The 57671-nt window shown below is 70.4% G+C and carries 56 protein-coding genes and 2 pseudogenes (2 of these 58 only partly in view); 30 read left to right on the plus strand and 28 right to left on the minus strand.

From position 1 onward, the window contains the following. The 4 genes from RWE79_RS26935 to RWE79_RS26950 all read right to left on the minus strand — a co-directional run. On the minus strand, positions 1–3160 hold the beginning of the coding sequence (locus RWE79_RS26935) for a DEAD/DEAH box helicase (RefSeq protein WP_475942649.1). It extends 3872 nt beyond the left edge of the window; only the first 3160 of its 7032 coding nucleotides appear in the window; it begins with the start codon at positions 3158–3160; the stop codon falls past the left edge of the window. A gap of 267 nt (positions 3161–3427) precedes the next feature. Further along, positions 3428–9037, minus strand: a complete 5610-nt coding sequence (locus RWE79_RS26940; protein WP_475942650.1) for an Eco57I restriction-modification methylase domain-containing protein — start codon at positions 9035–9037, stop codon at positions 3428–3430. Positions 9038–9101: 64 nt separating this feature from the next. Beyond that, entirely contained in the window at positions 9102–12116 is a 3015-nt protein-coding gene (locus RWE79_RS26945; RefSeq protein WP_475942651.1) for a helicase-related protein, read from the minus strand. 105 nt (positions 12117–12221) lie between these two features. Next, positions 12222–13556, minus strand: a complete 1335-nt coding sequence (locus tag RWE79_RS26950; protein ID WP_475946125.1) for a serine/threonine-protein kinase — start codon at positions 13554–13556, stop codon at positions 12222–12224. 440 nt (positions 13557–13996) lie between these two features. Between RWE79_RS26950 and RWE79_RS26955 the strand changes: the two genes are divergently transcribed. After that, complete coding sequence (locus RWE79_RS26955) at positions 13997–14800, plus strand: helix-turn-helix domain-containing protein (RefSeq protein WP_475942652.1); 804 nt, start codon at positions 13997–13999, stop codon at positions 14798–14800. A gap of 72 nt (positions 14801–14872) precedes the next feature. On the opposite strand, the gene RWE79_RS26960 is transcribed toward RWE79_RS26955, so the two are convergent. Then, a complete protein-coding gene (locus RWE79_RS26960) occupies positions 14873–16597 on the minus strand; it encodes an AAA family ATPase (RefSeq protein ID WP_475942653.1) in 1725 nt (574 codons plus the stop codon). Positions 16598–16985: 388 nt separating this feature from the next. Between RWE79_RS26960 and RWE79_RS26965 the strand changes: the two genes are divergently transcribed. Further along, on the plus strand, positions 16986–17411 hold the full coding sequence (locus RWE79_RS26965; protein WP_475942654.1) for a ParB/RepB/Spo0J family partition protein: 426 nt from the start codon (positions 16986–16988) through the stop codon (positions 17409–17411). A 177-nt stretch (positions 17412–17588) separates the two neighbouring features. Here RWE79_RS26965 and RWE79_RS26970 read toward each other — a convergent pair whose 3' ends face one another. Beyond that, on the minus strand, positions 17589–18044 hold the full coding sequence (locus RWE79_RS26970; protein ID WP_475942655.1) for a hypothetical protein: 456 nt from the start codon (positions 18042–18044) through the stop codon (positions 17589–17591). Continuing rightward, a complete protein-coding gene (locus RWE79_RS26975) occupies positions 18037–19029 on the minus strand; it encodes a hypothetical protein (RefSeq protein ID WP_475942656.1) in 993 nt (330 codons plus the stop codon). Before RWE79_RS26975 ends, RWE79_RS26970 begins: the two co-directional genes overlap by 8 nt. 166 nt (positions 19030–19195) lie before the next feature. On the opposite strand from RWE79_RS26975, the gene RWE79_RS26980 reads away from it, so the two are divergent. Next, positions 19196–19765 (plus strand): DUF4158 domain-containing protein, encoded by a 570-nt coding sequence (locus RWE79_RS26980; protein WP_475942657.1) that lies wholly within the window; start codon positions 19196–19198, stop codon positions 19763–19765. 405 nt (positions 19766–20170) lie between these two features. Here the strand turns inward: RWE79_RS26980 and RWE79_RS26985 are convergent, their stop codons facing one another. Then, positions 20171–21091, minus strand: coding sequence for an NADP-dependent oxidoreductase (locus RWE79_RS26985; RefSeq protein WP_475942658.1), 921 nt, complete (start codon positions 21089–21091; stop codon positions 20171–20173). A 212-nt stretch (positions 21092–21303) separates the two neighbouring features. Beyond that, positions 21304–21942, minus strand: a complete 639-nt coding sequence (locus tag RWE79_RS26990) for an HD domain-containing protein (protein WP_475942659.1) — start codon at positions 21940–21942, stop codon at positions 21304–21306. A 133-nt stretch (positions 21943–22075) separates the two neighbouring features. On the opposite strand from RWE79_RS26990, the gene RWE79_RS26995 reads away from it, so the two are divergent. The 4 genes and pseudogenes from RWE79_RS26995 (at position 22076) to RWE79_RS27010 (ending at position 25020) form a co-directional block, all read left to right on the plus strand. Further along, the gene (locus RWE79_RS26995; protein WP_475942660.1) at positions 22076–23044 is read left to right on the plus strand and encodes a GlxA family transcriptional regulator; all 969 of its coding nucleotides are present in this window, start codon (positions 22076–22078) and stop codon (positions 23042–23044) included. 10 nt (positions 23045–23054) lie between these two features. Beyond that, positions 23055–23168, plus strand: a pseudogene (locus tag RWE79_RS27000) (DNA-binding protein); the annotation flags it as partial. A 430-nt stretch (positions 23169–23598) separates the two neighbouring features. After that, positions 23599–23955 (plus strand): annotated as a pseudogene (locus tag RWE79_RS27005) (DUF488 domain-containing protein); the annotation flags it as partial. Positions 23956–24015: 60 nt separating this feature from the next. After that, positions 24016–25020: a tellurite resistance/C4-dicarboxylate transporter family protein gene (locus tag RWE79_RS27010; protein WP_475946127.1), complete on the plus strand. Its 1005-nt coding sequence runs from the start codon at positions 24016–24018 to the stop codon at positions 25018–25020. 77 nt (positions 25021–25097) lie between these two features. Here the strand turns inward: RWE79_RS27010 and RWE79_RS27015 are convergent, their stop codons facing one another. The 19 genes from RWE79_RS27015 to RWE79_RS27105 form a co-directional block, all read right to left on the minus strand. Further along, positions 25098–26291, minus strand: coding sequence for a damage-control phosphatase ARMT1 family protein (locus RWE79_RS27015; RefSeq protein ID WP_475942661.1), 1194 nt, complete (start codon positions 26289–26291; stop codon positions 25098–25100). A gap of 62 nt (positions 26292–26353) precedes the next feature. After that, entirely contained in the window at positions 26354–26611 is a 258-nt protein-coding gene (locus tag RWE79_RS27020; RefSeq protein WP_475942662.1) for a hypothetical protein, read from the minus strand. A 252-nt stretch (positions 26612–26863) separates the two neighbouring features. Continuing rightward, positions 26864–27142: a GlsB/YeaQ/YmgE family stress response membrane protein gene (locus tag RWE79_RS27025; RefSeq protein ID WP_475942663.1), complete on the minus strand. Its 279-nt coding sequence runs from the start codon at positions 27140–27142 to the stop codon at positions 26864–26866. 100 nt (positions 27143–27242) lie between these two features. Beyond that, complete coding sequence (locus RWE79_RS27030; RefSeq protein WP_475942664.1) at positions 27243–27527, minus strand: gas vesicle protein K; 285 nt, start codon at positions 27525–27527, stop codon at positions 27243–27245. After that, positions 27524–27751 (minus strand): gas vesicle protein, encoded by a 228-nt coding sequence (locus tag RWE79_RS27035; RefSeq protein WP_475942665.1) that lies wholly within the window; start codon positions 27749–27751, stop codon positions 27524–27526. The genes RWE79_RS27030 and RWE79_RS27035 overlap by 4 nt, the downstream gene beginning before the upstream one ends. Before the next feature lie 3 nt (positions 27752–27754). Further along, entirely contained in the window at positions 27755–28624 is an 870-nt protein-coding gene (locus tag RWE79_RS27040) for a GvpL/GvpF family gas vesicle protein (RefSeq protein WP_475942666.1), read from the minus strand. Further along, entirely contained in the window at positions 28621–28983 is a 363-nt protein-coding gene (locus tag RWE79_RS27045; RefSeq protein WP_475942667.1) for a gas vesicle protein, read from the minus strand. The genes RWE79_RS27040 and RWE79_RS27045 overlap by 4 nt, the downstream gene beginning before the upstream one ends. Positions 28984–29012: 29 nt before the next feature. Next, on the minus strand, positions 29013–29999 hold the full coding sequence (locus RWE79_RS27050; protein ID WP_475942668.1) for an SRPBCC family protein: 987 nt from the start codon (positions 29997–29999) through the stop codon (positions 29013–29015). 6 nt (positions 30000–30005) lie between these two features. Then, positions 30006–30938, minus strand: a complete 933-nt coding sequence (locus tag RWE79_RS27055; RefSeq protein WP_475942669.1) for a histone protein — start codon at positions 30936–30938, stop codon at positions 30006–30008. A gap of 7 nt (positions 30939–30945) precedes the next feature. Then, a complete protein-coding gene (locus RWE79_RS27060) occupies positions 30946–31200 on the minus strand; it encodes a gas vesicle protein GvpG (RefSeq protein WP_475942670.1) in 255 nt (84 codons plus the stop codon). 1 nt (position 31201) lies between these two features. Next, positions 31202–31963: a GvpL/GvpF family gas vesicle protein gene (locus RWE79_RS27065; RefSeq protein WP_475942671.1), complete on the minus strand. Its 762-nt coding sequence runs from the start codon at positions 31961–31963 to the stop codon at positions 31202–31204. 3 nt (positions 31964–31966) lie between these two features. Beyond that, complete coding sequence (locus RWE79_RS27070) at positions 31967–32443, minus strand: gas vesicle structural protein GvpA (protein ID WP_475942672.1); 477 nt, start codon at positions 32441–32443, stop codon at positions 31967–31969. A gap of 38 nt (positions 32444–32481) precedes the next feature. Further along, the gene (locus RWE79_RS27075; protein ID WP_475942673.1) at positions 32482–32802 is read right to left on the minus strand and encodes a gas vesicle protein GvpO; all 321 of its coding nucleotides are present in this window, start codon (positions 32800–32802) and stop codon (positions 32482–32484) included. 17 nt (positions 32803–32819) lie between these two features. Beyond that, complete coding sequence (locus RWE79_RS27080) at positions 32820–33107, minus strand: hypothetical protein (RefSeq protein WP_475942674.1); 288 nt, start codon at positions 33105–33107, stop codon at positions 32820–32822. A 47-nt stretch (positions 33108–33154) separates the two neighbouring features. Then, positions 33155–33760, minus strand: a complete 606-nt coding sequence (locus RWE79_RS27085) for an alkaline shock response membrane anchor protein AmaP (protein ID WP_475942675.1) — start codon at positions 33758–33760, stop codon at positions 33155–33157. Positions 33761–33802: 42 nt separating this feature from the next. Then, complete coding sequence (locus tag RWE79_RS27090; protein WP_475942676.1) at positions 33803–34390, minus strand: DUF6286 domain-containing protein; 588 nt, start codon at positions 34388–34390, stop codon at positions 33803–33805. A 28-nt stretch (positions 34391–34418) separates the two neighbouring features. Further along, positions 34419–34793: an Asp23/Gls24 family envelope stress response protein gene (locus tag RWE79_RS27095; protein WP_475942677.1), complete on the minus strand. Its 375-nt coding sequence runs from the start codon at positions 34791–34793 to the stop codon at positions 34419–34421. Next, positions 34790–34978, minus strand: a complete 189-nt coding sequence (locus RWE79_RS27100) for a hypothetical protein (RefSeq protein ID WP_475942678.1) — start codon at positions 34976–34978, stop codon at positions 34790–34792. The genes RWE79_RS27095 and RWE79_RS27100 overlap by 4 nt, the downstream gene beginning before the upstream one ends. A gap of 20 nt (positions 34979–34998) precedes the next feature. Further along, on the minus strand, positions 34999–35481 hold the full coding sequence (locus RWE79_RS27105; RefSeq protein WP_475942679.1) for an Asp23/Gls24 family envelope stress response protein: 483 nt from the start codon (positions 35479–35481) through the stop codon (positions 34999–35001). A gap of 375 nt (positions 35482–35856) precedes the next feature. On the opposite strand from RWE79_RS27105, the gene RWE79_RS27110 reads away from it, so the two are divergent. From RWE79_RS27110 to RWE79_RS27220, 23 genes are all read left to right on the plus strand, one after another. Further along, positions 35857–36402, plus strand: a complete 546-nt coding sequence (locus RWE79_RS27110; protein ID WP_475946128.1) for an RNA polymerase sigma factor — start codon at positions 35857–35859, stop codon at positions 36400–36402. Further along, positions 36393–36848: a hypothetical protein gene (locus tag RWE79_RS27115; protein WP_475942680.1), complete on the plus strand. Its 456-nt coding sequence runs from the start codon at positions 36393–36395 to the stop codon at positions 36846–36848. The genes RWE79_RS27110 and RWE79_RS27115 overlap by 10 nt, the downstream gene beginning before the upstream one ends. After that, positions 36848–37177, plus strand: a complete 330-nt coding sequence (locus RWE79_RS27120) for a hypothetical protein (RefSeq protein ID WP_475942681.1) — start codon at positions 36848–36850, stop codon at positions 37175–37177. Before RWE79_RS27115 ends, RWE79_RS27120 begins: the two co-directional genes overlap by 1 nt. Before the next feature lie 146 nt (positions 37178–37323). After that, positions 37324–37746, plus strand: a complete 423-nt coding sequence (locus tag RWE79_RS27125; RefSeq protein ID WP_475946130.1) for a response regulator — start codon at positions 37324–37326, stop codon at positions 37744–37746. Positions 37747–38126: 380 nt separating this feature from the next. After that, a complete protein-coding gene (gene nrtL / locus RWE79_RS27130; protein ID WP_475942682.1) occupies positions 38127–39134 on the plus strand; it encodes an ArgS-related anticodon-binding protein NrtL in 1008 nt (335 codons plus the stop codon). A 13-nt stretch (positions 39135–39147) separates the two neighbouring features. Beyond that, the gene (lysA, locus tag RWE79_RS27135) at positions 39148–40539 is read left to right on the plus strand and encodes a diaminopimelate decarboxylase (RefSeq protein WP_475942683.1); all 1392 of its coding nucleotides are present in this window, start codon (positions 39148–39150) and stop codon (positions 40537–40539) included. A 114-nt stretch (positions 40540–40653) separates the two neighbouring features. After that, a complete protein-coding gene (locus tag RWE79_RS27140) occupies positions 40654–41946 on the plus strand; it encodes a homoserine dehydrogenase (RefSeq protein WP_475942684.1) in 1293 nt (430 codons plus the stop codon). A 6-nt stretch (positions 41947–41952) separates the two neighbouring features. Further along, a complete protein-coding gene (gene thrC, locus RWE79_RS27145; RefSeq protein WP_475942685.1) occupies positions 41953–43047 on the plus strand; it encodes a threonine synthase in 1095 nt (364 codons plus the stop codon). A 361-nt stretch (positions 43048–43408) separates the two neighbouring features. Continuing rightward, positions 43409–44332: a homoserine kinase gene (gene thrB / locus RWE79_RS27150; protein WP_475942686.1), complete on the plus strand. Its 924-nt coding sequence runs from the start codon at positions 43409–43411 to the stop codon at positions 44330–44332. A gap of 371 nt (positions 44333–44703) precedes the next feature. After that, positions 44704–46818 carry a transcription termination factor Rho gene (rho, locus tag RWE79_RS27155; RefSeq protein WP_475942687.1) on the plus strand — a complete coding sequence of 705 codons (2115 nt, stop codon included), beginning with the start codon at positions 44704–44706 and terminating at the stop codon, positions 46816–46818. A gap of 196 nt (positions 46819–47014) precedes the next feature. Next, on the plus strand, positions 47015–48088 hold the full coding sequence (locus tag RWE79_RS27160) for an LCP family protein (protein ID WP_475942688.1): 1074 nt from the start codon (positions 47015–47017) through the stop codon (positions 48086–48088). A 149-nt stretch (positions 48089–48237) separates the two neighbouring features. Beyond that, the gene (gene rpmE, locus RWE79_RS27165) at positions 48238–48459 is read left to right on the plus strand and encodes a 50S ribosomal protein L31 (protein ID WP_475942689.1); all 222 of its coding nucleotides are present in this window, start codon (positions 48238–48240) and stop codon (positions 48457–48459) included. 120 nt (positions 48460–48579) lie between these two features. Further along, entirely contained in the window at positions 48580–49659 is a 1080-nt protein-coding gene (gene prfA / locus RWE79_RS27170) for a peptide chain release factor 1 (protein WP_475942690.1), read from the plus strand. A gap of 41 nt (positions 49660–49700) precedes the next feature. Next, complete coding sequence (gene prmC / locus RWE79_RS27175; RefSeq protein WP_475942691.1) at positions 49701–50546, plus strand: peptide chain release factor N(5)-glutamine methyltransferase; 846 nt, start codon at positions 49701–49703, stop codon at positions 50544–50546. Positions 50547–50574: 28 nt separating this feature from the next. Further along, positions 50575–51222 (plus strand): L-threonylcarbamoyladenylate synthase, encoded by a 648-nt coding sequence (locus tag RWE79_RS27180; protein ID WP_475942692.1) that lies wholly within the window; start codon positions 50575–50577, stop codon positions 51220–51222. After that, a complete protein-coding gene (locus tag RWE79_RS27185; RefSeq protein WP_475942693.1) occupies positions 51219–51854 on the plus strand; it encodes an arsenate reductase/protein-tyrosine-phosphatase family protein in 636 nt (211 codons plus the stop codon). Before RWE79_RS27180 ends, RWE79_RS27185 begins: the two co-directional genes overlap by 4 nt. A gap of 134 nt (positions 51855–51988) precedes the next feature. Next, complete coding sequence (locus RWE79_RS27190; RefSeq protein ID WP_475942694.1) at positions 51989–53296, plus strand: serine hydroxymethyltransferase; 1308 nt, start codon at positions 51989–51991, stop codon at positions 53294–53296. Between the two features lie 89 nt (positions 53297–53385). Further along, positions 53386–54690, plus strand: coding sequence for an MraY family glycosyltransferase (locus RWE79_RS27195; protein ID WP_475942695.1), 1305 nt, complete (start codon positions 53386–53388; stop codon positions 54688–54690). Positions 54691–54916: 226 nt separating this feature from the next. After that, a complete protein-coding gene (locus RWE79_RS27200) occupies positions 54917–55330 on the plus strand; it encodes a hypothetical protein (RefSeq protein WP_475942696.1) in 414 nt (137 codons plus the stop codon). A gap of 219 nt (positions 55331–55549) precedes the next feature. Beyond that, on the plus strand, positions 55550–56362 hold the full coding sequence (gene atpB, locus RWE79_RS27205) for a F0F1 ATP synthase subunit A (protein WP_475942697.1): 813 nt from the start codon (positions 55550–55552) through the stop codon (positions 56360–56362). 76 nt (positions 56363–56438) lie between these two features. After that, entirely contained in the window at positions 56439–56675 is a 237-nt protein-coding gene (atpE, locus tag RWE79_RS27210) for an ATP synthase F0 subunit C (RefSeq protein ID WP_475942698.1), read from the plus strand. Between the two features lie 41 nt (positions 56676–56716). Then, complete coding sequence (locus RWE79_RS27215; protein ID WP_475942699.1) at positions 56717–57271, plus strand: F0F1 ATP synthase subunit B; 555 nt, start codon at positions 56717–56719, stop codon at positions 57269–57271. Positions 57272–57273: 2 nt separating this feature from the next. Next, positions 57274–57671, plus strand: partial view of a F0F1 ATP synthase subunit delta gene (locus RWE79_RS27220; RefSeq protein WP_475946132.1) — the 5' portion only. 418 nt of this gene lie beyond the right edge of the window; the window shows 398 of its 816 coding nt (coding positions 1–398); it begins with the start codon at positions 57274–57276; its stop codon lies beyond the right edge, outside the window.

The raw sequence follows: 57671 nt of genomic DNA on the forward strand, positions 1-57671 counted from the left end.
TCGCCGTCCGGTCCGGGTGGACGGTCTGCGTCCAGCCGCACCGGGGGCAGGTCAGCGCGGCCTTCCCGGTGTCCTCGTCGGCGAGCGGGCGCACCAGCACATGACCAGGCGTCAGCCCGTAGACGCCCTGCCCGTTGTTGTTGCCCGGCCCGCGCTGCTCGTCGCCGGTACGCCTGCGGGCGAGGGCGCCGATGTCCTTGTCCGCGAGCAGCGGGATCAGCTGGGCCAGATACTCGGCCGCGGTCGCGTGGTCGAGGCCGAGGCAGCGGTGCGTCCAGTCCGCGTACCAGCTCTCCTTCGAGTCGGCCCGGTCGAAGCCGGTACGGCCCGAGCGCGCGCCGACCAGAAGGAAGGCCGGTGCGTCCGACCCGCGGGGGAACGCGGGCATGCCCTCGGGCCGCCCGGTCCACACCGGGTACCGGCTGCGGCCTTCCTCGTCGATGTAGCGGTGCAACCAGTTGTGCTGGATGCCGCCGCCCTGGCGCAGGTGCTCCAGGATGCCGCGTACGTAGCCCTCGAAGCGCAGCGTCCGTCCAGGGCCGGCCGACGGAAGCGGGTTGGGGGCGCCGAGCGCCGCCTGCTCCTCCGGCGTATGGGGCAGCTGCCCGCCCAGGATTTTGTCGTACAGCGCCTCGGCGGTCGCCGCCGCGCGGGCAGGGTCCTCGATGTGCGCCTCCGCCGACAGGGTGCGGGTCAGCTCCAGCGTGCGGCCCAGCCGTGAGTACAGGCCGAACTCCAGCAGGGTGTTGAGAGCGAGTCGTTCGCCGACCAGGGTCCACGTGCTCGCCGGGATGCGCTTCTTGCCGTCCAGCAGCCGGCGCACCCGGTCCACGTCCGCCAGGTCGGGCGGAACGACCGAGGCCAGCAACCGCTCGTCCGGCACGGCGGCGCGGGCGACGAGCGAGGCGATCAGCTCATTGAGTGGGACACCGTCGGCGTGGTGGCCTGGGCCGCCGCGCGCCAGCTTGTCCAGCTCGGCATGGATCAGCGACCGGAGCGAGAACTTCCACGACCGGCTGGCCACAAAGCCCGCCCGATGCGCGGCGTCCTGCACCGAGTCGTTGAACAGCAGCGTCCGGCGACGGTCCGCCGTGTGCTCCTCGCCGTCCGCGTCCACTCCCCGCTTGGGCAGTTCCCCGCCCGTGAACAGCTGGGTGACCACCACCGACGCGAGTGGCGCCACACCGGCACCCAGAAAGCGAATGCCCTGCGACTGCCCGCACGCCGGACAACGGTCATCCTGCGTGTACGCGTTCGCATCCGCGTTGTCCCACCACGCGAGGACATAGACGCCGTTCTCCGGCGCGGGCGCGGCCTCCGCGCCGTCAGCGCCGTCCGCTCCGCCGAGCAGCACCTCGTCCGGGTCCAGGCGGCGCAACGCCTCACCGCTGGTCTCCAGCACCAGCACCGTCGCGTCATGGCTCGCCGGCCGCCTACCGCGCCGCTCGCGCTGAAGCTTGATCGCCCGCGCCTGCTCCGCCGCCTCGGCCGGCGTCGCCGCGACGAAGGCCCGCACCCGCGCCTTGCTGGCCCCGCCCGCCACACTGCGCCGGTAGATCTCGTCCGGGGCGGTCACCAGCGCCGCCGGATTACGCTCCGGGCAGATCGCCGTCCACCCCGACCGCCCGCAATGCCGGCAGTAAACGGACGGCAGCTTCCCCGACCCGCTCGCCTTCCGGCTCCGGTCCGCCTGCGCCGCGATCACCACCGCGTCCCGGGCAGCGGCGGGGATCCCCACGGGCGGGGTCGCCTGGTCCCCGTCCGGCCACGAGAACACCGGCTCCGGCGCGACAAAGCGCAGCACGCGCGACAGCGCCCGCAGCCACAGATGCGTTTCCACCAGCAGGAACGGCCGTTCCTTGCCGACTGGCGCCTCCGGGTCCCTGGCCAGCGAGATCAGCGCCACAAAGCGGGCCAGCGCGGTCGCCGCCACCGTCGGCTCCCGCTCCGCCGCGACCCGCCACGCCGACGTCGCGTCGAATTCCGCCAGCGCCTCCACGGCGGTCAGCGGCCGGTCCACATCCGCGGCCAGCAGCGCATGCGTCAGCGGATGGGCCAGCAGCCTGCGGCCCATCTCGCGCGGGTCCGAAGCGTCACAGCCCAGGACCGCCCGCGCGATCGCGTCGCTCCCCGCTCGCATACGCACCCGTGACGGATCCGGCAGCGCGGCCAGCTCGGCGGGGGTCGGGAGGGGCAGCGAAAAGTCCTTGGGCGACAGGAACGAGTTCAGGTCCCGCCGGTCCTCGCCCACCACCGCGTCATCGGGGAACCGCACCCCGAACACCTGCGACGCCACATCCAGCATCCGCCGGGCCCCCGCCCCTGGCCCGCCCGACCCCAGCGTCGCTGACGTCGCCACCGGGCAGATCCCGCCCAGCGGCCGCCCCTCCTCGGACACCCCGACCGCCGCCGCCAGGCGGCGCAGCAGCATCGCCACGTCGGTGCCCTGCGCACCGTCGTACGTGTGGAACTCGTCGATCACGATGTACGCGAGGTCCGCGTCCCGCCACAGCGGCGCGTCGTGCTGCCGCTGGAGGAGCAGGTCCAGCATCTTGTAGTTCGTGATCAGGATGTCCGGCGGATTCCGCCGGATCTCCGCCCGCTCCACCATCACCCGCTTGTACGGCGAACCCGCGCGGCTCGCCCCGGCCTCACCGATGTACAGGCCCGCCGTCACCTCGGCCAGCCGCGCGTCCTCCAGCAGATCCCCGAGCCGGTCCGCCTGGTCCCCGGCCAGCGCGTTCATCGGATAGAGCAGGATGGCCTTGATCCCCGGGCGGCCCGTTGCCTTCGCCCTGCGGCAATGGTCAAGCACCGGGATCAGGAACGACTCCGTCTTTCCCGACCCTGTGCCCGTCGTCACGAGCGTCGGGCTCGGTACGTTCCCGTCCTTGGTCGTCAGGCGCGCGAAGGCCTCCGCCTGGTGCGCGTACGGCCTGAAGCCCTCCTGCCACCACTCCAGGTGCTGCTGCCAGCCGTCGGGCGCGGACCGGAACGGGCGGCGAATGCGCAGGTAGGGCCCACGGAACAGGCCGTCTCCCGGGTCGGTGAGGAATTCCGTGAGCGCGTCCTGCGTGTCCGGCTCGGCCAGCGCGAACGTCGTCGTCAGATACTCGACGGTCGTGTCGCGCAGCGCCTGCGCTGCCAGTGTGGGTCTCATGACGCGGCTCTCCCCCTCGGCGATCTTCTCGATCGTAGCGCGGGGGTCGGACACCGCCCCGGCGATCGGCGAGGACGGGTCCTCCCTGTTCAGGCGTGGGGCAGGGTGTTCCCCTTGACAGCGGTCACGAAGGACGACCATGCGGTGGCGGAGTCCTCGCCTTCCTCCGCCCCATCGGCGGAGGCCGCGAATGGTCCACCCTGCCGGACCAGCTCCTCCCCTGTCACCGACGCCGATGCGTGACAGGGGAGGCAGGCTCCCTTTGCCCTACGCCTCTCCCTGCGGTGGCTCCGACTGCCCGGGTTCCCAACCCGCCGCGCGTAGGCGCCGGGTGAACTCGGCGTGCGCAGCGCGCATTTCCGTCTCCCGGTCGGCGCGGCGCATCGGACCCGTGTAGCCGTCGGGGATGTTCGCCTCCGCTGGGAAGACCTCATGCGCGCTGAGCTGCGCCCATGCTTCCTTGGGCTGGCCATAGCCGTGCACCTGGTGGGCCTTGGTGATCCGGCGGCCTGTCGCGTCGAACCACATGTTCTCCTCGTACTGCTGGAGCACGGGGAAGCGCGACCGGTACATGGCAATCAGCTCGTCCGCGCCGATCCCGAGCCAGACAGCCACGAGCGCGTCCAGTTCGACGAGCGCCGCCCTACGGGAGCGTTCGGCTCGCAGGGGCGTGTCCCACGTCCAGGTGGGGCCCAGCTTCTCCGCGAGCGGCGGCAGGCCGAGCCAGGGGCCGGCCCAGGTGTCCGTGAGCCATGCGGAGTCGTACAGCTCGGCCCAGAGGGGCGCGTAGGCATTGGTCTGACAGTTCAGGCGGAGGGTGCGCAGAAGGAGGGCGTCGGCTAGGGGGTGCCCCTGAGTGGGGGCGGGCATGGTCTTCGCATCCGAGATGTCAAGGTGGCCACGACCCGTGATGCGCAACGTGTAGTCAAGCGGCAGTGAAGCGAAGAACCCTGCGACCAGGACACTGAGGGCGGGACTGTCTAGCGCCGCACTGCGCACGGCATGGATGTGGGCCGTACCTGGGGGGATGATGCTCGCGAACAGACTTCGTTCCGTGTTCGACGCGATCATCTCGCGCCAAGCGATGCGGAACAATTCCGAGTAAGGACGGCTAGCCGCTTCCCGGAGCAAGGCTTCTGCTTCGGACCGCCGCGCTTCGGGCCCGAAATCTGATCGCTGCTTGGCCGCCTCCGCCTCGGCTGTCGCTAGCGCCGCTGAGTCGCGGCAGAGCTGGGTGAAGCGGTCGCGATCCAACCAATGGCCGCCTTCGGCGGCATAGTTCGATGGCTTGTTTGTGGGACGATAGTTGGTGCGCGGTACCTGATCCTCGGCAAGATTGAGATGATCCCAAGACTCCATCTGCGTCGAGGCGCGCGCGCCTGCGACCGGGTGCTTGGCGAATGGCGTGGCGAGACCAAAGAACGGCCCTTGCAGGATCACGTTGTTCCAGCTGTCCGCCGCGCCGGAGTCCCAGGCGAAGTAACCCGCCGTTCGGTCGTTCTTCTCGTCGAAGCCACGGCTGATGCGCGGACCGAGTGCCCCGAGCCGGTGTGGCCACGAGGCGAGCGCCGCGATGGCGGACTCCTCTGCGGTCGTCACCGGGAACAGCAGTTTGGTCTCCTCTACAGGAGGTGGTTCCTCCTCGCCTGCCAACTCCTGCCACGCCGCGAGGACACGGCGGTCCACGGTAATGTCGCGGCTTTTGTGCGGGCGAAGGTCCCACTTGCCTTCGTGCTTGATACCGGGGCGGGGGCCCATACCGCCATGCCAGACGGAACGCCTGAGCACGAGAGGGTGGACAAGCCAGCTGAGGTGCTGGAAGCGGATGTCCCTCACGCCACCGTAGACGTTCACGCTGAAATGCGTGCTGTGGTCGACTGGCTTTGCGAACAGGTACAACTCGTTGACGAAGTCCGCATGCAGCCGCAAATGCCCGTACGCCGCTCGCCGCAGCGCCCCCTCCTTCGCCCCCGTCAGGTGCGTGGACGGGTGAAGCAGCCCCGCGATGCCACGCTCACCGATCGCCCTCCACGACATCAGCATGAACGCCCGGTACAGGTCCGGCTGCGTACCCACCAACGCCGGATAGCTGTCAACCGATGACAAGAAGCCCGACAACGCCGCAGACCCAGCCAGCTCGTCCAGGAAAGCGGAACGTGCCTTCCCCCGCGCGAGCACGGCCGCCTTGCGCTCGGCCCACTCCTCATTCGTGGGCTTGTCCGCAAGCTCGAACCAGGGCTCGAACTCCGCGAGGACGCCGCTCTCCTTCCACTCCTGCTTGACCCACGGCGGGTTGCCCACCATCAGGTCGAACCCGCCGTCCTCGAATACGTGGGCGAAGTCCAGCTCCCAGTGGAAGAATCCGCGCTCCTCCGCGATACCGAAGGCCGTGTCGTACCAGGGGAAGCGATTGCCCAGGTCCCACGACTCCATCCAGGCCTTGGCCTCGATCATCTGCTCGTCGAGGGTGTTCTCCAGCCCGTCGAGCTGGTCGAGGCGGGTGACCTTCTCGACAGGGAAGAACGTCACCTGCCCCTTGCCCTCGTCCACGTCGGCGCGGCCGACGACAGCCTCCGCGAACTCGATCCAGTCGTCAAGGTTCTTCAGTGCGGTGACGCGGCGTTCGTCGTAGCCCTTCTTGAGCTTCGTGCGGTCGGTCCCGTCGGCCTCAAAGTAACGGGAATCGGTCCCGTCCAGCAGACCGACCTTCTCCAGCGGCCAGAACCACAGTGCGCACCAGGCGTCCATGACCTGCTTGAGCCGCCAGTAAGGCGTGCCGTCCGCATGCAGCGCGGCCAGCACCGCGTCTCGGTCCATGACCTTGCCGCCCGCCGCCGTGCGGCGCTCCGCGAGGGTGTCGTTGTCGGCGCCCCAGACACCGACGTCACGGGCGATTTCCTGCTCCGAAAGTCGGAGCCGCTTGATGACGAGCCCCCACAGGTACTCGACGCGCTGGGCGAGAGCCATGAGCCGGCCGACCTGGGCCTCCCGTTCGTCGTCCTCACGCTTGTCGGCGGCGCTTTGAACCGCCTTGACCGCGGTGAGGCCGCGCGCGGCCTTGGGCTTGGCGGACAGGCGGGGCTGATCCCAGACGGGGAGCCCGAGGTCGAAGGTGCCCTGGCCGGACTCGAAGTCGGCCTCGTCATCGCCGAGGCGCTGGCTGACCTGGGGCTGCCGTACGACAGCGGCGGCGGCCTTCGCAGGGGCAGACGCGGCCTTGTTGCCCTTCCCGGCGCCCTTGGGCGCACGGCGGATGGACGAGCGCCAGGCCTTCATAGCGTCGATCAATGCCGGGTCGAGCCAGTCCGCCTCGGCCCCTGCCACCACGGCCCGGGGCTGCTCGTCGGTCGGGGCGCCTTTCTTCGGCTTGCGCACCGAGACCTCGTCCGCGACGGACCCCCACCCCAGGGCGGGCAGCAGGAACTGGTGGACGGCCTGCCCCGCAATGGGCTTCCCCACCGGCACGGCGTCCGGGGCGCGCTGGTCCTTGGCGCGCAGCCACGCGCCCCGGTGGAGCGAGTTACCGGGGTAGGTCTTCCGCGCGGCGCCGATCAGCGAGTTGCCCGGATGGAGATGGAGCCCGTACCAGGGGGCCTTCATACCCTTGTACATGGTGTTGAGCCAGAGGGAGATCTCCGCGAGCTCGACCGCGGTGTCGTTGAGGTCGACGCCGTACGCGTTGTGGAGGGCGATGTACGCCCGGACCTTCTGCTCCTCGCGGCGGTGCTGCTCGGTGTCGATCTCCTCGCCGGTGTCGCGCTGGGCGAGTTTCAGATACAGCTCGGCGAGCTGGTTGATGGCCTCGTTCAGGAAGGCGCCGGAGCCCAGTGCGGGTTCGCAGACCCGCCACCTCAGGACGTCGGCCGCCGTGACGTCGGCCTTCTCCGGCTCCTTGGGGTCGATCTCGCCGTCCGGGTGGAGCCGGAAGCGCAGGGCCTGCTCGACCGTGGCCCGGGTCAGGGACTCGGGGGTGTAGTAGGAGGCGCTGGTCTGGCGGTCGCGGCCGGCGAGGCGGTAGACGTAGGAGCCGACGGGGTGGACGCGGGAGACGAGTTCGCCGGACTCCTTGTCGGCCTTGTCCTTGACGAAGACGTTGCGGTCGCCCTCTCCCGGATAACGGCCGCTCTCGACCTGCCCCTTGGTGATGAGCCAGGAGCCGCCCTCCGGGTCGCCGCCCTTGGCGACCTCGTACTTGGGTTCGTCGGCGATGAAGCCGGTGTAGGACATCAGGCCTTCGTAGACCGCGCCGAGCTGGTTGATGCCGAGCTGGGCGTACGAGATGAAGCCGCCCCGGCCGTAGCGGCCCTTGCCCTCGGTGAGGGTGAGGTGGCGCAGGACCTGGTGGAGGACGTGGTTGCGCAGGCGCAGGTCCAGGGGAGCGCTGTCCACGCCGGGCGGGGGGTCGACGAGCCGGCCAACCAGCTTTATCGACTTGGGGTCGAAGAGGCGGGAGCGCAGGGCCTCGATGCGGACGGACTCGTGACCGTCGTCGGCTGCGAGGGGGGCGGGCTCGTCCTCGTACGTCAGCGGGGTGTCGGCATCGGCGGCCAGGCCCACGGAATCGCGGTCGCTGACGGTCTCGGCCTTCGGGTGGCCTTCGTAGACCTTGTCGAAGAGCAGCGCCAGGGAGTCGTGGAAGTGGTGGCCCTGACGCGCGTGCGTGCCGGTGAGCTTGTCGGGGATGACGAGTTCGCGCAGACGGGTGACGCTGTAGCCGGCGACGTACGCGTCGCTCTTCATCGGGAGGATGTCGAGCTCCTGCCGGGCTTCGGCGTAGAGCAGGAACAGGATGCGGTAGAGGTAGCGCAGGGACTCCTTGGTGAGGAGCTTGGGCAGGTCGCCGGGCTCCTTCAGCGCATCGGGGAGCCACGCGGCGAGCTCTTCGTGGCGTACGTGCTGCTCGCGGACGCGGGTGAGGACTTCGTTGGCGATGAGGTGGACGGACTTCTTCAGGCCGTTGCGCAGCTCGCCTGTCACGCCGACCGAGTGGTCGCGGGACTCGGCGAGGAACTGGGCGATCTCGTCCTCGGAGCCGTCGGCTCGGGGCCGCAGGGAGGGGGCCCCGAAGAGGGCGGCGATGAGGTCGATCTCGCCGGCCGTGGTGCCCTTGGCGCCCTTGCGGGGCAGGGCGATGTCGAGGCTGACGGCGAGGTAGCGGCCGCGGGTGAAGGCGTCGCGGTCGGCGAGGAGCATGACGCCGCCGAAGAGGAGCAGGGCGTAACGCGGGCCCTTCTCGGTGTTGAGGAGCCAGGCGGCGAGGTCGGTGACGGTGCGGAGGCGCTTGCCGGAGGCGACCCGGACGGGGGCGGGGAGCTGGTTGGCGCCGCTGTCTCCGAGGGCGGAGTCGAGGGTGGTGGCGAAGCCGCCGGTGAGGACGACGAGCTGGTCCTCGGTGTGGGCGACGGGGACGGCGTGGTGGCCGGTGGGGGTGCGGACGGTGCGGATGCCGGGCTTTGGGGTGAAGCCGAGCGCGGCCAGCAGAGCGTTGTGCCAGGTGTGGAGCGTGGTGCGCCATTCGCCCTCGGGGCCGGCGCCGTCCTGGGCCCAGATGCCGGGGCCGGGGACGGGCTGCTGGAGCGTCGGCCGTTCGCCGTCCTTGCCGGCGGCCTTGAGGGCTTGGGCGGCGGTTTCGAGGGCGGTGACGGCGTAGAGGTCGGAGGCGACATTGAAACGCGGGGCGTCGTCGCGGAGGGCGGCGCGGGCGGTCAGGTAGGGGCCGGAGAGATCGCGCAGGCCCTGGCGGGGCGTGGGCAGGCCCTGTCGTTCGGCGGCGGTCCATTCCTTGAGGACACCGGCCCGGAGCTGCTTGGGCAGGATCTCGTCAAGGTAGAAGGCGGGGAAGTACTCGCCCTCGTTGGTCAGGGAGTCGAACGTCACGCCACTGTCTCCTGCTCCTGGTCCCGCGCTTCGCTGCTGCTGCCGACACTGCCCCTGGCGTCGGTCACGTGCCTGGCTCCAGCACGGCCAGAACCCGCACCATGGGCTCGCCGACCGTCTTCAGCCGGGCCGCCCGTTCGCCAAGCTGCCGGGCGGTCTCGTCACGCTCGCCACGGCCTCCGGCCCACACCCCGGGCAGGGGCTCGTCGATCCAGCGCTCAAGGAACTTCTCGACCTCGGTCAGCGGGGCGTCGACCTCCTGGTCGCTGACCTTGCGGAGCTTGTGGAGCTCGCGGCGGGCCGCGTCGAGCGCCGGGGGCAGCAGCTTCGTGAGGTCTGTCGGGTCACCACCCCGGAGGTGGTCGTCCATGTCCGGTCCGACGCCGAGGTCTGCCAGCAGCTCGCGGGTCAGTTCCCGCACGCGCGGGGTTTCCGTGGCCAGCCGGTCGACGGCCAGCCAGGCGACGACGGTGGGCCGGCCCTCGGCGTTGGACCAGAGGCCCTGGAGGAGGAAGACCGGATCCGGAACGAGCTGCGGGTCCACCTGCATCACCGGGGCTTTGCGGCGGCCGAGCTGGACGAGTGCCTTGTCGGTGATCCACTCCACCACCGGGTGCAGCTCGCCCACGTAATGCGCGTCGGGCCACAGCGAGCCGGAGTCGGCGTCCTCGCGCGCCCGGCGCAGCGAGTCGGCACCGTCCTTGCGGCTGAAGGTGAGGTTCAGTCGGCGGTCGATGCCCTGGTCACGGCGGTAGACGGGAGGCAGTACGGAGAGCCGGGCCTTGAGGTCGTCGGGGGTGTCGAAGCTCAGGTCGGTCCCGTCGATGACGGTGTCGAGGCGGAAGGACTCCAGGTCATGGAGCTGGTCGAGGGCTGCCAGCACGTACGCGTGGGTGCTGGGGAACAGGCGCAGCTCCTCGGCGATGCGTGGCGGAGCCGGGCCGTCCTCCTCGGTCACCGCCTCCGGGGCTGCCGCCGCCGGTTCCGCGGCAGGGGGGTCGGCCAGCAGGGCGAATACGTCAAGGCCTCCGTCGCCGGTGCCGAACTCGCCCATCAGGGCCTGTTCCACGGGTAGTTCCCCCGGCTCCGCGGGCGACGACTTGACGGCTACGGCCTCCAGGCCGCGTACCGCCTCCTCGGGGCGGCTGCCGGTGAGCAGCGCCTCCATCAGACGGGTCTCCTCCTGGTCCGCGTCATGGCTCGCGGTGACGGCCTCCACGGTCCCCAGGAGGCCGTGAACGACCGCCTCCCGCTCCAGCACGCGCTGCGCGACATGGGTGTCGTCCATCGCGCCCTCGGTGCCGGACTGAAGGATCAGGGCACGGAACTCGGGCGGTTCATGCTGCCCGTACCGGTCGATGCGGCCGTTGCGCTGCTCGACGCGGATCAGGCTCCAGGGCAGGTCCCAGTGGATGAGGTGGTTGCACTGGCGGTGCAGGTTGACGCCTTCCGAGGCGCCGTCGCCGGTGAGCAGGAGCCGTACGTCGCCGCCCTTGCGGGCGAACTCGTCGACGTAATCCATCTGCGCGGTGTCCGAGACGTCGCTGTGCAGCACCTTCACCGCGTGTTCGGCGGCGTCCGGGTTCTTCCAGCCGAGCAGCGGTGGCAGCACGGCGCCCAGCCAGTCCAGGGTTTCGCGGCGCTCGGAGAAGACGACGGCCCGGGTGTCCTTGCGCGCGCCGACCCCAATCCGGTTCAGCTCCTCGACCAGTCCGGCGAGTTTGGACGCCGCTCCCGGCCCCTGTGCGCCGGTGGCCTGCTCGATACGGCACGCCAGATCTGCGAGGCGTAGCAGGGACGCCGCCTCCGGCGACGCTCCCTCGGGGGCGGGAAGACCGGTGATCTTGTTGATGTCCTTGGGCAGCGAGTGGCCGTGCTTGACAAGACGCTTGCGCACGGTCGTATAGAGCGCGCGGTGCGAAGAGAGGAACGACTTCAGCAGGACGTAGGGGAACAGCCTGTCATCAGCCGCCACGGAACGCGCGGCTTGCGGACCGCGCAGCCAGAACGACGCGAACTCCGCAAAGATCTGCTCCTCCAGGTCCGTCGCGGCGAGCCGCAGCGGGTAGGAACCCCCGCGCGGCGCCCACGCGTCCTTGAGCTCCTTCGCCACCTCGCGGCTGGTCTTGGTACGGCGGATGCAGAGATGCTCCAGCTCCTCCGCGCGCGGGTTGTTGACGTCCTTGATGGCCGTCGGGTCGAGCAGGCGTACCAGTCCGGCGAACGAGCGCATCTTGCCGTTGTGCGGAGTGGCGCTGGCCAGGATCAGGGCGTCGCTGCGGTCGGCCAGCAGGTTGGCGAGAGCGCGGCGGTCGCTGCCCTCGCCGATGAGGTTATGCGACTCGTCGATGACGACGGCGTCCCAGTGCACGCCTTCCAGCCACGCCTTGTAGCGCTTGGGGTTCTTGATCGTGTCCATCGAGACGATCACGCGCTTGTAGTACGTGAAGGGGTTGCGGCCGGCCGGGATGTTGCGCTCGATCCGGGAGACGCCGACACTATCGAGCCGGACCAGGGGAAGCGAGAACCGCGTCCACATCTCGTGCTGGAACTGCTCCAGTACGGGGGCTGGGGTGACGACGAGGATGCGCTCACCGCGACCGCGCCGGATCAGCTCACCGAGCAGGATCCCGATCTCCAGAGTCTTGCCGAGGCCCACCACGTCGCCGATCAGCAGCCGGGGCCGCAGTGGATTGGCCAGGGCCTTCTCGGCGGGGCGCAGCTGGTAGTCCATCCGGTCCAGCAGGAAGCCGTCGGTGAGGGCGAGTCCGCGCTCTGCCTGTGGGAGAGGCGTCTTGCGCATGACCGCCTCCAGGAAGAGCCGCCCCTGCCGGAACCCTTCGGAGGGGTCGGGCGCCAGCTCGGTGTCCTCGGGTCTGAGCACCTTGGGTTCGTCGAGGGAGGTCAGGAACCGGGCCTCCTGCCCCCGGACCAGGTCGGACGCGCCCGTCGCCTCGATGAGGAATTCACCGTCGCGGACGGGTGTGAAGTTACGTACGAGCCATTCCTCGTCGCGCACCTCGATCTGGGCGCCCGGGGCCAGGCCGTGCGGGACTGCACTGGCTGCGAGGTCCGGCATGGCGGGGACGTCCTCTCGTTACTGCTGGATGAGTCGCCCATCGTAGAACGGCGGGCACGCCCAGGATCCCGGTCCCTGGTGCCTGGGGGGTCCGGAGGTCAGGTGCTACAGCTGGGAGCTGCGGGCGTAGGTCTTTCGCAGGGCCTCGGCAGCGCGCAGGGCGGCCGGTGGCGCGGCAGCCGGTGGCGCGGGCTCCAGTAGCGCGGGCTCCGGAGTAGCCGGCTCGGGCTCCGGAGCGGCGGGCTCGGGCTGGTTCGGCACTGCGGCAGGCTCGGGCGGGGGCGTAGCGGGCCCGGGGATCGGCTCGGCTGCCTGGTCCGGGACGGTAGGGGTGTAGGCGGCGGGCGGCTCGGGAAGGGCAGGGCCGAGCAGCTGCTGGAACAGTTCATCGCCCCCGGCGGCCCAAGGGCTGTCCGGGGACTCACCGGCGTCCACAGCGGCCTGCGCCCTGCCCCGTACCTCTTCGTTGACGTACCCCTTCGACGCCTCTGGGGGAAGTTCAGGGGCCAGCCCGGCGGCGGCAACCGCCTCGCGAAGCTGCTCCTCGGCCTCAGCCTCGGTCAGGCCGCTGATGGCAAGGATCTCGAGGAGCTCGTCACGGACGCCGTCCAGGGACGGCCGCTGCTGGACGTTCTGGGTGATGATCTTGGCGAGCAACGGGAGGAACGCCGGATCAACGCCGTTCCACGAAGGCGAGGATGCCGTTGGGCCATGGCCGTACGGCGGCCGGCCTGCGGCGGCGAAGAAGAGTGTGGCCCCCAGCGAGTAGACGTCTGCCGCCGCCGTGACGTGCTTGGCGTCCTGTGCCTGCTCCATGGGCATGTAATTGGGCGTGCCGAAGCCCCTGCCTGTCTTCGTCAACGCCTGGCTGGTGCGGCGCTCGGCAAGCACGGCGAGGCCGAAGTCGAGGACCACCGGGCCTGACGGTCCCAGGACGACGTTGCCGGGTTTCAGATCCCGGTGCAGGAGGTTCGCCCCGTGTATGGCGCGCAGGGCGTCGACCAGGGCCAGCCCAAGCGCGACGAAGGGCCCGGCAGAGAAGGTGCCGCCGCCCTTTTTGATCATCGTGTGGAGATCCGGACCATGGACGTAGTCAATGGCGAACCACGGCTGCCCCGCCTCCGGATCGGCACCCAGCAGCGCTGGGACACGATCGCTGACCACCGCCTGCACCGCGCTGATCTCCCGGGCGAACCGAGCCTGCTTCTCCTCCTCGGTCCCGCCCTCGTCCTGCTCCAGGAACTCGGGCTTGATGACCTTGACGACAGCGAGTCCGTCCTCCCCCGCCTCACCGCGTTCGGTCAGGAAGTACGCGGCTTCCATCTCCGGGGTGAGCCCCTCGAGCGGCAGGAGCCGTGCGAGGTAGACCTTACCCATGCCGCCCGTCCCCAGCACGGCGAGCAGCTCGAACGGACCGAGCACGAAGGGGTCCACCTGCACATCCAACGGATTCAACGACACCCTCTTGTCCCCCACCCGCTCGTCCCCGACTCTGGGACCTGCGGCAAGTGTCTCCTCCCGGGAGAAGACCGATCCGATCCGAGGCCCAGCACCTCATGGATCAGTCTATGGCGATGCGCGAGTGGCTCATGAGAAGTTCAGAGTGGAAGACCTCCTGTGCAAGATCCACAGCTACGGCTGGTCTGCTGCACCGCTCTGACCGACGCGCCACCATGCGTGACAAACCCGCGCCCACGGCGGGCAGGAGGAAGCCGACGGCCGCGTGAAGATTGGATGGAGGCGCGAAGGCATGCGACGACGTCGCCTTCGCCACCGGCGCCCAGGATGTCCACTTGCTAAGACAGACCGCCCTTGGTTAGCACCAACTTCTCCTACGCCCTGATCGGCTGCGGGATGAGCCGTCCGGTAGAACGTTCACCATGGTCGATCGCCGCCAGCCTCTCAACGCTCTCCAGCTCGACGTTCTGCGCTGGATCGCCGACGGATGCCCCGAAGGAGTCATGCCGGGGTTCACGTACAAGAGGGTCGCTGTCGCACTGCAGGACCGCCACCTCGTGACCGTCTCCAAGAAGGGTGGCGTTTGGCGCGCGACCATCACCGGTGCCGGAACCTACTACCTGGAATGTCGGCGCCATCCGGATGCGGTGCCGCCCACCGCCCCGGAAAGGCTTCGGGACCGGCACGGGCGGCCATCGGCCGAGCGCGCATTGGCCAGAGCTAAAGCTCTCGAAGCCGAAGCCGCCGCCGAAGAGGCCGCGGGGCGTCTGGGCACCGGCTCGGCGCCAGGCCCCGTGGTCGCCCAAGCCCTGGAAATTTCGACGGATACGGGAAGGAACCCTCCCATGCGTTACCGCGTCATTGCCACCCGGGTCCAGGTGACCGAACGCTTCGTGCGCGCCGCCGACCGGGACGCCGCCGCGAAGAAGATCCAGGCTGAGCTCGACCGACCGTACGGATACATGGGCGAGTGGCGCACCATCGACTCCGAGATGGACGTCCGCGAGACGGAGGAGGCTCTGCTCAAGGCCCCGGGCCCTCTCGGAGAAGGCGGCTCTCTCGTGCTGTCCGTCAAGGACGCCGCCGCCTACCTGGGTGTGTCCACATCGGTGATGTACGAGCTGGTAAAAACCGGCGAGATCGGGCACCTTCCCCTGGGCTCACGGAAGATGATCAGCCGCAAAGCCATTGAGGCATTCGTTGAAGCCAACACTCGACACGGCTGAGGGATCCACCAGGAGCTGAACTGAATCGCCGACGTATGGCGGATTCTCGGCCAGGCGCGGTGCCTGGCCCGTTCAGGGGCTGGTGAGTTCGCGATAGGCGGTGGTCACGTCGTCGAGGAGGAGTGTGGTGAGCTCCTCACGGGTCAGTGGCTGTTCGGTGGGGGCGTCGGTGAGGCGCAGGTCGCGCAACGCGGCGGCCTTGAGGCAGATTTCGCGGGCGAAGCGTCCGTTGCCGAGTTCGTTGATCCGGCCCTGGTCGCAGGCGAGGACGAAGCAAGCTTCCAGGGCGGTCTCGGCGTCGAGCGAGAGGACGTCGCCAGCTGCTGCGATCAACGACCGGGCGATCTGGAGTAGTTCTGCAGGCGGGTAGGAGGGGAATTCAACGCGGGTGGTGAAGCGTGAGGCGAGCCCGGTGTTGGCGGCCAGGAGCCGCGCGATCTCGTCCTGGTAGCCGACCAGGATCACGACCAGCCGGTCGCGGTCGTCCTCGGCGCGCTTGAGCAGGACCTGAAGGGCTTCGTCGCCGAAAGCGTCGCCGCCGGAGTAGCCGCCGTTGGACAGGGCGTACGCCTCGTCGATGAACAGCACGCCGTCGAGCGCCGTGTCGATGACGGAGGACGTCTTGATCGCGGTCTCACCGAGGTGCCGCCCTACCAGGTCCACGCGGTGGGCCTCGACCACATGACCGCGGCGCAGGATGCCAAGCCCAGCGAAGAGCTCGCCGACGACGCGGGCGACCGTGGTCTTACCGGTGCCGGGCGGCCCGGCGAAGACGAAGTGATGCGGACGGACGGCGGAGGGCAGGCCTTGCTCCTCGCGCAGTGCGGCCATGCGCAGCTGGGCGACAAGGGTTCGGATCTGGCGTTTGACGGGTTCGAGCCCGGTCATGGCGTCGAGTGTGGCCAGAGCCCGGGTCAGCAATTGGTCCCGCTGTTCGTCGGTCGGAGCGCCGTCCTGCGCGGCCGGCGCCCGGGACAGTGCGGTGGCCGGGGGCGTCGTGTCCAGCGCGCCAGGGGCGGGCGCGGCCGGCGGGGAGCCGGTGGCCGGGACGGACTGAGGGCGGGCACGGACCCGCTCGGCCACGTCCAATAGGTTGGGGAAGAGCCGGAAGGCGTACTGGAAGTGCCGCTGCGCCTCGTCTGTCTGGCCGAGCCCCTCGCAGGCGAGGCCGCGCTGGTAGGCGACCTCGGCCTCGAACCTTCCGCCCCGCTCCAGCCTGCCCGGCAGCTGGGCGAGGACGTTCAAGGCCTCGTGGAAGACCTGCTGTTCGACCAGCGCCATGCCTACGAACAGCTGTGACTCGTCGCGCAGGAAGGGATCCTGGATGCCACGGGCGAAGGTGAGCACCAGCGGCCAGTCGTTCTTGAGGAGCGCGTAACGCGCACAGACGAACCGTGTCTCGTCGCAGTCCAGAACGGCTACCGACAGTCGCTTCCATGCCTCGTCGAGCTTCCGCTCCTCCAGCAGCGCGGACACGGTGGCCAGCCAAAGGTCTCGTGCGGACTCCAGCCGGAAATTGACGTAGTAGCCCAGCTGAAAGCGTGACTTCAGGGGCCGGGAGAACTTCGCGCGCAACGCCCCGAAGGAGGCGTTCGGACGATTCATGGCCGCGACAGCCTCTACCTGGCGCGACCCGGTCGCGTGGAGGCCGAGCCAGGCATCGGCAGCCAGCGGATCGTGGCGCAGCGCCTCCTCGAACCACTGCCGTGCCGCGTCCTCCTGCCCACGCTCCAGAAACCCCATCGCCTGAACCCAGGCGTTCTCCGTCTTCTTCGCAGACCACCGAGACACCGACACGGCACTCTCCCCCTTCCCCGGAACGATCACGGGTGAGCGTCGAATGCTATCTAACCCTCGCCCGGGTGAGGGGCAGGGTGACGGCGAGGGCCAGGCCGTCGGCACGGCCAGGCTGCGTGGGTGTTGCTGCTGAAGATGTGCGACGGCACGAAGGGTAGACATCGTGAGGCCGCTGCAACCTGTGGCTCACCCGCTATGCCGAGTCGTACGTCGCCTCGACAGTGACCCTCCCACGGGAAAGCGCCAGCCGTTTCCGTTCCCCACTGCCACGCGCTCAAGACGTACGGATGCAACCGCCGGAAGCTGGCTGCTGCCCTACTGGAGACGGCGCAAGCGCTACATCGGGCAGTTGAGAGTCCACGCACTGCGGCCCGAGTAGCCTCGCGGTATGACGATGATGGTTCCCCTGGCCGACCTGCACAGGGCCGAGCCGTGCAAGGACTATGACGCCGTCCTGGACAACTTGGCCGTGCTGTATAGCAGTACGGAAGATCTCGCATGCTGGAAGACTGAGACGGTGGCGGTAGGCGAGATCGACCGTTTCCAGATCATGGACGACCTTGACGGCGAAGACCGACCGCAGCGGGTGAAGAGCCTGCGTCTGGCACTCCGTAGCAACGCTCCTGTGCCGCCAGTGGTACTCGTTCACGGGCTAACCCCTGACCGGGGCAACTACTTTCTTCTCGACGGGTGCCATCGCTTTAACGCTGCCCACGAGGAGGGAGCGGCCGATCTTGCTGCGTGGGTTGCGCACATCGGCTGCTGTGGGGGTCCCTCGCCAGACATGGACGAGGCAAGCTCGATTGCCAGGTGACGAGGCCATCGCGTCGGCCCTGGGCGACCCAGCCGGGCTGACCTTTTCGTCCCGAAGCAACCCGGGCACCCTCACGACCTGCGGTCTTACCGGGGTCGAGCTGCGCGAACAGTCCCTCAACGTCCGTGGACGTACGCCGAAGCACGAGGCCGTTGTAGCGCAGTGGGGCACATCGCGCTAGAACTCGAACACGGTGTTGGGGTCGTCCATGGCGCTCCTCAGTTCGCCGAGGTTGCCGATCATGGCGAGAGGCGATGTGCGTGCCACTTCGACGATTCCCCCGACGACGGTCTGCATCGCTGCGACGTCGCCAGATTCAAGTGCCCGGTCAAGGCCGTCAAATAGTCGCTTGTGCGTCTCGCGCCGCTCTTCGAAGACGCGGTCGAAGTAGTCCCGCAGAGTCTTCTCGGACGCCTTGATTCGCGCGACCTCGATCTCCCGGTACGTCCTGAGCTTTTCGCGCTTCGTGCTCTCCGTTTCGCGGATCTGGATCGATTCGCGCGCAGCGCTGACGAGTTGGTTGAGTGCGTTGAGCGCGTCTGCCGCGCTGAGCCTTCCTGCCGCCCCGACCACTAGCTCGGTTGCCTTCGCAGGCAGGGGGGTGCCCTTGGGCAAGCCCTTCTGATCAGGCATCCGCCGTCTCCTTGCGCGCGTCGCGGTAGTTGAAGATGAGTTGCTCGGTGTTCGTGTCGAGGTTGTCGTCTTCGTCGGCGACGGGTGCTGTGGCTACATTCCGCACCGACGTGACCAGGACCAGAGCCTCTTGGAGACGCTTGCCGTGAGCGTCGATGTCGAAGGGTTCGGATTCGAGCAGATCGAGGGCATTCGTTGCCTGTGAAACCAGCCGAATGAGGATGTCGTCCAGTTCATGTGCTCGCTTCCTCACTCCACGGAGGCGTTGGTCGCGAACGTCGAGTTGCGCGATGGCGACGTCGACTGCTGTCCGGCGGTTGTCAGCCTCAGTTCGTGCCTTGGTTCCTCGATTCTTCATCGTGAGGCCTGCGATGAGGACGCTGGGGCCAGCGGCTGAGACTTTGAGGACCGTTGCTCCGAGCGTCATCCCACCACCGCCAGAAGCGAGGCTTCCGCCGCCGAGGAATGCACGCGTTGCACGCTCTGCCGCTGCTCCGCGGAGGTTCGCGATCGGCGTCCCAGTGCTGGCCTTTGCCAGTTGGGTTACGGCCTTGCGGAGGACCGCCGGAGCTGCGCCGCCGACCAAGGCTGAGCCGACGACGCCTCGGACCCAACCCGCGACATCCGGATCGAGCTTCGCCATCCCTACGACTTGGGTGGTGTTTGTGTCCTCGACTCCGTCGAGGATGAGGTGCTCATGCGCGCGAACCTGCTTGGCATGGCGCTCGAGGAAGTCCCGCATCCGGAAGATGACGTCGCGCTGTGCTCGTTCCTGCGTTCGACCGAGCGATTGCAGCGCTGCGTTCGCTCGGTCGACCTTCGCGAGGTGAGTGGTGTGGCGATTCTCGTAGCGTGTCGTGTGATGTCGGATCTGCGTTCGAGCACGCTTGAGCTGCACGCTACCGACGGCGCCCGCCACCACGCCGCCGCCTCCCGTGATGCCGCTGACGATGATGATGACGAGCGGGACGCGTGGCAAGACCATCGTCGGCACCTCCTTGGGGGACTGCAAGGCGATGCGCAAGTCTTGCGTTCGTCTCGCACGCGAATGGTATCGCCACGGTCACTCGAATGGCCGATGGTTGAGCGCTTCGCCCCTGTGCAACACCCTGGGTCCCCGTTGCCGCTGGGCGGTTCACTTGTTGGGCTGAATGAGTGAACGCCGGGCGTGCTGTCCCGGCTGGCGTACGGCAGAAGAATGGGCGGGCGCCGGGGTGGGGCGGGATCTGGGGCTGGACGGGGTGGTCGAGCACTTCACGCTGGTCGGCGATGAGGTGGGCTGGCTGCGGAACAAGTCCGGGGCGACCCGGCTGGGCTTCGCGGTACCGCTGAAGTTCGTCACCTGGCGGGGCCGGTTCCCCAGGATGCGGGTCGAGCTGCCCGCGGACGCCGTCGAGCACGTCGCGCAGCAGGTCGGTGTGTCGGCCTTGATCTGGCACAACAAGCGCCGCGACGAGCAGGCCCGCATCGAGCTGCTGCGGCACATGCGGGCCGAGCTGATCGAACCGCCGACGGCGGACCGGATCAGCACCATAGTGCGGTCCGCGCTGCACCAGGGCGACGAGCGGGCCGTCACCGAGGCCGCCGCCCGCCTCCAGGCAGACGGCTGTGCCTGCCGGGTCGACGCCCTGGTCTTCACCGATCTGTCCGGCTCGCACCTACGCGAGGGCGCCGATGAAGGCTTGGATGCACTCACCGACCCGCCCCGGGGCAACCGGTAGCCGAGACCATCCCTCCACCATCACCGTTGCGCAGCTCCGCAGATTAGCGCCGTGCGCACGACCAGCCATGTTCTGTGGCTCCTGCCCAGGACTCGAGCCTGCTCCCAAACGCCGACGGTCTACCGATTCAGCGGGACAACCGTCTGGATCACCAGATGCCCACCGCCGACCCACGGTTTCGCCCGTTCCCATGTTCTGGGTGCCCCGCCGGGGGCACTTTGCGGTGTTCAGGGCGATCAAGGCCCCGACCTGCACAAGTGCAAAGCATTGAGGGTCGGACTCAGTTCCACTGAGTCCGACCCTTTGTTTGTGTCCGGCGCTGTTCGCGAGTGAGTGGCGAGTGAGCCCAGCGATGGCCAGTGGAAGTCTGCCTCCTTGATCAAGGCACCCGGCTTCGCTCAGCCTTCAGTCCTCGGCGACCCGGATAATCGTCCTGCCGGTGACGCGCCGCTCAGGGGCGAAGGCGGCGGCTGCCTCGGTCAGCGGGCGGACCGCGCCGACCCGCACGTCGAGCCGTCCGTCCCGGAGCCGCTGCGCCAGGTCCGCGAGGCGCGCACGGTCGGGTTCCACGACGAAGAACAGCGCCCGCCCGTCCTTGGGCCGGACGGTGGGCGGCTGGGCGATCGTGACGAGCGTGCCGCCGGCGCGTACGAGCGCGGCCGAGCGGTCGAGGATGTCACCGCCGATCACGTCGAACACCACGTCGACCTCGTCGGCGTCCTCCAGCCGGCCGGCCTCGAGGTCCAGGAACGCGTGCGCGCCCAGAGTCAGGACGGTGTCCCGGTCGGCGGACCGACCGGTGCCGATCACGCGGGCTCCCGCCTCCAGCGCGAGCCGCACCGCGATCGAACCGACGCCACCCGCGGCGCCGTGGATCAGGACGGTCTGGCCGGTCATGATCCGCGCGTGGTCGAACAGCCCCTGCCAGGCGGTCAGTCCGGAGATCGGCAGTCCGGCCGCCACCGTGTGGTCGACATCCGCCGGAAGCGGGGCGAGGTTGCGGGCCTCCACCGCGACGTACTCGGCCAGCGAGCCGTCGCGGGCCCAGTCGGTCAGTCCGAAGACCCGCTGGCCGACAGTGAGCCCGGTGGTTCCGTATCCGAGCTCCGCCACGACACCCGAGACCTCGTGCCCGGGCACGCTCGGAGTGCGGTCGCGGCCGGCGCGATCGGACCACGTTCCGGGCCAGTCGAGCTCTCCGCGGGTGAACCCCGCGGCGTGCACCCGCACGATGACGTCGTTCTCGGCGGCATGCGGATACGGCAGGTCCGTCAGGGTCAGCCCGCTGACGCCGGCGTCGCGGTCCGAGGCGGTGATGGCTCGCATGACTGTTCCTCTTTCTGACAGCACCGGACGGGCGTCTCCGAGGTGGTCACTCGGTGACCCGGGTGACGAATCCCGGCGTTCCCGGTACAGCGGACAGATCGGTGACGGTGTGCTCGCGGTCGCCGTCATCACCACGGTGGCGAGCGCCGGCGCGGTGAAGGTGGCAGGTCGTCCAAGGCGACGACGGCTGCGGCCGGAAGTCACTGGTGACATCAATTCGGCCAGGGCGCGTCAATGACGCGCTCGACCATGGTCTTGCGGCGGAAACCTGGAATGAAGTGTTCCAGTACGTCCGAATTGACGGTCCCGTAGGTGGTGTCCGGACGATTCCTGAGCCCGTCGACGAATGCCTGCAGGAATTCCTTCTTGAATTGTCCGCGCGGATGGGCGGTGATGATCTCGTCCACCTGGCCGCCATCCAGCCTGTCCAGCCCCCAGCCGAGCGCGTCGGTCAGAACGCCGTAGTTCGTGGCGGCCGTCTCCGGGCCCATCCGGCCGGGAATCCCCGGCGTCGTGTGCAGCGCGACCGCTGTCCAGACGACCTCGGCGGCGCTCTTCGGGAAGCCGCGGTCGAGCAGGAACTTGCGCGCGTGGTCGGCGCCGTCGAGCTCGAAGCGCTGCTCCATGTCGGAGAACGGGCTCGAAAGCCCCGTGTCGTGGAACATCGCGGATATGTAGAGCAGCTCCGGATCAGGCTGGAGGCCGAGCTCGCGCGCGTGAAGAGAACCGAAGAGGAAAACACGCCGGGAATGATGGAAGATGAGAGGGCTGGTCGTTTCACGAAGAAAACTGGTGGCTTCCGCCACCGCTGCGGTCTCTGGTATTTCCACTGCTGCGATGATGTCGGTCATGATGTTGACGCTTTCGATGAGATGGTAAGGAGTAGGCAGTGCCTCCGTTCTCTACGATGCCGACTGCCTGGCTTCGCTGCCACCTCGGTCTGGCCATGAACCACTCGAATCCGGACACCTGAGGAATAGGACTGTGAGCGCCGAAACGCATCGGGTCGCGATCCTCGTCTACGACGGGGTCGCGCTGCTGGACGTCGCCGGCCCCGCAGAGGTGTTCGGGGAAGCGAATCGGCTTGGCGCCGGCTATCGGATCGCCCTGCTGTCGACGACCGGTGCCGACGTCGCCTCGTCGATCGGCATAAGAATCGCCGTCGACGGCAGCCCCACCGCCGAGCCGGACCCTGACACGTTCGTGATGCCGGGCGGGGTCGTCCATCCCAGGACTCCCGTCACACGGGATCTGATCGAGGCCGCGCGGGAGCTGGCGGTCCGGTCCGGCCGGGTGGCGTCCGTCTGCTCCGGAGCATTCGTCCTCGGTGCCGCCGGCCTCCTGGACGGCAAGCGTGCAACCACCCACTGGAAGATCGCGCGCGAACTGGCCGGTCGGCACCCGAGGATCCGCGTGGAACCCGATGCCATCTACGTGCGCGACGGCACCACATACACTTCGGCGGGCGTCACCGCCGGCATCGACCTGGCGCTGGCTCTCGTCGAGGAGGACCACGGTCCTGAACTGAGCCGGGACGTCGCCCGGGCCCTGGTGGTCTACCTGCAACGCCCGGGCGGCCAGTCACAGTTCTCCGCGCCCCTGCAGGGCCCACCGCCCCGGACCCCGGCCCTGCGCACGGTCGTCGACCTGGTGATGGCGAATCCTGCGGGGAACCACTCCCTCGGTGAGCTCGCCGGGCATCTCAACCTCAGTCCCCGCCATCTCACGCGGCTGTTCCGCGAGGAGTTGTCCACCACGCCGGCCCGCTACGTCGAGTCGATCCGGTTCGATATCGCGAAGGCTCTGCTCGACCAGGGGCATACCGCGACACAGGCGGCGTCCTTGGCCGGGTTCCCGAGTTACGAGAGTCTCCGACGGGTCTTCGTGCGGGAGTTGTCCATCAGTCCCGCCGCATACCAGCGCCGCTTCAGCACCGCCCGTCGCACCTGGTAGCGCCGAGCCGCCCCTCCTGGCCGACGCCGGCCTGCGCGGCCACAAGTACGCCATCGGCGCCATGCTCAGGGCTACCGCGCTCGCCGCCCGTGCCCCCGTCACCGTGCTCACATCCGATCCGGAGGGCTTTTCGCGGCGCGAGTCAGGGCCGGTGGTTGGCGCCCGCGCCGGCCAGAGTGGCCCGGTAACGCCTCCGCCCTCTCCGCCGCAGGCGGCGTCGGCCTGCTGGACGGGTGCCGATGTCCGGTGCCCCATGGCTTCTTCGACCAGGGGTGATGGTGGAGGTGCTCAACCTCCACATCCCCCTGCGGTCCTCCTCGCCGGATGGTCACGGTGTCCGTGGCGCACGTCCCCGAGCCGGCCGGTCAAAGTCGGATAAAATGAACATGCCGGACGGGTGGCTGTGCGGTGACGCACGCTGCTGACGCGCGGCACCGTGGTCCGCCGGAATCAGCGTTCCTGGCAGCGGGCCGAACCCGGTGCGAGCGCCCCGCCGCACGAGTGACCGTCTATCGGCTCGACGGCCCGGGGTACCTATCCGCGAAAGGTGCGTCATGGGCAAGCAGGTGACCTGTCGCAGAATCTCCGAGCAGACCTCCCCCGAGGACGGCAAGCGGGTGCTCGTCGATCGTGTCTGGCCGCGGGGCATCAGCAGTGAAGGCGCGCATCTCGACGAGTGGCTGGGCGATGTCGCGCCATCCACCAAGCTGCGACGCTGGTACAGACATGAGCCCCTTCGCTCCGATGAGTTCCGCCGCCGCTATCTCGCCGAACTGGAGGACCCTGAACACCAGCCGGCCGCGGGCCACCTGAGTGACCTCGCCGAACGCGGCAAGCTGACCCTGCTGACCGCCAGCCAGGATGTGGAGCGCAGCCACGCCGCCGTCCTCGCCGAATGGCTCACCGGTGCCGACGACCGTCCCGAGCCTGATCCGCGCCCACGTGGGTACCGGGCGGCCGTCTCCTCCAAGGTGGCGGACCTCAACGCGGGGGCGTTCGCGTTCGTCATGGGCACGGCCATCGTGTCCACCGCCCTGTACCTCGACGGCGCCGGCACCGCCTCCGCGGCGCTGCTGGTGGTGGCCCTGGCCGGTTTCGCGCTGCTGTTGCCCGCCTATGCCTGGCGACTGCTGCGCTGGCGGGAGCGGTTCATCGCGGATCTCGTCGGGCCGCGCGGATTCGCCTTCCTCACCATCGCCATCTCCTCCAACGTGCTGGCCGCCCGCCTGGTGCCGGACGGCCATACCGCGGTGGCCGGGGCGTTCCTGGCGTTCGGGGCGGTGGCGTGGCTGCTGCTGGGCTACGCGATTCCCCTCGGGTTGATCACCACCGCGAGACGGGATCCATCGATCGACCAGGCGAACGGCACCTGGTTCCTGTGGGCGGTGGGATCCGAGTCGGTGGCGGTCGCGGCAGCCGCTCTGGGCCGGGTGACCCCGGGCGACCTGCTGCCGGTGGTGGCCTTGGTGTGCTGGGCCATCGGACTGATGCAGTACCTGTTGACCGCCGCGATCGTCCTGGCCAGGCTCCTGGTGCGGCCGGTGGCGCCGGGAGGTCTCATGACATCGTCCTGGATCTTCATGGGGGCGGCGGCGATCAGCGTGCTCGCCGGGGCGAGGCTGCTCCAACTGCCGCCGGGGAGCTTGCTGCTGTCGCGTTCGGTCGTCGCCGGGGTGTCCATCGTCCTGTGGTCGTTCTCCAGCTGGCTGATTCCGCTGCTGCTGGCTCTGGGGGTATGGCGGCATGCGCTGCGACGGATTCCGCTGCGTTACGAGTTGGGCTGGTGGAACCTGGTCTTCCCGATCGGTATGTACGCGGTCACCACCCACGAACTGGGACGTGCGACCGGGACGTCGTGGCTGACCATGCTGGGCCGCGGGGAGATCTGGGTCGCCGCCGCCACTTGGGTGGTGGCGTTCACCGCCATGGTGGTCGCCGCGGTCAGGCCCCACGCGATGACCAGGCGTGGCGGGTGAGGGCCGGTACGCCGTTCGACGGCCAGGTCCGTGGGCGCCGAGGTGTGTGCCGATCCGGTACCGCGGTCCGTGTCCTGTCAGCGCCGGACCTGGATCAGCGCGTGGGTGCCGCTGGTGCGCCAGCGCTGCTGGTGGGCGGCGGTGAGCGAGGTCAGGGTCGGCTCGTCGAGGCCGACGATCACGTCGGACTTCAGGGTGCGCAGTGCGGCCACCGGGCCCGGGAACCAGGCGGTGCGGGCGGTGAAGGACGTGGTGGCGGGCCAGCTGCGGTCGCCGACGAGGCGGCGGTAGTTGAGGTCGCCCTTCATGAGGGTCAGGGTGGCCTCGGCGAACTCCTCGCGGAGGTCGTCGGGCATGTCGGCGTAGGGGAGGGGCGCGCAGGAGAAGGGGTGGGCGCGGACGGTGAGTTGACCGGTGGACATGGCCTGCCAGAGGCGCCGGCCGGTCCGGGACGCGGCGCCGTCGGCGTGGACCAGGCGGCGGAGGCAGTCGACGACGTCGGCGGTGGTGGCGTCGGAGACGAAGTACGGGTAGGGCTTGACGTGGAGGACGACGCGTTCGGCGTGCCGGTGGCGCAGCAGGTGGTCGATGAGGATCAAGTCGGGCAGGAGTTCCCCTCCGGCGTTGTCCGCGACCAGGCAGAGGGTGCCCGCGCCGCCCGCGGGGAGGACGGACCACAGCAGGGCGGAGTCGTCCGCGACCAGCGGTGAGCCGGCGGCACCCGCCGTGCCGCCGGCCGAGGAGATGCGGAAGCCGAGGTCGGCGCGGTTGCCCCACAGGGAGCCGAGGAGGAGCGCCCCGGCCTGTTCCTCGGCCGGTCGGGTCGCCAGCCGGTCGAGCGCGGCCAGCTCTTCGTCGGTCTCCACTGTCCGCAGTTCCGCCTGCTTGAACGGGGCGAACGGGTCGATCCCGCCCCACGGCCCGTCGCCGAAGTAGCCGACCGCGTCGAGGAGCCGGCGGTAGAAGTAGCTCTCGGCCCACAGGAACGGCACGTCGAACCACGACCGGCCGAAGTGGTCGCGGCCCCAGGCCTCCCACCGGGCGTGGTCATGGGCGGCGTGGGCGTCCTGGCTCGGGGGAAGGGGTTCGATCACGCCCTCGGTGGCCTGCCGCAGCAGGGCGTCGAGCGCGCGGTGCTGTTCCGGGCCGTACGGGAAGGCCGCCCGCACCTTGGCGATGAGGGCCGGATGGCGTTCGGCCAGCACGCTCCGCGGGAAGGAGCCCGGCTCGTTGCTGAGGATGACGGGCGCCGGCTCGGCTTCTTCGGGCATGGCCTCACCGTACCGCCGGGCCCCGCCTCCTCAGCCGCCACCGGCGCCGCGTCAGGGCGTACTCAGCGGGCGGCGGCGCTGTCGATCCAGGCGACGACGGCGCCGACGGTGGCGTCGTCGAGCCGGCGCGCGATGGTGCGTACGGCGGAGCTGTCCCCCGGCAGCGGGGGGACGCCGGCCGAAATGAGCGCGGTGTGCAGGTCGACCCAGCGGGCGTCGGTGGCGGAGAGGCCGTGGGGCGCGTTCTGGGCGTCGGCGGACGGCGGGGCGAGAAAGTAGTCGCCGTCGAGGGAGTGCGGCGAGGGGTGGAGAAGGCTCATGGGGAATTCCTCTCGGATCTCGGACGATGCCGACCGGACTTGCCGTGCAGGACGGCCCCGGCGGTCTTCCGGTTGCGCCCCGGCTCCGGCTTCACCCGTCCGGCCGTGTGCCGTCCGGCGAATCCCGTGAATTCCCGGGCCGCGTGAATGCGGCCGGAAACGCGACCGGCCGTTCAGGATCATGGAGATCCTGAACGGCCGGTCGCACAGCGGCGGTAGGTGCCGCGGGGTAATCCCGGAACCACGCCCCCGTCAGGCGTGCCGGTGCGAGGACCTGTTGCCGGTGACCATGCGGTAGACGGCCAGCAGGATCAGCGAACCCGCGATGGCGGCGATCCAGGTGGACAGATCGAAGAATCCGTCGATCGAGTCGACACCGAAAATGACCTTTCCGAGCCACCCGCCGAGAAGACCGCCCGCGATCCCTATGAGCATGGTGATGATGATGCCGCCCGGGTCCCGGCCCGGCATCAGGGCTTTGGCGATGATTCCCGCCAACAGCCCGATGAGAATCCACGCGATGATGCCCATGAGGCTCCTCCTGTCTCGAACTGCACGACGTCTCTGTAACCGAGTGCGCGCTGCGAGCGGTTTCAAACGTTCCCGTTTCCGCCGCGGGACGAAATGCGTGTCAGTTACGAGGCAGGAGGGTTCCGAGTGGTCCGAGATCGAGGTTGAGGTCTTCCGGGGTCAGGCCGTGCTGGTCGCAGAGCTCGGTCATGCGCTGGTCTAGCAGCATGAGTGTCGTACCGATCTCGTCGACCTGCCGGTCGGTGAGATCCCCCTGCTCCACCCGGCGGATGGCCTGCCGCTCCATCAGCTGCCGCAGGAGTTCCACGACGGTCAGGACCAGAGTGACGAGATCGCGTCCCATCCGGTCCGGGTCCTGGTCCAGGTCCAGCCGTGTCCCCGTCACAGGGGGCCTCCGTCCGCCCAGGGAGCGGGAACGCGTTCGCTGACGGACGACAGGAGCGCGTGCAGGGACAGCCGTACGAGGGGTACGTCGGCGATCGCGATGACCAGGTCGCCGCTGACCACCACGCCGGTCGCCAGGACGCGGTCCAGGAGGTCGACGAGCGGAACTCCGATGGGGCCGGACAGGGGGCCGGGGCTGTCCCACGGCACCACGTCGTGCGTCATGTTCTACTCCTCGCCGACGAAGGAGTACGGCACCCACGGTCCTGTGACGTCGATCCGCGCCCCGGTTCTCCGGCTCAGCGCCCTTGCCAGAACGACGAGTTCGCGGGCTCGTTCCTCGTCCACCAGGTAGGCGGCGTTGAGGACCTGCGGGTGGGGTTCCCCTGACAGCTCCTGGCCGTGCGGCCGGAGCCGCCGGGAGGCGGCGCAGACGCTTCGCAGTTCGGCGTCGACCGCTTCCGCGATGCGCAGCGACTCCTCGTGGCGCCGTTCGCGCTGTTGCTGGATGCCCCGCTTGCGGTCGAGGTAGGCGAGGCCGGCCCCGGGAGCCGGGCGGCCGCGGTCGGCGGGCGGGGCGGGCCTGGCCGTGGGGGCGTCGGCGGGGGGACCGGGGGCGTAGACCTTCACGCCCCACTCGGCGTGATGCGCGATGCGCCTCAGGACGGTGTGGAAACGGTCCGCCTCGGCTTTCAGGGCTGTTTCCGCTCGCTCGTCGCCGAGGTACAGGGTGGCCAGGGGCAGAGGAACCGTGGGGCCGCAGGCGGCGGCCGCGGACACCGCGTCGTGGTGGGCGCGTGCGCACCGTTCAAGGGCGTCGCGGTCCGCGAGGCGTGTCCGCCAGGCCTCGTCGGTGAAGTCGGCAGCCGGCACGGACTGGACGACAGCGGTCAGCGTCCCGAAACGAAGGCCGCGTACGGGAGCCTCGTCCGCGACGCCGGACAGGCCGGCGACGGTCGCCGGATCCAGGGTGCGGCACACGGCGAAGACGTAGGTGGCGATCGCGTCCGGGGCGTCCGGGGCGTCCGGCGAGCCGGAGGAATCGTCGGAATCACCGGAATCGGGGGCGTCGGGGGCGTCGTGGGCGCGCTCCGTCATGTGTCTCGTTTCTCCTTCGTGCGCTTTTCCGGGAGCGAGTCGTCGTCCGCCCTGGACTCGAGCGCGTCCAGGCGCTCACGCAGCTCGCGGTTCTCGTCCTGCAGGGCGTTGCGGGACGCCCGCGAGCTGAGAGCGGGGTCGTTCTCCCACCAGTCGATGCCGGCCTTCTTGGCGGTGTCCACGGATGCCACGAAGAGACGGAGCCGGATGGTCAGGAGCTCGATGTCGAGGAGGTCGATCTTGATGTCACCGGCGATGACGATCCCTTTGTCGAGGACACGTTCGAGGATGTCGGCGAGATTGGTCGTCTGCGGCCCGGCGGCGGGGTAGGCGCCCTGCCGGAAGTCGACGTCGGTCACGTGGGGCGCCTCAGCTCTCTTGTTCGCTGTCAGCGGCGGGGTTCATCCTCTTCCTCCCACTCGCCGTCCTCCTGGTCCTCTTCCTGGTCCTCCTCCTCGTCTTCCTCCTCGCCCTGTTCTTCGTCCTCCTCCTCACCGCCCTCCTCGGCGTCCTCCTCGCCGTTCTCGGCCTCGGCGGCCTCTTCCTCCTCCATCGCCTCGTCGTGCGACACGACGACCTCGCCGTCCCGGATCTCGCCGCGCCAGCCCTCGGGCTCCTCCTCGGCGAAACTGACGTAACGCTGGAAGTTCTTGAAGTCGAGCCGCAGCCGCCTGCCCTGGACCCGCCACAGATTGCCGGTCTTCTCGAAGAAACCGGCCGGGTAGTACTCCACGACCAGGACGATGCGCGTCAGGGTCGGTCCCAGCTCATGAAAACTGACGACCCCGCGGGTCGTGCCCTTGGCGCCTTCGGAGGTCCAGACGATGCGGTCGTCGGGAATCTGCTCCTGCACGGTCGCCTTGAAGCTGCGCGAGGAGGGCCCGACCTTGACCTTCCAGTCGCTGGACGTCTCATCCTCCTTGGAGACGTCCCGGACGCCCTTGGCGAAACCGCTGAACTCCTCGTACTGCGTCCAGTGGTCGTAGGCGATGCGCAAAGGCACTCCCACATCGAGGACCTCGATGATGTTCATGACCTTGCCGCCGCTGGACTTGCGTTTCCCCTTGCCCCCGCCGAAGGCCTCCTTGGCCTTCCCCACGATCTTGTCCTTGAAGCCCTTCGCCTTCTCGGAGACAAACGCCTTCAGCGGCGAGTCGCCCTGGAGAATGCGGGAGCCGATCGCGGGCAGCGACCCGCCGTTCTCGGCGGCGTCGGTCAGCTGCCCGGTGACGTCCTTCAGCTTGTCGCCGGCCTTCTCCGCGAGGTTTCCCACCTGCGCGCTGAGGAAGTCCGACAGTTCCCCGCGGAGGCGGTCCAGCCCCGACTCCTCCACCTCGGGTGTGTCTTCTTCTTCTTCTTCTTGCGTCCTGGCCATGGCTGGCTACCTCCGACGGTCGGCGCGCGCGGGCGTCTTCTTGGCAGCCCGCTTCGACGGCGTCTTCTTGGCTGGTGCGGTCTTCTTGGCCGAGGCCGACTTCTTGGCGGGTGCCGACTTCTTGGCCGCCGCCTTCTTCGCAGGCGCGGTCTTCTTGGCGGCTGCCGTCTTCTTGGCCGGGGCCCTCTTGGCCGGGGCGGTCTTCTTGGCGGGCGCCGGCTTCTTGCCCTCCCCGTCGGACGCGGACGCCCCTCGCCGGGCCGGGGCGGCCTTCTTCCTCGCCGCGGTGCGTTCCTGTGCCCGCCGGCGCCGTGGCGGCTCGGGCTCCTCCTCGGGCTCTTCCTCTTCCTCTTCCTCCTCCTCGGGCTCGGGTTCTTCCTCGGGCTCGTCCTCGTATTCGTCAGCAGGAGGCTTTTCCTCTTCGCCTTCCTCCTCCTCTTCCTCGTCGGCCTCTTCGCCCTCTTCGCCCTCTTCGCCCTCTTCGCCCTCTTCGTACTCGGCCTCGGGTTCTTCCTCGCCCTCCTCCTCGTCCTCCTCGTCCTCGTACTCCGCGTCCGCTGCTTGGTCCGGCGCGTTCTCGTCCTCGTCCTCGTACTCCTCCTCGTCCTCCTCCTCGTCCTGTCCGCTTGCGCCGAGCTTGGCCGTACGGCCGCTGATCGCGTCGGCGAGGGTGCTCATGCCACGGTCGGCCGCGGCGGCGACCGCCTTGCGGCCGGCTTCGAAAACCTCTCCCTTCAGCTGGTCCTGCAACTCCGCGAACTGCGGGATCTCCCCGAGTTTGCGCATCCCTTCGGCGGCGAGCTGGCGCGGTTCGAGGCCGAATCGACGGCCCGCCAGATAGGTCGCCACGCTGAGGGCCAGCCGGCCCTTCTTCGTGCGCCCCAGCACATAACCGCCCACCACTGCGGCGGCGAGGGCCACCTTGGTCTGCTCATCCATGAGTGAGTCACCTTCGTTCGTTCGGCGTGTGGCCGACCCGCGCGGCGTGCAGCCGGTCGAGCAGCCGCTCCTCTTCGCGTTCGAACTCCTCCAGGCTGATGGTTCCGTCTTCCAGTTCTCGGTTCAGTGCCGCCAGCTGACCGCGCAGTACGGCGGGGTCGTGCAACTCGCGATCGGCGGCGTCATTGATTTTTTCCGCCACCCAGATCACTCCGCGGACCGGAGCGAGAGGGAGCGTCAGCAGGCCGGTGATCAGTCCCATGTCACGCTCCGGCGGTCGGCACGAGAGGGCCAGGGCCCTCGGCGGCGACGAAGCTGTAGCAGGGCAGCGGGCCGGCGAGGCGGAGCTCGACGTGGTCACGGTGGGTCTCGGCGAACCGCTGCGCCGTCGCTGTGAAGGTGTCGCTGCCGCTCCGGTCGAGGAGGAACGACATGTTGAGAACGCATCCGTGGACGTCCGGCCCGGCGGCCACCGCGCGGGCCATGGGCGTCAGCTCGCGCAGCGCCCGCTGTCCGGCCTCGGCGGCCCGGCGTGAGAGAGCCGAGGCGACGGCCTCGCCCAGCCGGAGGTTGGCGTCGTATCCGGGAGCCCGACGCGCTTCCGCCCGGAGCCGGCGGATGTTCCTGTCCCCGGCGACGACGGAGGCCAGCGCGTCCGGGACCGGAAGCGCCTTGACGTTGATCTCCACCCGGCCGTCGAGGTGGTCCAGAGCCACGATGTGACGCGCCTGGGCGACGGCCAGTTGCCCACGCACGGTCTCCTCGTCCGCCGCCACCATTCCGAAGCGCATGGGGAGCACCGGCCCGCCCTCGGCCAGGAGCATCAGGAGATCCTGGTGCGCGAGCAGGTCGCGCCGCCGGGCGCGCAGTTGGGGAGGCGAATCGCTGACGACGGCGGTGACCGGCCCCTGCCGGATCGTCCGCAGGACGGCCGGGGGACTGCCGACCCCGCGGGCGCCCCCGGGCAGCGGGCTTCCCGTCCGGATGATCGCGTAGACGTACACGCCGTGGCCTGTCGCGGTCACAGGTCACGCCTCCACGCGTCGGCGCCGGCCGGCCGCGCCGCTGCGGGCGGGAGCACGCCGCTTGGGCCTCTCCGGCTCCGCCTCGTCCTGCTCTTCGGGGTCTTCGGCGTCGTCCTCGTCACGGCTGCCGCCGCCGCCGACCGCCTTGCGTACCGTGTCGCCCACGGACTCCGCGGCGTTCCGCACCTTGCGCTTGCCGATGGACTTGGCGGCACTGCCGCCGAGCAGCTCGGGGATGGTGGTGCTGCCCGAGTCGCGTTCGAGGTCGAGCCGGTTGCACGCCTCCGCGAACCGCAGGTAGGTGTCGACGCTCGCGATGACGATGCGCGCATCGATCTTGAGGATCTCGATGCCGACCAGGGAGACCCGGACGAACACGTCGATCACCATGCCCCGGTCAAGGATGAGTTCCAGCACGTCGTACAACGTGCCGGCGCGCGGCGGGCACGCGACCTCGTCGGAGTAGGTGGTCGTGGGCATGGTGACGTCCTCTCAGATGGTCAGGGGCACACCGCGGGTCACTCGTCGGCGGCACCTCGTCGGTAGCGGCGGACCCGGCTGTACTCCATGAGCTCGCCGTCCTTGTCGAGCTGCACCTCGTAGGACGCCAGCAGACTCGTGGTGTCCGGAATCCGGGCGACCTCAAGGACGTCCACCACGACGCACCAGCCGTCGTCCGTGCGCCGGACCGCCGACACGCCCTCCGCGGGGTGCCCGATCAGCCCCTCCAGCCGCTGGCAGGCGGCGCGGGCGGCGTACTCCGGACCGCGGGCGGCGGGGGCGCGCCGAGCGGCCGTTGTCGAAGAGGGCCGGGCCCGCGCGCGACGTTGTTCTGCCATGACACCCAGTGTGATCACTATCGTGCGCGGCGCATCTTGAGCGACTCCGCCCGTGTAGCGCGCCGGACCAGGGAGCGCATGTGTGCCCGACGGAGCCGGGTGTCGGCTTTCGGGACGCCCACGCCCTTGCGCCGGCCCTTCCCCGCTCCGTGGGGTGCGGTGAGCCGGAGATGGGGGCCGGACCCGTGCCGCCGGGGTCCGAGGCGCGAGGCGACGCCGAGGGCCAGTCTGGCCTTTTTCATCCGGCCCAGGACGTAACCGCCGGCCATGCCCACGGCGAGGGCGGTTCTGGCCGTGCCCTTCATGTCGCGCTCCTTTCGGACGATCAGCATCCACCGGCGTCACCGGCGGCCTACGTCACCCGGTGCGGACGGTGCCTGGCGACCCGCAGCCGGGCCTGGGCGGGGAGCCGGGTCCAGCCCGTGGACCGGCAGGCGTGTTCCAGGGGACCGTCGGACAGGGCGCGCAGGACCGGTTCCGGCGCCCCGTCGGGGGTCAGGGTGAGGGTGATGTGCGTGCGGGCCCGGGTGGGCCGGCCGGCCATCCGGGTGCGGGCCTGCTCGACGCCGGGCAGCAGGGTGGCCTCGGCGCCGATCGCGTCGCTGAGCGCGTGGCCGTGCAGCTCCACGCCCTCCTGGGCGGACGGGCCGCCGACGTGCACGTGCCGTGGCCCGGAGCGGCGCAGCTGGCTCAGCAGCCACCACAGGGCGAGCAGGGTGATGAGGGCGAGGGCGGCGATGACGACGGGCCAGGACCAGTCGTGGCCGGTCCAGCGGGTGCGGTCGGCCGCGCTGAGCAGGATGTCCTGCGGGGTGGTGAGCGGCCAGCCGCCGGGCGGTGCGAGGTGCCAGTGCCGGTACACGTCCAGCCCGCCGGCGAGGACCAGGAGGCCGCCGCCCAGGAGCACCAGGCCGGCCAGCGCCAGCAGGGTTCGGTTGACACGGGCTTGTGCCGTCATCGTCGTTCCTCCAGGTCGTACCGGTTCCGCGTGCCCGGCCGGTCAGGACGTGCGCTGCCGTACCCGCACGGTGAGACGCGGCGGGTGGGCGAGGGCGAGCCGGCCGCGCTCCTCGTGCAGGACGGAGGTGAGGTCGTCCCTGACCTCGTCCGGGTCGCGGAAGCGCACATCCGCGCGGGTCGTGATGCGGCGCCGGCGCACCCGGACGCGGGCCCGGCTGACGCCGGGGACGCGCAGGGCGGCGTCGCGCAGCAGCTGGGCGGCGCCGTCGCGGTCCAGCGTGGCCTTCAGGTCGGGCCGGCCGGCGGGGGAGTTCAGCGGCAGCAGGTGGCGCACTCCGGGGGTGAGGGCCAGCACGACGAGCCACAGGCCGAGGGCGGCGGCGACCGCGGCGCCGGTGAGCATCCACACGTCGTCCACCGGGCGGCCGGCCAGCTCGCGGGCCAGGTGCCGGCGCCAGGAGGCGGCGTTGTTCCCGGCGCGGACCGAGGCGACGTCGAACAGCAGGAACCCGGCGCAGACCAGCACGACGAGCGCGGTGAGCGCGGCCGGTATCCGGCGTTCGGACCACAGGCGCCGTGACGGGTGCTGCCGGCTCCCGTCGTCCGGCTTCGGCTGTTCCTGGCTCATGGCGGTTCCTCTCGCGCGGCGGCGCGGTTCATCGCACCCTGCCCTGCGACGGGCTGACGGAGGGCACCAAATGCCGGACGGTCAGGGTGACTTCGGTGACGTGGATGCCGGTCAACCGGGTCACTCGCTCGGCGACGTAGTCACGCACCTGTTGCGAGGCGCCGATGATGTCGACGGGGTACGGCAGGTCCAGAAGCAGCCCCAGCCGGGCCCGTCCGTCGTGCGCGGTGGCCCGGGAGCGGGGTGCGCCCAACTGCCGCCGGGAGAGGGGCCCGCCGGTCTGCCGGGTCAGGGCCTCCTGCGCGGCGCGGGCGGCGATGCGGGCCACCACCTTGTCGGGAATCACGGTGGCGCCGCGTTCGGCCGGCGCCGGAAGGCCGTCGGCGGGCGTCGGCGTGGTCACCGCTGCCGGTCCCGGTTACGGGAGTGCACGAAGTCGGCTATGTCGCCGTCGCCCTGCACGAGGCCGCCGACGACCAGGCCCACCGCGCCCAGGACGGCGACGAGCAGGAAGGCCCAGAAGCCGCCGAAGTAGCCGGCGAAGCCCAGGGTCATGCCGGTCAGCAGTCCTACCGTGGTTGTGTTCATCTCTCACTCCGTTCCTCGGGTCACCTCACGCGGTCACCGGCGGACTCGTCGTCCTGCTCGTCGGGCAGGTGGACGTCGTCGACGGCGATGTTCACCTCGACGACCTCCAGTCCGGTGATGCGTTCCACCGCGGAGATGACGTTGTCGCGCACTTCCGCGGCGACGTCGACGATGGGGGCCCCGTACTCGACGACGACATCGAGGTCGATGGCGGCCTGACGCTCGCCGACCTCGACCTTCACTCCGCGGGAGACGCTGGGGCCCCGGCCGGGGACCTTGTCGCGGACGGTCCCCAGGCCGCGGGCCATTCCGGTCCCGAGGCTGTGGATGCCGGGCACCTCACGGGTGGCCATTCCGGCGACCTTCTCCACGACGCTGTCCGCGATGGTGGTCCGACCGCGGGTTCCGGGCGGCTCCTCCACGCCGCTTCGGCCCTGCAGCGGTGATGACGTGTGCTCGCTCGGCCGACTCTCACCGCCGAAGCTGCCGCTGATGTCCGCCATGAGGATCTCCTCCGACCTCGACACTGGCGCCGGGCGACGGCGCCTCTCGAAAGGTTGGACACCCTTCGGTCGAGACCCTCACACCCGGCGTATGTGATGTGCGTCACATATTGTGAGAGGGGGTGGGTTCATACGGGCAACTGCGGGACAGCGCCAGCAGGAGTCGAGCGGGCCATGGACATACGGGCCACATCCTCAGGCCGGCGGCCGGTCGGCCGCCGGGGCACCGCACCGCCGACCGGCGGCGTGAGCGGGGTGCACGGTGTATACGGGATACGAGATCCCGTATACGAGATACGAGACGGCGTATATGGGATACGAGACGGTGGATACGGCATACACCGCGCAGACGCCGGTGCTCGCCGCGCGGACAGTCTGGCCGACGTGGAGGACCGGCTGCTGGTCATCCGCGCCGGCGAGGGTGACGACGACGCCTTCGCCGTCCTGGTCGGCCGCCACAGCGCCGCGATGCTCACCCTCGCCCGCCGGCTGCTCGGCAATCGCTCCGACGCCGAGGACGCCGTTCAGGACGCCTTCCTCAGCGCCTGGCGCAGGCTCCCGTACTTCCGTCACGGCGCCGCGTTCCGCACCTGGATGTACCGCATCGTCACCAACCGCTGCCTGAACATGCTGCGCGGTCGCCGGGACACCGTTCCCCTGGACGCCGTCCCCGAGCTGTCCAGCCGTGACGCGCGCGGCCTGCCCGCGCGCGCGGCCGAGGCCGACGCCGCCACCGCCGCCCTGAGTACGGCGCTGCGCGAGCTGAGCCCCGACCAGCGGGCCTGCTGGATCCTGCGGGAACTGCACGGCCTGCACTACGAGGAGATCGCCCAGGTCACGGGCGCCAGCGAGCAGACCGTACGCGGCAGGCTCTCGCGGGCCCGGCACTCGCTGCTGGAGGGGATGTCCGCATGGCGCTAGACAACCGCCGCCCCGCCCTGGACCGGGCCATCGGTGCCCTGCGCGCCCAGGAACGGCGACGGCGCGGCGGGCAGGCGCTCGCCCTCCGCGTGATGCGCGGGGTCCGCGCCGAGACACTGCCCGGACCGTTGCTGCCGCTGGACGATCCCACCCAGGACCTGCGCATCTCCGGGGCCGCGGCCGCCAAGGTCCTGCGCAGAGCGGCCGACACCCTCTCCGGGGTGCGTGCCGTCGGGTGCCGGCTGACCGCGGCCGGAGACGGCTCCGTCGCCGTCCATGTCGTCATGACCCTGTCCGCCGCGCTCGACCATCCCCTGCCCGACCGCGCGGCCCAGGTCCGTACCGCCGTCCTGCGGGCCGCGCGCCTGGAGCTGGGCCTCGCCGTCCTGGACGTCGATCTGGAGATCGCCGAGGTACTGGATCCACCCGGAGGGGGCGCCCGCTGATGGGCTCCGCCGCACCGGACATCCGGCGGATCGCCGCCCGTTGCGCCCTGGGCGTCCCGGGCGTGGCCCGGCTCCACCCCGGCCCGGTCCGGCGCGCGGAGGCAGCCACCGGGGCGGGCGTCCGGGCGGAGCGCACGGGCGCCGCCGGCTGGAGCGTCGAGGTGCGGTGCGTGCTGTGCGGGGAGTACCGCGCGCTGGACACCGCCCGCCGGATCCGCGTGCGGGTGCGGGCCGCGGTCGCCGGTCACCTGGCCGGGCTCGGCACACCGGAACCGGTGACCGTCCGGGTGACCGTCACCGACGTCAGGCCGCCGGGTCCGGTGGCGTGACGTCGGCCTGGAGGCGCCGCCGTCGCCGGAGCGGGAACGGTCCGGTGCCGCGCCGTGCCGCGCGCTGCCGACCTCTCGCGGGGAAGAAGTGCGCAAAACGCCGACGCGTCCCCTCTCGCGCGCCTACCCTTCGAGGTGTGCCGGGCATGTCCGGCCGGGTGCTCGTTGTCGACGACAACAAGGTCATCCGGCAACTGATCAGGGTCAACCTTGAGCTGGAGGGCTTCGAGGTCGTGACCGCGGCCGATGGTGCCGAATGCCTGGACGTGGTGCACCGGGTACGTCCGGATGTCGTGACGCTGGACGTGGTGATGCCCAGGCTGGACGGCATCGAGACCGCGACGGCGCTGCGCGCGGACCCGGCGACCCGGGGACTGCCCATCGCGATGGTGAGCGCCTGCACCCAGGCCGAGGTCGAGGCGGGCGCCGCCGCCGGGGTGAACGCGTTCCTCGGCAAGCCCTTCGAACCGACCGAGCTGGTGAGCCTCGTACGCCGCCTGGTGCTGGACGCCGCGCAGAGCGGCGAACCCGCCTCCGGTGAACCGGCCACCGCTCCCGGAACCGGCTGACCGTCTCCGGTGAACCGGCCACCGCTCCCGGAACCGGCTGACCGTCTCCGGTGAACCGGCCACCGCTCCCGGAACCGGCTGACCGTCTCCGGTGAACCGGCCACCGCTCCCGGAACCGGCTGACCGTCTCCGGTGAACCGGCCACCGCCCCCGGAACCGGCTGACCGTCTCCGGTGAACCGGCCACCGCCCCCGGAACCGGCTGACCGTCTCCGGTGAACCGGCCACCGCCCCCGGAACCGGCTGACCGTCTCCGGTGAACCGGCCACCGCCCCCGGAACCGGCTCACCGCCGGCCAGGCACAGCCCGACCGCGGGCGCGCTGCCCGAAGGGTGAAACCCGTTCGCGTGGCCACCCCCCTCCTCGCCTACGCTTGCCACTGTGACTCCCGCCGAGCTCTCCCGCACCGTCCTGAGGACAGTGCGCCGTGCCGTGGAGGCCGAGGAGCTGAGGCTGGACGGGCCGGAGCTGCCCGAGCGGATCGTGGTGCGGCGGCCGCCGCGGCCCGGGTGCGGGGACTACGCGACCAATGTGGCGCTCAGACTCGCCGGGCCCGCGGGACAGCCGCCGCGGCAGATCGCGGAGATACTGAGCCGGCACCTCGCGGCGGCCCCCGGGATCGCCCGGGTGGAGATCGCCGAGCCCGGCTTCCTCAACATCACGCTCGACGCGGTGTCGCACGCCGGCATCGTCCGGTCGGTGCGCGAGAGCGGCCCGGCGTACGGGCAGGGGGACGGCCTGCGGGACGTACGGGTCACCGTGGTCCCCGCCGACCCCGGGGAGGCGCGGGCGGCCGTGTTCGCGGAGGCCGCCGGCCGGCTGCTGCGGGCCGCCGGCGCCCGGCCGGGCGCCCCGGAACCGGTCGTGCCGCAGGGCGTGGCGGTTCCGCTCGACGAATTGCTGAGCACCCTCGGCCCGGACGCCGCCCGCTGGGCCCTGCTGCGCCCGCCGCCCGGTGACGTGCCGCAGCCGGATCCGGCGGTCCACCTCCCGCAGCGCGCGAGCAACCCGCTGTTCCGGGTCCGCTACGCCCACGCCCGCACCCGGGCCCTCACCCGTAATGCCCACGACCTGGGCATCGAACCGGCGACCGGCGAGCACGCCGCGTACCGGCATCCCGCCGAGACCGATCTTCTCGGCCTGATCGCGGACTTCCCCCGCGTCGTCGACGCCGCCGCCCGGCACCGCGCCCCCGACCGGGTCGCGCGGCACGCGGAGCGCACGGCCGACGCCTTCTTCCGCTTCCACGACGAGTGCCCGGTGCTGCCCAAGGGCGAGGAGAAACCCTCGGCCGTTCACGGCGCCCGGCTCGCGCTCGCCGAAGCCGCCGGGACCGTGCTCGCCAACGGCCTGTCCCTGCTCGGCATCAGTGCCCCCGATCATCTGTGAGAGTGCCAAGAACATGAGCCGTTCCGCCCACCCCGCCGGGCCCCGCTACGCCGACGTCCTCCAAGAGGGCCACTACGCGGCGCCGCCCACCGACCTCAACAGCCTCGACCCCCGCGTCTGGGCCAGCACCGTCACCCGTAACGCCGGAGGCGCCGCCGAGGTCGGCGGCCTGGACGTACGTCTGCTCGCCGAGGAGTACGGCACCCCGGCCTACGTCCTGGACGAGGCCGACTTCCGGGCCCGCTGCCGCGCCTGGCGCGAGGCCTTCGGCGCGGACGCCGACGTCTTCTACGCGGGCAAGGCGTTCCTGTCCCGTGCCGTCGTGCGCTGGCTGCACGAGGAGGGTCTCAACCTCGACGTGTGCACCGGCGGCGAGCTCGCGGTGGCCCTGTCGGCGGGGATGCCGGCCGAGCGGATCGCGCTGCACGGCAACAACAAGAGCACCGAGGAGATCGAGCGGGCCGTCACCGCCGGGGTGGGGCGGATCGTGCTGGACTCCTTCCAGGAGATCGTGCGGGTCGCCGACATCGCGCGCCGGCACGGCACCCGCCAGCGGGTGCAGATCCGGGTCACCGTGGGCGTCGAGGCGCACACCCACGAGTTCATCGCGACCGCCCACGAGGACCAGAAGTTCGGCTTCTCCCTCAGCGGCGGGGACGCCGCCGAGGCGGTCCGCCGGGTGCTCACCCTGCCCTCCCTCGAACTGATCGGCATCCACTCCCACATCGGTTCGCAGATCTTCGACACCTCCGGTTTCGAGGTCGCCGCCCACCGTGTGGTCGGCCTGCTCAGGCAGGTCCGTGACGAACACGGCGTCGAACTGCCCGAGATCGACCTCGGCGGCGGCCTGGGTATCGCGTACACCCCCGACGACGACCCGCGCGAGCCGCACGAGATCGCCAAGGCGCTCGCCGAGATCGTCACCCGTGAGAGTGCCGCCGCCGGTCTCACCGCCCCCCGGCTGTCCGTGGAGCCGGGCCGCGCGATCGTCGGCCCGACCGCCTTCACGCTCTACGAGGTCGGCACGATCAAGCCGCTCGACGGCCTGCGCACCTACGTCAGTGTGGACGGCGGCATGTCCGACAACATCCGCACCGCGCTCTACGACGCCGAGTACAGCGTCGCCCTGGTCTCGCGGACCTCCGACGCCGAGCCGATGCTCAGCCGGGTGGTGGGCAAGCACTGCGAGTCGGGCGACATCGTCGTGCGGGACGCCTTCCTGCCGGCCGACCTGGCCGCCGGTGATCTGATCGCCGTCCCGGCCACCGGGGCCTACTGCCGTTCGATGGCCAGCAACTACAACCACGCGCTGCGACCGCCGGTGGTCGCCGTCTCCGAGGGCGAGGCGCGGGTGATCGTCCGGCGCGAGACGGAGGAAGATCTCCTGCGTCTCGACGTCGGCTGAAGTGAATTCTCAAAAATAACCGGGGTGGTCTCATTTGCCGGACAGGGCGTGGAAACTTCCGTCCGGTGAGTGAGACTGGTCCCATCCACAAGCTGTAAACCGAAACGAGGTCGGATGATGCGTACGCGTCCGCTGAAGGTGGCGCTGCTGGGCTGCGGTGTGGTGGGCTCAGAGGTGGCGCGCATCATGACGACGCACGCGCACGACCTCACGGCGCGCATCGGTGCCCCCGTCGAGCTCGCCGGTATCGCCGTACGGCGCCCCAACCGCGTCCGCGAGGGCGTACCGGCCGAGCTGCTCACCACGGACGCGACGGCCCTGGTCAAACGCGGGGACATCGACGTCGTGATCGAGGTCATCGGCGGTATCGAGCCGGCCCGAGGTCTGATCACCACCGCCTTCGAGCACGGCGCCTCCGTGGTCTCCGCCAACAAGGCGCTGCTGGCCGCCGAGGGCGCCGCGCTGCACGCCGCCGCCGTCGAGCACGGCGCGGACCTCTACTACGAGGCCGCCGTCGCCGGCGCGATCCCGCTGATCCGCCCGCTGCGCGAGTCGCTGGCCGGCGACAAGATCAACCGTGTGATGGGCATCGTCAACGGCACCACCAACTTCATCCTCGACCGGATGGACGGCAGCGGAGCGGGTTATTCCGAGGCGCTGGACGAGGCCACCGCCCTCGGTTACGCCGAGGCCGACCCGACCGCCGACGTCGAGGGCTTCGACGCCGCCGCCAAGGCCGCGATCCTGGCCGGTATCGCCTTCCACACCCGGGTGACCATCGACGACGTGCACCGCGAGGGCATCACCGAGGTCACCGCCGCCGACATCGCCTCCGCCAAGCAGATGGGCTGCACCGTCAAGCTGCTGGCGATCTGCGAGCGGGCCGCCGACGGGCAGTCCGTCACCGCCCGCGTGCATCCCGCGATGATCCCGCTGACGCACCCGCTGGCCAGCGTCCGCGAGGCGTACAACGCGGTCTTCGTCGAGGCCGACGCCGCCGGCAAGCTCATGTTCTACGGTCCCGGGGCGGGTGGCTCACCCACCGCCTCCGCTGTCCTCGGTGACCTGGTGGCGGCCTGCCGCAACAAGCTCGCGGCCACCACCGGACCCGGCGAGTCCGCCTACGCGCAGCTGCCGGTGAACCCGATGGGCGATGTGGTCACCCGCTACCACATCAGCCTCGACGTGGCGGACAAACCGGGTGTACTCGCCCAGGTCGCCACCGTGTTCGCGGAACATCATGTGTCCATCGACACCGTCCGCCAGCAGGGCAAGGACGGCGACGCGGCTCTCGTCGTCGTCACCCACCGCGCGCCCGACGCCGCGCTCGCGGCAACCGTCGAGGCTCTGCGCAAGCTCGACACCGTACGTGGCGTCGCAAGCATCATGCGCGTCGAAGGGGAGTAAACCGACATGAACGCAGTGACCGACCGCCCCCGGATGTCCGGCACTCACCAGTGGCGCGGCATCATCGAGGAGTACCGGGACCGCCTCCCGGTGACCGAGCGGACCCCCGTGGTCACGCTGCTGGAGGGTGGCACCCCGCTGGTCCCGGCCCAGCTGCTCAGCGAGCAGACCGGCTGCGACGTCTACCTCAAGGTCGAGGGCGCCAACCCCACCGGCTCCTTCAAGGACCGGGGCATGACCATGGCCATCACCCGGGCCAAGGAGGAGGGCGCGCAGGCCGTCATCTGCGCTTCCACCGGCAACACCTCCGCCTCGGCCGCCGCCTACGCGGTACGGGCCGGCATGGTCTGCGCCGTCCTGGTCCCGCAGGGCAAGATCGCGCTGGGCAAGATGGGCCAGGCGCTGGTGCACGGCGCCCGTATCCTCCAGGTCGACGGCAACTTCGACGACTGCCTGGACCTGGCGCGCGGCCTCAGCGACAAGTACCCGGTGGCGCTGGTCAATTCGGTCAATCCGGTCCGTATCGAGGGCCAGAAGACCGCCGCGTTCGAGATCGTGGACGCGCTCGGCGACGCCCCCGACATCCATGTTCTGCCGGTCGGCAACGCGGGCAACATCACCGCGTACTGGAAGGGTTACCGCGAATACGCCACGGACGGCGTGTCCACCCGAAACCCGCGCATGTGGGGCTTCCAGGCGGCCGGTTCGGCCCCGATCGTCAACGGCGCGCCGGTCCGCAGCCCGCAGACCATCGCCACCGCGATCCGGATCGGCAACCCCGCGTCGTGGCAGTTCGCCGAGGAGGCCCGCGACGAGTCGGGCGGCCTGATCGAAGCGGTGACCGACCGTCAGATCCTGTCCGCGTACCGACTGCTGGCGGCCCGTGAGGGCGTCTTCGTCGAGCCGGCCTCGGCCGCCAGTGTCGCCGGTCTGCTCAAGGCCGCGCAGGAGGGTCGTGTCGACCCCGGCCAGCGGATCGTCTGCACGGTGACCGGAAACGGCCTCAAGGACCCCGACTGGGCCGTGGCGGGCGCGCCGCAGCCCGTCACCGTCCCGGTGGACGCGGACGCCGCCGCGGAGAAGCTGGGCCTCACCGGCTGAGGCCCCTCGCGCATCCTCGCCGGACGGGCTCGCCGAAGCCCGTCCGGCGACCGGGCCGGGGGCGGGGCCGGGGGCGGGGCCGGGCCTTCCGGGACCGGCGGTGCGGGCCGGCCACGCCGGGGGCGCACACCACCGGAGGCGACACGCATCACGCGCTGTTCGTGCGCCCTATGTCGCAACAGAACCTTCCTTCGATAGGCTGGCCCCACCGGTGTAACGCTGACGCGCGTGCGCCGATCCGGCCCATGCCACCGGCATAGGCGCCCGAAGTCCTCCCCGCCGCAAGGCAACGATGCCAAGGCAGCAAATCCAAGGCATCCGAGGCAGAACCGCCCTGAAGTACAAGGAGAGTCATCGAACGATGGCCGGACCCGCCTTCCGTGCCGCCGCCGTCCGCGTGCGCGTCCCCGCGACCAGCGCCAACCTCGGACCCGGCTTCGACGCCTTCGGCCTGGCCCTGGGGCTCTACGACGACGTCGTGGTCCGGGTGGCCGATTCCGGGCTGCACGTCGACATCGCGGGTGAGGGCGCCGACACCCTCTCCCGGAACGAGAAGCACCTGGTCGTACGCTCCCTGCGCACCGCGTTCGACGTGCTCGGCGGCCAGCCGCGCGGCCTGGAGGTCGTCTGCGCCAACCGCATCCCGCACGGCCGCGGCCTGGGGTCCTCGTCGGCCGCCATCTGCGCGGGCATCATGGCCGCCCGCGCGGTGACCATAGGCGGCCAGGAACGCCTCAACGACGCCGCGCTGCTGGAGCTCGCCAACGAGATCGAGGGCCACCCGGACAACGTCGCCGCCTGTCTGCTCGGCGGCTTCACCCTGGCCTGGACCGAGGGCGGCACCGCCCACGCGGTGCGGATGGACCCCTCGGAGGCGGTCGTACCGGTGGTCTTCGTACCGTCCAGGGCCGTGCTGACCGAGACCGCCCGCGGCCTGCTGCCGCGCACCGTGCCGCACGTCGACGCCGCGGTGAACGCCGGCCGGGCCGCGCTGCTGGTGGAAGCCCTCACCCGGCGCCCCGAGCTGCTGCTTCCCGCCACCGAGGACCGGCTGCACCAGGAGTACCGCGCCCCGGCCATGCCCGACAGTGTGGCCCTGGTGCACCGCCTGCGCGCCGAGGGTGTCCCGGCGGTCATCTCGGGTGCGGGACCCACCGTGCTGGCGCTCACCGAGGACGGCGCCGCCGACAAGGTCTCCCAGCTCGCGGGTGACGGCTGGGCGGCCAATCGTCTGGCCCTGGACGGGGCCGGGGCGAGCGTTCTGCCGCTCGCAGCAGGGCAGTGAGACCGGCGGTGACACGATTGCCGGTCGTTGAGAGGGGGAATGTTTGTTGGATCCGGTAGTGTTAATCTCAAGCCTGCACTCGACGCCATTGCGGCGCGGTGCTCCGTGTCCCGTCTCGGGACCGCCTTTCTTCCGGGAGCCTCCCACACCGCATAGGCAGCCTGCCTGAGCAGTGCCGAGCACGCTCCGGAGCCGGCGCGAGCGACACACCATCTGAGTGATCTCTCAGCGCCACCACCACGTATGTCATTTTCTGCCGCCATCAGGCGGACCACCGCCCCGGATCAGGTCAGGGACAAGGACCGGATCCGGACAGCACAACCGGTCGCCGAGCCAGACAGGCCGACGTCCGCTCCAGGGAAGGACCCTTCGTGAGCGACACCACCGATCTGATGGGCGTACGCGTGGAAGGCAATGCCGCCGCGCCCGACTCTTCCGCGCCTGCCACCGGTGCTGCTGCCCCCAAGCGACGCCGCTCCGGCACCGGCCTTGAGGGCATGGTCCTGGCCGAGCTGCAGCAGCTCGCTTCCAGTCTCGGGATCAAGGGCACCGCGCGGCTCCGCAAGGGGCAGCTGATCGAGACCATCAAGGCCGCGCAGTCCGGCGGGTCCGCGCCCGCCGCCAAGGCCGCCTCGGCCGCCGCGACCGCCTCCCAGGGGGGAGCCGCCGCAGAGAAGCCCAAGCGCCGCGCCACGTCGCGGGCCCGCACCGGTGAGGGTGCGGCCGCCGAGAAGGCGACCGAGCAGCCGAAGCAGATCGAGATCCCGGGCCAGCCCGCCGGCGAGCAGCCCAAGGCCGCCGCCGACAAGGCCTCCGCCCAGGCGCCCGCCGCCGACAAGCCCGCCGCCGACAAGGCCTCCGAGACGGCCCCCGCCGCCGTGGCCGCCGTCGACACCGCCGAGGGCAAGCAGGCCCAGGGCGGCGAGGCAAGGTCCGGTGACGACCGCGAGGGCCGCCGGGACCGCCAGCGCGGCGGCGACCGTCCCGAGCGCGAGGGCCGCCGGGACCGTCAGCGCGACCGCCGCAACAAGAGCGACGACGGCGCGGGCGCCGGCCAGCAGCAGCGCGGCGACCGCCAGCAGGACCGCCAGCAGGACCGTCAGCAGGACCGCCAGGACCGTCAGCAGGGCCAGCAGGACCGCCCGCAGACCCAGGGTCAGGGCCAGGGCGGCCAGGGTCAGGGCCAGAGCCAGCAGGGCGGCCAGGGCGGCCCCCAGGGCGGCCCGGACGACTACGACGACGGTGACGGCAGCGGCCGCCGCCGCCGCGGGCGCTACCGCGACCGCCGGGGCCGGGGCAGCAACCGCCGCGAGGAGCAGTTCGGCAACGAGCCGCAGGTCAACGAGGACGACGTCCTGATCCCCGTCGCGGGCATCCTCGACATCCTCGACAACTACGCGTTCATCCGGACCTCGGGCTACCTGCCCGGTCCCAACGACGTGTACGTCTCCCTCGCCCAGGTCCGCAAGAACGGCCTGCGCAAGGGCGACCACGTCACCGGCGCGGTCCGTCAGCCCAAGGACGGCGAGCGCCGCGAGAAGTTCAACGCGCTGGTCCGCCTGGACTCGGCCAACGGCATGGCGGCCGACTCCGGTCGCAGCCGTCCGGAGTTCGGCAAGCTCACCCCGCTGTACCCGCAGGAGCGGCTGCGGCTGGAGAACGAGCCGAACCAGCTCATCCCCCGGGTCATCGACCTCGTCGCCCCGATCGGCAAGGGCCAGCGCGGTCTGATCGTGGCTCCGCCGCGTACCGGCAAGACGATCATCATGCAGTCGATCGCCAACGCCATCACGCACAACAACCCCGAGTGCCACCTGATGGTCGTCCTGGTCGACGAGCGTCCGGAAGAGGTCACCGACATGCAGCGGTCGGTGAAGGGCGAGGTCATCTCCTCGACCTTCGACCGTCCCGCCGAGGACCACACCACCGTCGCCGAGCTCGCCATCGAGCGCGCCAAGCGGCTGGTCGAACTCGGTCATGACGTGGTCGTCCTGCTGGACTCCATCACCCGTCTGGGCCGTGCGTACAACCTCGCCGCGCCCGCCTCCGGCCGCATCCTGTCCGGTGGTGTCGACTCGACCGCGCTCTACCCGCCGAAGCGCTTCTTCGGTGCCGCGCGCAACATCGAGGACGGCGGCTCGCTGACCATCCTGGCCACCGCGCTGGTCGAGACCGGCTCGCGCATGGACGAGGTGATCTTCGAGGAGTTCAAGGGCACCGGCAACATGGAGCTCCGCCTCGACCGCAAGCTCTCCGACAAGCGGATCTTCCCGGCCGTGGACGTCGACGCGTCCGCGACCCGCAAGGAGGAGATCCTGCTCAACAGCGAGGAGCTCGCCATCGTCTGGAAGCTGCGCCGGGTGCTGCACGCACTCGACTCGCAGCAGGCGATCGAACTGCTTCTCGACAAGATGAAGCAGACCAAGTCGAACGCCGAGTTCCTGATGCAGATCGCCAAGACGACCCCCGGTCAGAACAACGACTGACGGTGCCGTAGGCAGGCGCGGGCAGGCGTACGCCTGCCGCACGACAGAGGGCCATTCCGCCGACGGCGGGGTGGTCCTTTGTTGCATATCCGGACAGACCGGGAACCGATGGTGTCCGCCGAACGTCTGATAATTCGTACAACAGGTGCTGATCGCCACAACTGGGGGTACCCGAACAGTCGGAGGACAGGAGCCCATGACGCAGCCCGCACCGCACGCCACCCGCCGCAAGGCGCTGCGTGTGGCCGCCTGGGCGGCCGCACTCTCCCTCCTGCTGGCCGTCGCCGGAGCCGGCTACCTCTACTTCAGGCTCAACGCGAACATCAAGGGCGTCGACATCAACGGCGCCCTCGGCGGCGACCGCCCGACGAACTTCGACAACGGCTCGATGGACATCCTGGTCCTGGGCTCCGACTCCCGGTCCGGCAGCAACAGGAAGGCCGGCGGCGGCACGGACGACGGCACCGCCCGCTCGGACACGGCGATGATCGTCCACATCCGCAAGGGCCACCGCAAGGCCACCGTGGTCAGCATCCCCCGCGACACCCTCGTCGACCGGCCCTCCTGCGCCGGGCCCCACGGCACCCCGTCCGCCGCCGCGACCGGCGTGATGTTCAACTCCGCGTACGCCGTCGGCGGCCCCGCCTGCGCCGTCAAGACCGTCGAGTCGATGACCGGCATCCGGATGGACCACTACGTCGAGGTCGACTTCACCGGCTTCCAGCACCTCATCGACGCCCTGGGCGGCGTCCGGGTCACCACCTCGCGGGCCATCGAGGACAACGACAGCCATCTGCACCTCACGGCCGGCACCCACACCCTCGACGGCCGACAGGCCCTCGGCCTGGTCCGCACCCGGCACGGCGTCGGCGACGGCAGCGACCTCGGCCGGATAGTGCTCCAGCAGGCCTTCGTCAAGGCGCTCATGGCCCGCGCCGACCGGCTGAACCTGTTCACCAGCCCCACCCGGCTCTACACGGTCGCCGACACCGCCACCGGCGCGATCACCACCGACTCCGAGCTGGCCTCGGTCGCCGACCTCGTCGGTCTCGCGCAGAGCATGAAGCACATCGGTTCCCGGGACGTCTCCCTGATCACGATGCCGGTCCGCTACGACCCCGCCGACCCCAACCGGGTCCTGCCGCTCACCGCGCAGGCCGACCGGGTCTGGGCCGCCCTCCAGGACGACAGGACCGTCCCCCGCGGCGCCACCGAGGGCTCCGCCGGTGACAAGGCGGACACCCGGGGTGTCGTGAAGAGCTCCTCGTAGACCCCCGGACGGAGCCCCGGAATAACCACTGCGGGAACCTCGTTTTGGGAGATACGGCCAGTCCTGGCAGACTGGTACGTCGGCCCCGGTTCACGTGACGCAAATCCGCAGCACGACCCGGGACCCTCCCGAGAAACCAGGAGATTCCCTTGAAGCGCGACGTTCACCCGGAATACGTGGAGACCCAGGTCACCTGCACCTGCGGCGCCTCGTTCACCACCCGCAGCACCGAGAAGAGCGGCGTGATCCGCGCCGACGTCTGCTCGGCCTGCCACCCGTTCTACACGGGCAAGCAGAAGATCCTCGACACCGGTGGCCGGGTGGCCCGCTTCGAGGCCCGCTTCGGCAAGAAGACCGCCGCCCAGAAGTAGCGACCCGCAAGCGCCGGTCCTCGGCTGCCCGGATTCATGCCGGTCGGCCGGACCGGCGCTTTGTCGTCCCGGTCCGGTCCGGTCACACCACATTTCAGCAGCAGTAAGCAGGGGATCCAGATGTTCGAGGCGGTCGAGGAACTCATCGGCGAGCATGCCGACCTCGAAATCAGGCTTGCCGACCCGTCGGTCCACGCCGACCAGGCCAACGCGCGCAAGCTCAACAAGCGCTATGCCGAGCTGACCCCCATCGTCGGCACCTACCGGGCCTGGAAGTCGACCGGCGAGGACATCGACACCGCCCGGGAGTTCATCGCCGACGAGCCCGACTTCGCCGCCGAGGTCAAGGAACTGGAGAAGCAGCGCGAGGAGCTGACCGAAAGGCTCCGCCTGCTGCTCGTTCCCCGCGACCCCAGCGACGACAAGGACGTGATCCTGGAGGTCAAGGCGGGCGAGGGCGGCGAGGAGTCCGCGCTGTTCGCCGGCGACCTGCTGCGGATGTACCTGCGCTACGCCGAGCGCGTCGGCTGGAAGACCGAGATCCTCGAAGCCAACGAGTCCGACCTCGGCGGCTACAAGGACGTCCAGGTCGCGGTGAAGACCAAGGGCGGCAACGGCGCCACCGAGCCCGGCCAGGGCGTCTGGGCGCGGCTGAAGTACGAGGGCGGGGTGCACCGCGTGCAGCGGGTGCCTGCCACCGAGTCGCAGGGCCGCATCCACACCTCCGCCGCCGGTGTCCTGGTCACGCCCGAGGCCGAGGAGGTCGAGGTCGAGATCGGCCCCAACGACCTGCGGATCGACGTCTACCGCTCCTCCGGCCCCGGCGGCCAGTCGGTCAACACCACCGACTCCGCCGTGCGCATCACCCACCTGCCGAGCGGCATCGTCGTCTCCTGCCAGAACGAGAAGAGCCAGCTCCAGAACAAGGAGTCGGCGATGCGCATCCTGCGCTCGCGGCTGCTGGCCGCCGCCCAGGAGGAGGCCGAACGCGAGGCCTCCGACGCCCGGCGCAGCCAGGTGCGGACCGTGGACCGCTCCGAGCGCATCCGGACGTACAACTACGCCGAGAACCGCATCTCGGACCACCGCGTCGGATTCAAGGCGTACAACTTGGACCAGGTCCTCGACGGGGACCTCGACGCCGTCATCCAGGCGTGCGTCGACGCCGACTCGGCCGCGAAGCTGGCCGCCGCCCAGTAACCGGTCCGGGCCACCGGAACAGGCCACAGGAGAGGACAGACGTGAACCTGCTGCTCGCCGAGGTCGCGCAGGCGACCCAGCGGCTGGCCGACGCCGGCGTGCCGTCCCCGCGTTTCGACGCGGAGGAACTGGCCGCGTACGTGCACGGGGTCAAGCGCGGTGAGCTGCACACCGTCCCCGACCCCGAGTTCGACGCCCGCTACTGGGAGGCCGTGGCCCGCCGGGAGGCCCGCGAACCCCTCCAGCACATCACCGGCCGCGCCTTCTTCCGCTATCTGGAGCTCCAGGTCGGGCCGGGGGTCTTCGTACCGCGCCCCGAGACCGAGAGCGTGGTGGGCTGGGCGATAGACGCGGTCCGTGCCATGGACGTCGCCGAGCCGCGGATCGTCGACCTGTGCACGGGCTCGGGCGCCATCGCGCTGGCCCTGGCCCAGGAGGTGCCGCGCAGCCGCGTGCACGCCGTCGAGCTGTCCGAGGAGGCCCTGGTGTGGGCCCGTAAGAACACCGAGGGCAGCAAGGTCGACCTGCGCCAGGGGAACGCGCTGACCAGCTTCCCCGACCTCAACGGCCAGGTCGACCTGGTGGTCTCCAACCCTCCGTACATCCCGCTCACCGAGTGGGAGCATGTCGCCCCCGAGGCCCGGGACCACGACCCCGAGCTGGCGCTGTTCTCCGGCGAGGACGGCCTCGACACCATCCGCGGCATCGAGCGCACCGCCCACCGCCTCCTCCGCCCCGGCGGTGTCGTCGTCATCGAGCACGCCGACACCCAGGGCGGCCAGGTCCCCTGGATCTTCAAGGAGGACGCGGGCTGGGCCGACGCCGCGGACCACCCCGACCTGAACAACCGTCCCAGGTTCACCACGGCCCGCAAGGCCACGCCGTGAGTACGGCGCATCACCAGGAGGTCAGCTAATGGCACGGCGTTACGACTGCTCGGATGCGACGGACCGCGCGGCGGGCCTGCGTGAGGCCGCCTCCGCCGTACGCCGCGGCGAACTCGTCGTGCTGCCCACCGACACCCTCTACGGGATCGGGGCCGACGCGTTCAACAGCGAGGCCGTCGGCGACCTGCTGGAGGCCAAGGGGCGCGGCCGCAACATGCCCTCGCCGGTGCTCGTGGGCTCCCCGAACACCCTGCACGGCCTGGTCACCGACTTCTCCGAGCAGGCATGGGAGCTGGTCGACGCCTTCTGGCCGGGCGCGCTCACCCTGGTCGCCAGGCACCAGCCGTCGCTGCAGTGGGACCTGGGCGACACCCGGGGCACCGTCGCCGTCCGGATGCCGCTGCACCCCGTCGCCATCGAGCTGCTGACCGAGACCGGCCCGATGGCCGTCTCCAGCGCCAATCTGACCGGCCACGCGTCCCCGCAGGACTGCGACGCCGCGCAGGAGATGCTCGGCGACTCGGTGGCCATCTACCTCGACGGCGGTCCCACGCCCGCCGCCGTGCCGTCGTCGATCGTCGACGTCACCGGCAAGGTGCCGGTGCTGCTGCGGGCCGGCGCGCTCAGCGCCGACCAGCTCCGGGAGGTCGTGCCAGACCTGGAGGTCAGCAGTTGATACCCGGCCTGCCGGGTGGTCCGCGGGAGCGTGAGGACGTCTTCCGCATCCTCCACGTCTGCACCGGCAACGTCTGCCGCTCGCCCATGGCCGAGCGGCTGACCCGCCATGAGCTCACCCGGCGGCTCGGCGACGGCGCCGCCGGGATACTCGTCGAGAGCGCGGGCACCTGGGGCCACGAGGGCTCCCCGATGGAGGCGCACGCCGCGACCGTCCTCGCCGAGTACGCCGCCGACGCCTCCGGCTTCACCGGCCGCGAACTCCTCGACGAGCACGTCATCGACGCCGACCTGGTCCTCACCGCCACCCGCGACCACCGGGCCCAGGTCATCTCCATGGGGCACGCGGCGGGCCTGCGCACCTTCACCCTCAAGGAGTTCACCCGCCTGGTCCGGGCCATCGACCCGGCCACCCTGCCCGACGACGGGGGCGTGACCGCGCGCGCCCGCTCGCTGGTCCGCGCCGCCGCCGCGCTGCGGGGCTGGCTGCTGGCCCCCAGCCCCGACGCCGACGAGGTCTACGACCCGTACGGCGCCCCGCTGACGTTCTTCCGGTCGATCGGCGAGGAGATACACACCGCCCTCGACCCGGTGGTCACCGCCCTCACCGGCGTCCCCGCCCCGACGGCGTAACGGTTCTTCCTCCGCCCCCACCGCACCGGGCGGTCCGCCCGGATCGGTGCCACAGTGGTGGGGGAGATCCGCCCGGCGACCCCGCGGCGGACGCCCGCAGTGACACACCCCAGTGACACCCGGAGCGCCGAGTCATGCTGCCGACCGCGGAACACACCACAGGGCACACCACCAGGCACACCACAGCGCACACCACGGGGCAGACGCCCTGGTCCGACTTCGCGGCGCTGCGCGCGCAGGATCCGGAGCTCGCCGACGTCCTGCTCGGCGAGGTGCAGCGGCAGAGCAACTGCCTCCAGCTGATCGCCGGCGAGAACTTCACCTCCCCGGCGGTGCTCGCGGCGCTGGGCTCGCCGCTGGCCAACAAGTACGCCGAGGGGTATCCGGGCGCCCGCCACCACGCCGGCTGCGAGCTGGTCGACCTCGCCGAGCGCCTGGCCGTGGAACGGGCCGTACGCCTCTTCGCCACCGCCCATGCGAACGTGCAGCCCTACTCCGGCTCCTCGGCCGTCCTGGCGGCCTACGCGGCCCTTCTGGTGCCCGGTGACACCATCCTGGCGATGGCCCTGGCGTCCGGCGGGCACCTCACGCACGGCTCGGAGTCCAACTTCTCCGGCCGCTGGTTCCACATCGTCGGCTACGGCGTGGAGCGCGGCACCGACCTCATCGACCACGACGAGGTCCGCGCCCTCGCCCACCAGCACCTTCCCAAGGCGATCGTCTGCGGCTCCATCGCCTACCCCCGGCACATCGACTACGCCGTCTTCCGCGAGATCGCCGACGAGGTGGGCGCGTACCTCATCGTCGACGCCGCGCACACCCTCGGCCTGGTGGCCGGCGGCGCGGCCCCCAGCCCGGTGCCGTACGCGGACGTGGTGTGCGCCACCACCCACAAGACGCTGCGCGGCCCGCGCGGGGGCATCATCCTGTGCGGCGCGGACCTGGCGCAGCGCGTCGACCGCGCGGTCTTCCCCTTCTCGCAGGGCGGCCCGCACATGCACTCCGTCGCGGCCAAGGCGGCCGCCCTCGCGGAGGCGGCGACCCCGGCCTTCGCCGGATACGCCCACCAGGTGGTCGCCAACGCCCGCGCCCTGGCGGACGCGCTGGCCGGACAGGGGCTGGAGATCTCCACCGGCGGCACCGACACCCATCTGATCACCGCCGACGTCTCCCCGCTGGGCGCCACCGGCGCCCAGGCCCGGGGCCGCTGTGCGGCGGCCGGCATCGTCCTGGACAAGTACGCCCTCCCGTACGACACCGAGCCCTGTTCGGTCGGCTCCGGCATCCGCCTGGGCACCGCGGCGGTCACCACCCAGGGCATGGGCACCGCCGAGATGTCGCAGGTCGCGGAGCTGATCGCGCGTGCCGTACGCGAGGAGCGCGGCATTCCGGGGCGGGTCGCGGACCTGGTCGGCGGCTTCCCGCCGTACCCCGGACGGTGACGGCCGTGTGACATGTGCAACCCTGGGCACCCGCTGTGAGTCACTTCATGTGTTCACTGTCGCCACCCGGACGCGAATAGGGTGTGCCCGTGCGCGAGTACCTCCTGACCCTTTGCGTGGCAGCCGCCGTCACCTATCTCCTCACGGGACCGGTGCGGAAGTTCGCCATCGCCGCCGGTGCCATGCCGGAAATCCGTGACCGTGACGTCCACCGGGAACCCACCCCCCGGCTGGGCGGTATCGCCATGTTCGGCGGCCTGTGCGCGGGCCTGCTGGTCGCCGCCCATCTGGAGAACCTGCGGAGCGTCTTCGAGCTGTCCAACGAGCCGCGGGCGCTGCTGTCCGGCGCCGGCCTGATCTGGCTGCTCGGTGTGCTCGACGACAAGTGGGGTGTCGACGCCCTCATCAAGCTCGGCGCGCAGATGGTCGCCGCCGGCGTGATGGTCCTCCAGGGCCTGACGATCCTGTGGCTGCCGGTCCCCGGTGTCGGCACCGTCTCCCTGACCCAGATGCAGGGCACCCTGCTCACCGTCGCGCTGGTGGTCATCACCATCAACGCCGTCAACTTCGTCGACGGGCTGGACGGCCTGGCCTCCGGCATGGTGTGCATCGCCTCGCTGGCGTTCTTCATGTACGCGTACCGCATGTGGTACGGCTACGGCGTCGACCAGGCGGCCCCCGCCACGCTCTTCAGCGCCGTCCTGATCGGTATGTGCCTGGGCTTCCTCCCGCACAACCTGCACCCCGCCCGGATCTTCATGGGCGACTCCGGCTCGATGCTGATCGGCCTGGTCCTGGCCTCCGCGGCGATCTCCATCACCGGCCAGGTCGACCCCGACGCCATCACCGACATGACGGGTTCGGCGCGGGCCACCACGCACTTCATGGTGCCGGTCTACATGCCGCTGCTGCTGCCGCTGAGCATCATCGCGATCCCGGCCGCCGACCTGGTGCTGGCGATCGTCCGCCGTACCTGGAACGGCAAGTCGCCCTTCTCCGCCGACCGGGGCCATCTGCACCACCGGCTGCTCGACATCGGCCACTCGCACAGCCGGGCCGTGCTGATCATGTACTTCTGGTCGGCCCTGATCGCGTTCAGCGCGGTCGCCTTCTCGGTCAACTCCTCCAGCCTGTGGATCGTCCTGACCCTGATGGGTCTCAGCGCCGCCGGCCTGGTCGCGCTGCTCTTCCCCCGCTTCCGCCCGCACGCCCCCCGCTGGGCCGAGTCCTTCGTGCCGCCCCGCTACCGGCGTTCCCGCCGCGAGGCCCGGGCCGCGGCGGCCGCGCTGGTCGCCTCCGGCCAGGTCCCCGGCGTCCACGGCGCCACCGCGGTGGGCGACCGGGCGCTGCTGGCCGGCCGGGCCGAGCGCGAACCGGCGGAGAGCCGCCGTTAGCCCGCTCAGGTGAGCGCGTTACTCCTCCTGTGTGACCGCACCCACACGAACTGAGTAAAGACCTCATCAAATAGTTTGTGATACCGTTCACGAGAACCCGGAAACAAGCCGAAAGACCCTGGTGCGACGGTCTTCCGGCGTGAGGCGTGTCCTCCGCCCCGGGCTACGCTCGTCCTCACAGACGACTGAACGTTCTCCCCAACACCTCGCCGGAGGAGCTGCCGCCATGCAGTCCAACGACGTCCGAACCATCCTGAACTGCGCGATTCCCACCGCCGCCGCGGGTGTGGTCGCGACCGCGATCAGTGCCGCGGTCGCGGGCGGCAAGGGTGCGATCGGCGCCGCCTTCGGTGCGGTGCTCGTGATCGCCTTCATGACCACGGGCTTCGTCGTGCTCCAGCGCACCGCGCGCTCCCTGCCGCATCTGTTCCAGGCCATGGGCCTGATGCTCTACACGACGCAGATGCTGGTTCTCGCGGTGGTCCTGCTGGTCTTCCGGGACACCACACTGTTCAACACCAAGGCCTTCGCCTTCACCCTGCTCGCCGCCACCATCGTGTGGATCGCGGCACAGGCGCGGGTCCATCTCAAGGCCAAGATCCTGTACGTGGAGCCGGAATCGTCCGGGTCCAGGTCATGAACACAGGGGCCGGTGTGAGCGGGCCTGCGCTCGTTTGCTATCGTCCGGTCTCAACTGCGGCAGAGCTGGCGCGGGCGGTAGTCATGCCTGCGCGGGCCTCAGGCTCAGCGCCCAGCCGCCGCCCCCATATCTGCAAGACCAGTCCAGTGCCGTTCCGTGGCTGTGTGCCGCGCCGACACATCGAGGTTGCCGTACCTATGTGCCACGCTGAAGGAGCTCATGGTGAGTGATGTAACGACGCTCGCCTCCGAGACTGATTGCCACTTGCTCACCGGATGCGGCTTCCCGGCTCCTGGCCTGCACTCGTTCGTGTTCGAGCCGCTGTTCACCGTCGGTGGCTTCGAGTTCAACAAGCCGATGCTGCTGGCCTTCGTGGGTACCTTCGCGATCGTCGCCTTCTTCTGGGCCGCCTTCGCCAAGCCCAAGCTGGTCCCGGGCAAGGTGCAGATGATCGGTGAGGCGGGCTACGACTTCGTCCGCCGCGGCATCGTCTACGAGACGATCGGCAAGGCCAAGGGGGAGAAGTACGTCCCGCTCATGGTCTCGCTCTTCTTCTTCGTCTGGATCATGAACGTGTGGTCCGTGATCCCGCTCGCCCAGTTCCCGGTGACGTCGCTGATCGCCTACCCGCTGGCCCTGGCGCTCATCGTCTACGTGCTGTGGGTCAGCCTGACCTTCAAGAAGCACGGCTTCGTGGGCGGCTGGAAGAACATCACCGGCTACGACAGGTCGCTCGGCCCGATCCTGCCGCTGATCGTCGTGCTGGAGTTCTTCTCGAACCTGCTCATCCGGCCCTTCACCCACGCGGTCCGGCTCTTCGCGAACATGTTCGCGGGCCACATGCTGCTGCTGATGTTCACGCTCGCCAGCTGGTACCTGCTGAACGGCTACGGCATCGCCTTCGCCGGCGCGTCCTTCGTGATGACCATCGTGATGACCGCCTTCGAGCTCTTCATCCAGGCCGTCCAGGCGTACGTCTTCGTCCTCCTGGCCTGCTCCTACGTCCAGGGCGCACTCGCCGAGCACCACTGAGCAGCACGCCCGCCCCAGCCCCCAGTCGTCCGGTGGCCCACCCCCACCGGTCCGTGAAAGAGAAGGAAGAATCAGCATGGCTGCCACTGAGACCCTCGCCGCCGTCACCGGCAACCTCGGCTCGATCGGTTACGGCCTCGCCGCCATCGGCCCCGGCGTCGGCGTCGGCATCATCTTCGGTAACGGCACCCAGGCGCTGGCCCGTCAGCCCGAGGCTGCCGGCCTGATCCGCGCCAACCAGATCATGGGTTTCGCCTTCTGTGAGGCGCTCGCCCTCATCGGCATCGTCATGGGCTTCGTCTTCAAGGCGTAAGACGAAGCACTCGACCAACCCCCTTAACGGAAGGCACTGATGTGACTGCCCTGGTAACGATCGCGGTGGAGGAGATGGAGAATCCCCTCATCCCGGCGATCCCGGAGCTCATCATCGGCCTGATCGCCTTCGCCGTCGTCTTCTTCTTCCTCGCCAAGAAGCTCCTCCCGAACATCAACAAGGTTCTGGACGAGCGACGCGAGGCGATCGAGGGTGGCATCGAGAAGGCCGAGGCCGTCCAGGCCGAGGCCGAGCAGACCCTTGCCAAGTACAAGGAGCAGCTCGCCGAGGCCCGCCACGAGGCGAACCGTCTCCGTCAGGAGGCGCAGGAGCAGGGCGCCGCGCTCATCGCGGAGATGCGTGCGGAGGGCCAGCGCCAGCGCGAGGACATCGTCGCCGCGGGCCACGCCCAGATCGAGGCCGACCGCAAGGCCGCCGCGCAGTCGCTGCGCCAGGACGTGGGCCAGCTGGCCACCGACCTGGCCGGCAAGCTGGTCGGCGAGTCCCTGGACGACGTCGCGCGGCAGAGCCGGGTGATCGACCGGTTCCTCGACGGACTCGACGACACCGCGGCGAAGGCCGAGGCGGCTCGATGACCCTGCACGGAGCGAGCCGCGAGGCGCTGGCCGCCGCGCGCGAGCAGCTGGACGCGCTGACGGACAACACGTCCGTCGACGCGGCGACGCTCGCCGGCGAGCTGGCCGCCGTCACGGCGCTGCTCGACCGCGAGGGATCGCTGCGGCGGGCCCTGACCGACCCGGCGAAGCCCGGCGAGGCCAAGGCCGGTCTGGCCGGCACGGTGCTCGGCGGACAGGTCGGCGGCGAGACCGTCGACCTGGTGTCGGGGCTGGTCCGCTCCCGGTGGTCGCGCTCGCGTGACCTGGCGGACGCGCTGGAGGAGCTGTCGTACGGCGCCGACCTGGTCGCCGCGCAGCGCACGGACGCGCTCGACGAGGTCGAGGACGAGCTGTTCCGGTTCGGCCGGATCGTCACCGG

The organism is Streptomyces sp. RLA131 (assembly GCF_056270125.1).

Coding starts and splice junctions, on each gene's coding strand:
- RWE79_RS26945 (WP_475942651.1), bottom strand. CDS start 12,116: ATGCCGGACCTCGCAGCCAGTGCAGTCCCGCACGGCCTGGCCCCGGGC.
- RWE79_RS26955 (WP_475942652.1), top strand. CDS start 13,997: ATGGTCGATCGCCGCCAGCCTCTCAACGCTCTCCAGCTCGACGTTCTG.
- RWE79_RS26965 (WP_475942654.1), top strand. CDS start 16,986: ATGACGATGATGGTTCCCCTGGCCGACCTGCACAGGGCCGAGCCGTGC.
- RWE79_RS26970 (WP_475942655.1), bottom strand. CDS start 18,044: ATGCCTGATCAGAAGGGCTTGCCCAAGGGCACCCCCCTGCCTGCGAAG.
- RWE79_RS26975 (WP_475942656.1), bottom strand. CDS start 19,029: ATGGTCTTGCCACGCGTCCCGCTCGTCATCATCATCGTCAGCGGCATC.
- RWE79_RS26980 (WP_475942657.1), top strand. CDS start 19,196: ATGAGTGAACGCCGGGCGTGCTGTCCCGGCTGGCGTACGGCAGAAGAA.
- RWE79_RS26985 (WP_475942658.1), bottom strand. CDS start 21,091: ATGCGAGCCATCACCGCCTCGGACCGCGACGCCGGCGTCAGCGGGCTG.
- RWE79_RS26990 (WP_475942659.1), bottom strand. CDS start 21,942: ATGACCGACATCATCGCAGCAGTGGAAATACCAGAGACCGCAGCGGTG.
- RWE79_RS27015 (WP_475942661.1), bottom strand. CDS start 26,291: ATGCCCGAAGAAGCCGAGCCGGCGCCCGTCATCCTCAGCAACGAGCCG.
- RWE79_RS27020 (WP_475942662.1), bottom strand. CDS start 26,611: ATGAGCCTTCTCCACCCCTCGCCGCACTCCCTCGACGGCGACTACTTT.
- RWE79_RS27025 (WP_475942663.1), bottom strand. CDS start 27,142: ATGGGCATCATCGCGTGGATTCTCATCGGGCTGTTGGCGGGAATCATC.
- RWE79_RS27035 (WP_475942665.1), bottom strand. CDS start 27,751: ATGACGCACGACGTGGTGCCGTGGGACAGCCCCGGCCCCCTGTCCGGC.
- RWE79_RS27040 (WP_475942666.1), bottom strand. CDS start 28,624: ATGACGGAGCGCGCCCACGACGCCCCCGACGCCCCCGATTCCGGTGAT.
- RWE79_RS27050 (WP_475942668.1), bottom strand. CDS start 29,999: ATGGCCAGGACGCAAGAAGAAGAAGAAGAAGACACACCCGAGGTGGAG.
- RWE79_RS27055 (WP_475942669.1), bottom strand. CDS start 30,938: ATGGATGAGCAGACCAAGGTGGCCCTCGCCGCCGCAGTGGTGGGCGGT.
- RWE79_RS27060 (WP_475942670.1), bottom strand. CDS start 31,200: ATGGGACTGATCACCGGCCTGCTGACGCTCCCTCTCGCTCCGGTCCGC.
- RWE79_RS27070 (WP_475942672.1), bottom strand. CDS start 32,443: ATGCCCACGACCACCTACTCCGACGAGGTCGCGTGCCCGCCGCGCGCC.
- RWE79_RS27075 (WP_475942673.1), bottom strand. CDS start 32,802: ATGGCAGAACAACGTCGCGCGCGGGCCCGGCCCTCTTCGACAACGGCC.
- RWE79_RS27080 (WP_475942674.1), bottom strand. CDS start 33,107: ATGAAGGGCACGGCCAGAACCGCCCTCGCCGTGGGCATGGCCGGCGGT.
- RWE79_RS27085 (WP_475942675.1), bottom strand. CDS start 33,760: ATGACGGCACAAGCCCGTGTCAACCGAACCCTGCTGGCGCTGGCCGGC.
- RWE79_RS27090 (WP_475942676.1), bottom strand. CDS start 34,390: ATGAGCCAGGAACAGCCGAAGCCGGACGACGGGAGCCGGCAGCACCCG.
- RWE79_RS27100 (WP_475942678.1), bottom strand. CDS start 34,978: ATGAACACAACCACGGTAGGACTGCTGACCGGCATGACCCTGGGCTTC.
- RWE79_RS27105 (WP_475942679.1), bottom strand. CDS start 35,481: ATGGCGGACATCAGCGGCAGCTTCGGCGGTGAGAGTCGGCCGAGCGAG.
- RWE79_RS27115 (WP_475942680.1), top strand. CDS start 36,393: ATGGCGCTAGACAACCGCCGCCCCGCCCTGGACCGGGCCATCGGTGCC.
- RWE79_RS27120 (WP_475942681.1), top strand. CDS start 36,848: ATGGGCTCCGCCGCACCGGACATCCGGCGGATCGCCGCCCGTTGCGCC.
- RWE79_RS27125 (WP_475946130.1), top strand. CDS start 37,324: ATGTCCGGCCGGGTGCTCGTTGTCGACGACAACAAGGTCATCCGGCAA.
- lysA (WP_475942683.1), top strand. CDS start 39,148: ATGAGCCGTTCCGCCCACCCCGCCGGGCCCCGCTACGCCGACGTCCTC.
- RWE79_RS27140 (WP_475942684.1), top strand. CDS start 40,654: ATGATGCGTACGCGTCCGCTGAAGGTGGCGCTGCTGGGCTGCGGTGTG.
- thrC (WP_475942685.1), top strand. CDS start 41,953: ATGAACGCAGTGACCGACCGCCCCCGGATGTCCGGCACTCACCAGTGG.
- thrB (WP_475942686.1), top strand. CDS start 43,409: ATGGCCGGACCCGCCTTCCGTGCCGCCGCCGTCCGCGTGCGCGTCCCC.
- RWE79_RS27160 (WP_475942688.1), top strand. CDS start 47,015: ATGACGCAGCCCGCACCGCACGCCACCCGCCGCAAGGCGCTGCGTGTG.
- prfA (WP_475942690.1), top strand. CDS start 48,580: ATGTTCGAGGCGGTCGAGGAACTCATCGGCGAGCATGCCGACCTCGAA.
- RWE79_RS27180 (WP_475942692.1), top strand. CDS start 50,575: ATGGCACGGCGTTACGACTGCTCGGATGCGACGGACCGCGCGGCGGGC.
- RWE79_RS27190 (WP_475942694.1), top strand. CDS start 51,989: ATGCTGCCGACCGCGGAACACACCACAGGGCACACCACCAGGCACACC.
- RWE79_RS27200 (WP_475942696.1), top strand. CDS start 54,917: ATGCAGTCCAACGACGTCCGAACCATCCTGAACTGCGCGATTCCCACC.
- atpB (WP_475942697.1), top strand. CDS start 55,550: ATGGTGAGTGATGTAACGACGCTCGCCTCCGAGACTGATTGCCACTTG.
- atpE (WP_475942698.1), top strand. CDS start 56,439: ATGGCTGCCACTGAGACCCTCGCCGCCGTCACCGGCAACCTCGGCTCG.